The organism is Paenibacillus antarcticus (genome assembly GCF_001637225.1).
In the GTDB taxonomy this organism is placed as follows: domain Bacteria; phylum Bacillota; class Bacilli; order Paenibacillales; family Paenibacillaceae; genus Paenibacillus_AQ; species Paenibacillus_AQ antarcticus.
This window is the reverse complement of the sequence record NZ_LVJI01000004.1, coordinates 1-46,405: the sequence shown is the minus strand read 5'-3', so window position 1 is coordinate 46,405 and position 46,405 is coordinate 1. Positions and strand designations below refer to the sequence as shown.

44 protein-coding genes, 1 tRNA gene, 3 rRNA genes, 1 other RNA gene and 2 riboswitches are annotated in these 46,405 nt (G+C 41.5%); of the genes, 35 read left to right on the top strand and 14 right to left on the bottom strand.

What is annotated here, in order from left to right; all coding sequences use genetic code 11:
* From PBAT_RS04640 to PBAT_RS04590, 11 genes are all read left to right on the top strand, one after another.
* Positions 1 to 107: ribosomal RNA gene (locus PBAT_RS04640) — 23S ribosomal RNA — on the top strand; the annotation flags it as partial.
* Positions 108 to 216: 109 nt separating this feature from the next.
* Positions 217 to 333, top strand: a 5S ribosomal RNA gene (gene rrf, locus PBAT_RS04635).
* Between the two features lie 417 nt (positions 334 to 750).
* Entirely contained in the window at positions 751 to 2,208 is a 1,458-nt protein-coding gene (gene guaB, locus PBAT_RS04630; RefSeq protein ID WP_068591076.1) for an IMP dehydrogenase, read from the top strand.
* Positions 2,209 to 2,348: 140 nt separating this feature from the next.
* Complete coding sequence (locus tag PBAT_RS04625; RefSeq protein WP_068647053.1) at positions 2,349 to 3,749, top strand: D-alanyl-D-alanine carboxypeptidase family protein; 1,401 nt, start codon at positions 2,349 to 2,351, stop codon at positions 3,747 to 3,749.
* 117 nt (positions 3,750 to 3,866) lie between these two features.
* The gene (pdxS, locus tag PBAT_RS04620; protein ID WP_068647052.1) at positions 3,867 to 4,748 is read left to right on the top strand and encodes a pyridoxal 5'-phosphate synthase lyase subunit PdxS; all 882 of its coding nucleotides are present in this window, start codon (positions 3,867 to 3,869) and stop codon (positions 4,746 to 4,748) included.
* Between the two features lie 20 nt (positions 4,749 to 4,768).
* Positions 4,769 to 5,353, top strand: a complete 585-nt coding sequence (gene pdxT, locus PBAT_RS04615; protein WP_068647051.1) for a pyridoxal 5'-phosphate synthase glutaminase subunit PdxT — start codon at positions 4,769 to 4,771, stop codon at positions 5,351 to 5,353.
* A gap of 186 nt (positions 5,354 to 5,539) precedes the next feature.
* Entirely contained in the window at positions 5,540 to 6,823 is a 1,284-nt protein-coding gene (serS, locus tag PBAT_RS04610) for a serine--tRNA ligase (RefSeq protein WP_068647050.1), read from the top strand.
* Positions 6,824 to 6,919: 96 nt separating this feature from the next.
* Positions 6,920 to 7,008, top strand: a tRNA-Ser gene (locus PBAT_RS04605).
* Positions 7,009 to 7,109: 101 nt separating this feature from the next.
* Complete coding sequence (locus PBAT_RS04600) at positions 7,110 to 7,454, top strand: hypothetical protein (RefSeq protein ID WP_068647048.1); 345 nt, start codon at positions 7,110 to 7,112, stop codon at positions 7,452 to 7,454.
* Positions 7,455 to 7,487: 33 nt separating this feature from the next.
* Positions 7,488 to 7,637 carry a small acid-soluble spore protein P gene (locus PBAT_RS04595; protein WP_068647046.1) on the top strand — a complete coding sequence of 50 codons (150 nt, stop codon included), beginning with the start codon at positions 7,488 to 7,490 and terminating at the stop codon, positions 7,635 to 7,637.
* A gap of 240 nt (positions 7,638 to 7,877) precedes the next feature.
* Positions 7,878 to 8,948, top strand: a complete 1,071-nt coding sequence (locus PBAT_RS04590) for a hypothetical protein (protein ID WP_068647044.1) — start codon at positions 7,878 to 7,880, stop codon at positions 8,946 to 8,948.
* A gap of 55 nt (positions 8,949 to 9,003) precedes the next feature.
* Here PBAT_RS04590 and PBAT_RS04585 read toward each other — a convergent pair whose 3' ends face one another.
* Both PBAT_RS04585 and tadA read right to left on the bottom strand, forming a co-directional pair.
* Complete coding sequence (locus PBAT_RS04585) at positions 9,004 to 9,600, bottom strand: GNAT family N-acetyltransferase (RefSeq protein ID WP_068647041.1); 597 nt, start codon at positions 9,598 to 9,600, stop codon at positions 9,004 to 9,006.
* A 42-nt stretch (positions 9,601 to 9,642) separates the two neighbouring features.
* Positions 9,643 to 10,143: a tRNA adenosine(34) deaminase TadA gene (gene tadA / locus PBAT_RS04580; protein ID WP_068647039.1), complete on the bottom strand. Its 501-nt coding sequence runs from the start codon at positions 10,141 to 10,143 to the stop codon at positions 9,643 to 9,645.
* 399 nt (positions 10,144 to 10,542) lie between these two features.
* Here tadA and rluF point away from each other — a divergent pair, with 399 nt between their 5' ends.
* Positions 10,543 to 11,244 (top strand): 23S rRNA pseudouridine(2604) synthase RluF, encoded by a 702-nt coding sequence (rluF, locus tag PBAT_RS04575; RefSeq protein WP_068647037.1) that lies wholly within the window; start codon positions 10,543 to 10,545, stop codon positions 11,242 to 11,244.
* 113 nt (positions 11,245 to 11,357) lie between these two features.
* Here rluF and motB read toward each other — a convergent pair whose 3' ends face one another.
* Both motB and motA read right to left on the bottom strand, forming a co-directional pair.
* Positions 11,358 to 12,176, bottom strand: coding sequence for a flagellar motor protein MotB (gene motB, locus PBAT_RS04570; protein ID WP_068647035.1), 819 nt, complete (start codon positions 12,174 to 12,176; stop codon positions 11,358 to 11,360).
* Positions 12,160 to 12,960, bottom strand: coding sequence for a flagellar motor stator protein MotA (gene motA, locus PBAT_RS04565; protein WP_068647033.1), 801 nt, complete (start codon positions 12,958 to 12,960; stop codon positions 12,160 to 12,162). Before motA ends, motB begins: the two co-directional genes overlap by 17 nt.
* Before the next feature lie 192 nt (positions 12,961 to 13,152).
* Between motA and PBAT_RS04560 the strand changes: the two genes are divergently transcribed.
* Together PBAT_RS04560 and PBAT_RS04555 are read left to right on the top strand one after the other, a co-directional pair.
* Positions 13,153 to 13,446 carry a hypothetical protein gene (locus PBAT_RS04560; RefSeq protein ID WP_068647031.1) on the top strand — a complete coding sequence of 98 codons (294 nt, stop codon included), beginning with the start codon at positions 13,153 to 13,155 and terminating at the stop codon, positions 13,444 to 13,446.
* Positions 13,447 to 13,558: 112 nt separating this feature from the next.
* Positions 13,559 to 13,882 carry a 4a-hydroxytetrahydrobiopterin dehydratase gene (locus PBAT_RS04555; RefSeq protein ID WP_068647056.1) on the top strand — a complete coding sequence of 108 codons (324 nt, stop codon included), beginning with the start codon at positions 13,559 to 13,561 and terminating at the stop codon, positions 13,880 to 13,882.
* Between the two features lie 141 nt (positions 13,883 to 14,023).
* Here the strand turns inward: PBAT_RS04555 and PBAT_RS04550 are convergent, their stop codons facing one another.
* The 6 genes from PBAT_RS04550 to PBAT_RS04525 all read right to left on the bottom strand — a co-directional run bounded on the left by PBAT_RS04550 (position 14,024) and on the right by PBAT_RS04525 (position 19,671).
* The gene (locus PBAT_RS04550) at positions 14,024 to 14,380 is read right to left on the bottom strand and encodes a c-type cytochrome (RefSeq protein ID WP_068647029.1); all 357 of its coding nucleotides are present in this window, start codon (positions 14,378 to 14,380) and stop codon (positions 14,024 to 14,026) included.
* Between the two features lie 126 nt (positions 14,381 to 14,506).
* Positions 14,507 to 15,007: a GNAT family N-acetyltransferase gene (locus tag PBAT_RS04545; protein ID WP_068647027.1), complete on the bottom strand. Its 501-nt coding sequence runs from the start codon at positions 15,005 to 15,007 to the stop codon at positions 14,507 to 14,509.
* A gap of 147 nt (positions 15,008 to 15,154) precedes the next feature.
* Positions 15,155 to 15,625, bottom strand: coding sequence for a C40 family peptidase (locus tag PBAT_RS04540; RefSeq protein ID WP_068647025.1), 471 nt, complete (start codon positions 15,623 to 15,625; stop codon positions 15,155 to 15,157).
* A 4-nt stretch (positions 15,626 to 15,629) separates the two neighbouring features.
* A riboswitch (cyclic di-AMP (ydaO/yuaA leader) is annotated at positions 15,630 to 15,764 on the bottom strand.
* A 272-nt stretch (positions 15,765 to 16,036) separates the two neighbouring features.
* The gene (locus PBAT_RS04535) at positions 16,037 to 16,504 is read right to left on the bottom strand and encodes a C40 family peptidase (RefSeq protein ID WP_068647023.1); all 468 of its coding nucleotides are present in this window, start codon (positions 16,502 to 16,504) and stop codon (positions 16,037 to 16,039) included.
* A gap of 4 nt (positions 16,505 to 16,508) precedes the next feature.
* Positions 16,509 to 16,647: riboswitch (cyclic di-AMP (ydaO/yuaA leader) on the bottom strand.
* A gap of 205 nt (positions 16,648 to 16,852) precedes the next feature.
* Complete coding sequence (locus PBAT_RS04530) at positions 16,853 to 17,677, bottom strand: hypothetical protein (protein WP_068647021.1); 825 nt, start codon at positions 17,675 to 17,677, stop codon at positions 16,853 to 16,855.
* Positions 17,678 to 17,688: 11 nt separating this feature from the next.
* Complete coding sequence (locus PBAT_RS04525; protein WP_068647019.1) at positions 17,689 to 19,671, bottom strand: M1 family metallopeptidase; 1,983 nt, start codon at positions 19,669 to 19,671, stop codon at positions 17,689 to 17,691.
* 387 nt (positions 19,672 to 20,058) lie between these two features.
* On the opposite strand from PBAT_RS04525, the gene PBAT_RS04520 reads away from it, so the two are divergent.
* A complete protein-coding gene (locus PBAT_RS04520) occupies positions 20,059 to 20,565 on the top strand; it encodes a YwhD family protein (RefSeq protein WP_068647017.1) in 507 nt (168 codons plus the stop codon).
* Positions 20,566 to 20,668: 103 nt separating this feature from the next.
* On the opposite strand, the gene PBAT_RS04515 is transcribed toward PBAT_RS04520, so the two are convergent.
* From PBAT_RS04515 to PBAT_RS04505, 3 genes are all read right to left on the bottom strand, one after another.
* Positions 20,669 to 22,843: a heavy metal translocating P-type ATPase gene (locus PBAT_RS04515; RefSeq protein WP_068647016.1), complete on the bottom strand. Its 2,175-nt coding sequence runs from the start codon at positions 22,841 to 22,843 to the stop codon at positions 20,669 to 20,671.
* Positions 22,830 to 23,228, bottom strand: coding sequence for an ArsR/SmtB family transcription factor (locus PBAT_RS04510; RefSeq protein WP_068647014.1), 399 nt, complete (start codon positions 23,226 to 23,228; stop codon positions 22,830 to 22,832). Before PBAT_RS04510 ends, PBAT_RS04515 begins: the two co-directional genes overlap by 14 nt.
* A 234-nt stretch (positions 23,229 to 23,462) precedes the next feature.
* Positions 23,463 to 25,511, bottom strand: coding sequence for a transglycosylase domain-containing protein (locus PBAT_RS04505; RefSeq protein ID WP_068647011.1), 2,049 nt, complete (start codon positions 25,509 to 25,511; stop codon positions 23,463 to 23,465).
* 250 nt (positions 25,512 to 25,761) lie between these two features.
* Here PBAT_RS04505 and speE point away from each other — a divergent pair, with 250 nt between their 5' ends.
* The 5 genes from speE to argS all read left to right on the top strand — a co-directional run bounded on the left by speE (position 25,762) and on the right by argS (position 31,213).
* Positions 25,762 to 26,589 carry a polyamine aminopropyltransferase gene (speE, locus tag PBAT_RS04500; protein ID WP_068647010.1) on the top strand — a complete coding sequence of 276 codons (828 nt, stop codon included), beginning with the start codon at positions 25,762 to 25,764 and terminating at the stop codon, positions 26,587 to 26,589.
* Between the two features lie 18 nt (positions 26,590 to 26,607).
* Positions 26,608 to 27,477: an agmatinase gene (gene speB / locus PBAT_RS04495; RefSeq protein WP_068647008.1), complete on the top strand. Its 870-nt coding sequence runs from the start codon at positions 26,608 to 26,610 to the stop codon at positions 27,475 to 27,477.
* Between the two features lie 155 nt (positions 27,478 to 27,632).
* Positions 27,633 to 28,811 carry a WD40/YVTN/BNR-like repeat-containing protein gene (locus PBAT_RS04490; RefSeq protein ID WP_068647006.1) on the top strand — a complete coding sequence of 393 codons (1,179 nt, stop codon included), beginning with the start codon at positions 27,633 to 27,635 and terminating at the stop codon, positions 28,809 to 28,811.
* A 300-nt stretch (positions 28,812 to 29,111) separates the two neighbouring features.
* On the top strand, positions 29,112 to 29,534 hold the full coding sequence (locus PBAT_RS04485) for a YwiB family protein (RefSeq protein WP_068647004.1): 423 nt from the start codon (positions 29,112 to 29,114) through the stop codon (positions 29,532 to 29,534).
* The gene (gene argS, locus PBAT_RS04480; protein ID WP_068647055.1) at positions 29,534 to 31,213 is read left to right on the top strand and encodes an arginine--tRNA ligase; all 1,680 of its coding nucleotides are present in this window, start codon (positions 29,534 to 29,536) and stop codon (positions 31,211 to 31,213) included. The genes PBAT_RS04485 and argS overlap by 1 nt, the downstream gene beginning before the upstream one ends.
* Before the next feature lie 40 nt (positions 31,214 to 31,253).
* Here the strand turns inward: argS and PBAT_RS04475 are convergent, their stop codons facing one another.
* Entirely contained in the window at positions 31,254 to 32,465 is a 1,212-nt protein-coding gene (locus PBAT_RS04475) for a S8 family peptidase (RefSeq protein ID WP_068647002.1), read from the bottom strand.
* Between the two features lie 407 nt (positions 32,466 to 32,872).
* On the opposite strand from PBAT_RS04475, the gene rpoE reads away from it, so the two are divergent.
* The 15 genes from rpoE to PBAT_RS25745 form a co-directional block, all read left to right on the top strand.
* The gene (gene rpoE / locus PBAT_RS04470; protein WP_068647000.1) at positions 32,873 to 33,424 is read left to right on the top strand and encodes a DNA-directed RNA polymerase subunit delta; all 552 of its coding nucleotides are present in this window, start codon (positions 32,873 to 32,875) and stop codon (positions 33,422 to 33,424) included.
* Between the two features lie 321 nt (positions 33,425 to 33,745).
* Positions 33,746 to 35,347 carry a CTP synthase gene (locus tag PBAT_RS04465; protein ID WP_068646998.1) on the top strand — a complete coding sequence of 534 codons (1,602 nt, stop codon included), beginning with the start codon at positions 33,746 to 33,748 and terminating at the stop codon, positions 35,345 to 35,347.
* A 225-nt stretch (positions 35,348 to 35,572) separates the two neighbouring features.
* Positions 35,573 to 35,959 (top strand): response regulator, encoded by a 387-nt coding sequence (locus tag PBAT_RS04460; RefSeq protein WP_068646996.1) that lies wholly within the window; start codon positions 35,573 to 35,575, stop codon positions 35,957 to 35,959.
* A gap of 328 nt (positions 35,960 to 36,287) precedes the next feature.
* The gene (fba, locus tag PBAT_RS04455; RefSeq protein WP_068646994.1) at positions 36,288 to 37,142 is read left to right on the top strand and encodes a class II fructose-1,6-bisphosphate aldolase; all 855 of its coding nucleotides are present in this window, start codon (positions 36,288 to 36,290) and stop codon (positions 37,140 to 37,142) included.
* 166 nt (positions 37,143 to 37,308) lie between these two features.
* Positions 37,309 to 38,562 carry a UDP-N-acetylglucosamine 1-carboxyvinyltransferase gene (locus PBAT_RS04450; RefSeq protein ID WP_068646992.1) on the top strand — a complete coding sequence of 418 codons (1,254 nt, stop codon included), beginning with the start codon at positions 37,309 to 37,311 and terminating at the stop codon, positions 38,560 to 38,562.
* 171 nt (positions 38,563 to 38,733) lie between these two features.
* Positions 38,734 to 40,074 carry a transcription termination factor Rho gene (gene rho, locus PBAT_RS04445; RefSeq protein WP_068646990.1) on the top strand — a complete coding sequence of 447 codons (1,341 nt, stop codon included), beginning with the start codon at positions 38,734 to 38,736 and terminating at the stop codon, positions 40,072 to 40,074.
* Between the two features lie 77 nt (positions 40,075 to 40,151).
* Positions 40,152 to 41,414: a radical SAM family protein gene (locus PBAT_RS04440; protein ID WP_068646988.1), complete on the top strand. Its 1,263-nt coding sequence runs from the start codon at positions 40,152 to 40,154 to the stop codon at positions 41,412 to 41,414.
* Positions 41,415 to 41,557: 143 nt separating this feature from the next.
* Positions 41,558 to 41,755, top strand: a complete 198-nt coding sequence (rpmE, locus tag PBAT_RS04435; protein WP_068646986.1) for a 50S ribosomal protein L31 — start codon at positions 41,558 to 41,560, stop codon at positions 41,753 to 41,755.
* Positions 41,756 to 42,004: 249 nt separating this feature from the next.
* An RNA gene (gene ffs / locus PBAT_RS04430) (signal recognition particle sRNA large type) lies at positions 42,005 to 42,272 on the top strand.
* A 180-nt stretch (positions 42,273 to 42,452) separates the two neighbouring features.
* On the top strand, positions 42,453 to 44,213 hold the full coding sequence (dnaX, locus tag PBAT_RS04425) for a DNA polymerase III subunit gamma/tau (RefSeq protein WP_068646983.1): 1,761 nt from the start codon (positions 42,453 to 42,455) through the stop codon (positions 44,211 to 44,213).
* A 38-nt stretch (positions 44,214 to 44,251) separates the two neighbouring features.
* Positions 44,252 to 44,563 (top strand): YbaB/EbfC family nucleoid-associated protein, encoded by a 312-nt coding sequence (locus tag PBAT_RS04420; protein WP_068646981.1) that lies wholly within the window; start codon positions 44,252 to 44,254, stop codon positions 44,561 to 44,563.
* Between the two features lie 27 nt (positions 44,564 to 44,590).
* A complete protein-coding gene (recR, locus tag PBAT_RS04415) occupies positions 44,591 to 45,190 on the top strand; it encodes a recombination mediator RecR (protein ID WP_068646978.1) in 600 nt (199 codons plus the stop codon).
* A 129-nt stretch (positions 45,191 to 45,319) separates the two neighbouring features.
* The gene (locus PBAT_RS04410) at positions 45,320 to 45,655 is read left to right on the top strand and encodes a DUF2508 family protein (protein ID WP_068646975.1); all 336 of its coding nucleotides are present in this window, start codon (positions 45,320 to 45,322) and stop codon (positions 45,653 to 45,655) included.
* 6 nt (positions 45,656 to 45,661) lie between these two features.
* Positions 45,662 to 45,931 (top strand): pro-sigmaK processing inhibitor BofA family protein, encoded by a 270-nt coding sequence (locus PBAT_RS04405; RefSeq protein ID WP_068647054.1) that lies wholly within the window; start codon positions 45,662 to 45,664, stop codon positions 45,929 to 45,931.
* A 316-nt stretch (positions 45,932 to 46,247) separates the two neighbouring features.
* Positions 46,248 to 46,405: ribosomal RNA gene (locus PBAT_RS25745) — 16S ribosomal RNA — on the top strand; the annotation flags it as partial.

Below are 46,405 nucleotides of genomic sequence, written 5' to 3'. Positions count from 1 at the left end.
TTCCCAATTAGTAAGACCCCTTGAAGACGACGAGGTAGATAGGTTGGAGGTGGAAGTGCAGCAATGCATGGAGCTGACCAATACTAATCGGTCGAGGGCTTATCCTAATATTCTGAAGTTTAGGCTTCAGAAGCAAATGCAAGTTTTGAACTGCAAATTCATTCGTATCTAGTTTTCAAGGATTAAACCTTGAATAACAGCATAAAGCTGAAACCGTTTGGTGGCGATAGCGGAGGGGTTCCACACGTACCCATCCCGAACACGACCGTTAAGCCCTCCAGCGCCGATGGTACTTGGACCGCAGGGTCCTGGGAGAGTAGGACGTCGCCAAGCAACCAGGAACCACTGTTGATTTCAATCAACAGTGGTTCTTTTTGTTTTTATGATTTTTTTTATTCATGAGATAGAAGACTTATGGATTGATAAAGTAGATGTTTTTGGAGATAACTAGATATTATCCTCAACAACTTATGGCCATTGTTTACCTTATAAACAAATTGAGAATGTCGATTTTATACTTAAATAATGGATGTAAACCCTTTCATTTTAATAAAATGTCCACTCATAGAGGACAGTGTTAGTTACAGAAAGACTTGGGAATGATATATAAGGGAAACCTTACTGATATTCTTGACAGCCCCAACCCCCTTTGCTAAGATGGCAATAATATATTTTCAGGAAATGCATTTTTAGCGTTATTTATAAGGGTTTATTTGGTTTATTTATGAAAATTAGGGGAGGCCACACAAGGTGCGTGAAGATAAGTTTGGTAAAGAAGGATTAACTTTTGATGATGTACTACTAGTACCCCGTAAGTCCGAGGTACTACCTAAGGAAGTGGACGTGTCCACAAGATTAAGTAAGCATGTGAAGTTGAATATTCCCCTTATTAGCGCGGGTATGGATACGGTGACGGAGGCTGCTCTAGCTATAGCGATCGCTAGAGAAGGCGGAATCGGCATCATCCATAAGAACATGTCCATCGAACAGCAGGCTGAAGAAGTAGATCGTGTTAAGCGTTCTGAGAGTGGGGTTATTACCAACCCGTTTTCACTAAGACCTGATAATCTGGTAGCTGATGCTGAAGCAGTGATGGCTAAGTTCCGTATTTCCGGTGTACCTATCGTGAACGAGGATAATAAATTAGTCGGTATTTTGACGAATCGCGACTTGAGATTTATACATGATTACAGCATTAAGATTAGTGATGTGATGACTAAGGAAGATTTGGTTACTGCACCAGTAGGAACGACGCTTCAGGAAGCTGAAGTTCTATTGCAGAAACATAAGATTGAGAAACTTCCATTAGTGGATGCTAACAATATTCTTAAAGGGCTTATCACAATTAAGGATATTGAGAAAGCTATCCAGTTCCCTAACGCAGCTAAGGATGCTCAAGGTCGCCTTTTGGTGGGAGCAGCGATTGGTATCTCTAAAGATACGTTAGAACGTACAGAGGCTTTGGTTAAAGCTGGTGTAGATGTTATTACGATTGATTCTGCGCATGGACATCACATTAACATTATTGATGCTGTACGCGAATTACGTGGCAATCATCCAGAACTCACAATTATTGCTGGTAACGTAGCAACTGGAGATGCAACACGCGATCTAATTGAAGCTGGAGCATCAGTTGTTAAGGTGGGAATTGGTCCAGGCTCTATCTGTACTACGCGAGTGATTGCTGGAATCGGTGTTCCACAAATTACGGCAATTTATGATTGTGCTTTGGTAGCTAAAGAATATGGTGTTCCGATTATTGCAGATGGTGGTATTAAATACTCTGGCGAGATCACAAAAGCTATTGCTGCCGGTGGACACGCTGTGATGTTGGGTAGCTTATTTGCAGGTACAAAAGAAAGTCCTGGTGAATCAGAAATTTATCAAGGACGTAAATATAAAGTGTACCGTGGAATGGGATCAATCAGTGCTATGAAACAAGGAAGTAAAGATCGTTATTTCCAAGATGATGATAAAAAGCTAGTACCAGAAGGTATTGAAGGTCGTGTTGCGTATAAAGGACCACTTTCTGATACGATTCTACAGCTTATCGGTGGACTTCGCTCCGGTATGGGATATTGCGGTGTTCAAACATTAGATGAACTGCGTAATGATACGCAATTCATTCGCATTACAGGTGCTGGACTTCGTGAAAGTCATCCACATGATGTTCAAATCACTAAAGAAGCACCGAATTACTCGGTTTAATGTACAGATTCAGATATTAAATACAATTTTCTTACAAGAGACAGGGCGAATTTCGTCCTGTCTGTCTTTTTTTGCTGAATATGCTGTGTTAGAATAGAATAAGTAATTGATTGTTATGGATAGAGAGGAGTTTATTTTCTTTGAAACACAAAGTAGTTAGAATAAGTAGACGCAAATGGCTCAAAAAAAGTATAGCTTCGGTTATGCTTATAAATATGTTATGTATGTCCTCGTTACCACTCGTAGTGTTAGCAGAAGGGGAAACGACGAAGACAGAGGTACCAGCAACTGACGCTACGAAGGCGGTTGTCACAACTAAGGCAGTCACGATTCCTTCTGTAGAGAGTTTGAAATTACAAGTAGAGTCAGCAGTGCTTATCGAACCAACAACGGGTGAGATTCTGTTATCCGTTAATAGTGACGTGGCATTGCCACCAGCTAGTATGACAAAGATGATGACAGAGTACATTGTGGCAGACCAAGTGAAACAAGGGAAGCTTAAATGGGATGACATTGTTACAGTACAGGAGAATGCAGCACAAACAGTCGGATCACGTATTTTTTTGGCAGAAAAAGATCAACACACGGTTGAGGAGTTATACATAGCGATGGCTGTAGGGTCTGCAAATGATGCTACTGTAGCTTTAGCTGAACACGTCGCAGGTTCTGAAGCTGCCTTTGTTGAGTTGATGAATGAACAGGCGAAGCGTATGGGAATGAAGACAGCATTCTTCATTAATTCGTCAGGACTGAGCCGGGCAGATATGCCGGAAAAATACAGACCGAGTGAAGATCGTGAGACAGTCATGTCTGCGATGGACACGGCTTTACTTGCGAAATTCATCGTACAAGATCATCCTGACTTTGCAAGATTTACTGCAATTCAGTCGTATAAATTCCGTGAACGTGACACTAATCCAATTATTAACTACAATTGGATGTTGGAAGCCAATAAAGATATTACGAACTTTAAGGCTTATGCATATCCAGGGTTAGATGGATTGAAGACAGGTCATACGCTGGCTGCTGGGAACTGTTTCGCGGGTACTGCAGAAAGAGATGGTGTGCGCTTGATCAGTGTCGTTATGGGAGCGAAGACGAACCCTGCACGTTTCGTGGAAACGAAGAAAGTGCTTGATTATGGGTTTAACAACTTCGAGATCAAACAAGTGGTTGCACCTAAGTCAGTCGTAGTGGGAACTGAAACGGTACCTGTGAAGAAGGGTGTGGAAACAACTGTAGGTGTGGTATCGGACTTAGATGTTAAGTTCATGGTTCCAAAAGGAACACAAAATCCTAGTATCACATCCAAGGTTACTCTTATGAATGAAGACGAGCTGGTAGCTCCTTTAGCTAAAGGTACGAAAGTAGGTACCATCACTTATACTTATAAAGCAGAGGGTATGGGTGAAGCTCAGGAGAAAACGGTCAATCTAGTAACTGCTGATGAAGTGGAAAAAGGCGGATGGTTCCGCTTGTTATTCCGAGCTATTAAAGATTTATTCGTTGATTTGTTTGACGGAATCAAGAATCTTTTTTAATATCAATATAGATAAGGATCCATTGGGTGTTGGAGTTACCGTCCATTCCAATCATTATGTAAGTTAGGATATGATGAGGCGAATGGACTGACCATATATATTTCAGGGGGATTAAACATGGAAACGGGAACATCTCGAGTTAAAAGAGGTATGGCGGAAATGCAAAAAGGCGGCGTCATTATGGACGTTATGAATGCAGAACAAGCTAAGATTGCAGAAGCGGCAGGCGCAACAGCTGTCATGGCTTTGGAACGAGTTCCCTCTGATATTCGGGCAGCTGGTGGTGTTGCTCGTATGGCAGACCCTACTATAGTGGAAGAAGTTATGAAAGTTGTATCTATTCCAGTTATGGCGAAATCACGTATTGGTCATTTTGTTGAAGCGAAAGTATTAGAATCACTTGGTGTAGATTATCTTGATGAAAGTGAAGTTCTAACACCAGCGGATGAAGTATTCCATATTGATAAATGGGATTTCACGGTTCCTTTTGTATGTGGAGCGAAAGATCTTGGAGAAGCTCTACGTCGTATCGGCGAAGGTGCTTCCATGATTCGTACCAAAGGTGAACCTGGAACAGGAAATATCGTTGAAGCTGTACGCCATATGCGTCAAATTAACGGTCAAATCCGTAAAGTACAGAATATGTCAAAGGACGAGTTGTATGCTGAAGCTAAGAACTTGGGTGTTAACTATGACTTATTGCTTGAAGTTCAACAGCTAGGTAAATTACCTGTCGTTAACTTTGCAGCAGGTGGTGTTGCTACGCCAGCTGACGCAGCGTTGATGATGCATTTAGGTGCAGATGGCGTATTTGTAGGATCTGGTATTTTCAAATCGGAATATCCAGAGAAATTTGCACGTGCAATTGTTGAAGCTACAACACATTTCCGTGATTATAAATTAATTGCTGAAGTATCCAAGAATTTAGGTGCCCCAATGAAAGGTATCGAGATTTCATCTTTAAAACCTTCCGAGCGTATGTCTGATCGCGGCTGGTAAGAGAGAAGGTTTAAAGGGATATGAAAGTCGGAGTACTAGCATTACAGGGAGCTGTCACTGAACATATTCGTAGTATTGAACTTGCGGGTGTCGAGGCAGTAGCCGTGAAAAAGATCGAAGAATTAGCAGATGTTCAAGGCCTTATTATACCTGGTGGTGAAAGTACGACAATCGGTAAGTTGATGCGTAAGTATGGTTTTATTGAAGCTATTCGTAATTTCTCAGCGGCTGGTAAACCTATATTTGGGACATGCGCAGGACTTATTGTCCTTGCTAAGAGAATTGAAGGTCAAGATGAAGCTCACTTAGCATTGATGGATATAACGGTTGCTCGTAATGCCTTTGGTCGTCAACGTGAGAGCTTTGAGACAGATTTGGAAATCAAAGGTATTGATGAATCTGTTAGAGCCGTATTCATTAGGGCACCATTAATAACAAGCGTGGGTAATCAAGTCGAAATTTTATCCACATATCAAGATGAGATCGTTACGGCAAGGCAAGGACACTTGTTAGTGTCCTCATATCACCCAGAGTTGACGGATGATTATCGTCTGCATCAATATTTTGTGGATATGATTAGAGCATACCAAGGTTCAATGAGTTAAATTTAAAGAGTGTAAATAAGAACACCTTGACCTTTTTTGGATATCAGTTATTGTTCTGTGATGGATATGACTGATGAACTTCAGATAAATCTTCTCCGGGTATGAGGATCCTTTTACAAGTGGATGCTAGGGGAATATTTATCTGACCAAGGGGTCGAGGTTGTTTTTCTTGAGGAGGGTATACCTGTGTTAGATGTGAAAATATTGCGTGGCGACTTCGCTAGAGTAGAAGAAGCACTGAAGAATCGGAACAAATCTCCGGAACTGATTGCAGATTTCCCTAGACTAGATGGACGTCGTAGAGAACTATTGCAAGAAAGCGAAACCCTAAAGAGCCGTAGAAACACGGTATCGGGTGAAGTAGCAAAGCTTAAAAAGAATGGTGAAGATGCAGAGGCGCTAATTATCGAAATGCGTGAAGTATCTGACCAGATTAAAGCATTCGATGAGGAAGTTCGAGAACTTGAAGCTAGTATTGCTGAATTAACGATGGCTCTACCTAACATTCCGCATGAATCCGTACCTTTGGGCAAATCAGAGGCTGATAACGTAGAAGTACGTCGTTGGTCGGAACCCACTGTATTTGATTTCATGCCTAAGGCACATTGGGACATTGCGCAGGACCTAGGGATACTTGATTTTGAAGCAGCAGCTAAAGTAACCGGTTCACGGTTTACCTTCTATAAAGGTATGGGAGCACGTTTAGAGCGTGCGCTTATTAACTTCATGATGGATCTGCATAGCAGTGAACACGGCTATGAAGAAATCCTTCCTCCTTATATCGTAAATGGGGATAGTCTACGTGGCACAGGGCAGCTTCCGAAATTTGAAGAGGATCTGTTTAAGATTCAAGATTCGGAATATTATCTTATTCCAACAGCTGAAGTGCCAGTAACTAACTACTACCGTGATGAGATCCTGACTTTGGAAGATTTACCGAAGAATTTCGTGGCCTACAGTTCATGTTTCCGTTCAGAAGCTGGATCAGCAGGTAGAGATACGCGCGGGCTCATTCGTCAACATCAATTCAACAAAATTGAGCTTGTCAAAATTGTACACCCAGATTCCTCTTATGAAGAGTTAGAGAAGATGACTGCGAACGCAGAACGTGTTCTAGAGCTTCTGAAGTTGCCGTATCGTGTGCTAGCTCTTAGTACGGGAGATATGGGCTTCTCAGCTGCGAAGACCTATGACATTGAAGTATGGCTGCCAGAGAGCGACATGTACCGTGAGATCTCCTCTTGCTCTAATACGGAGGACTTTCAAGCTCGTCGTGCTAATATTCGATTCCGTCCGGAAGCGAAGTCTAAGCCAGAATTCGTTCATACATTGAATGGCTCTGCATTAGCAGTTGGGCGGACTTTCGCTGCTATTCTTGAGAATTATCAACAAGAAGATGGTAGTGTTCTCATCCCTGAAGTGCTTCAACCTTACATGGGAAACATCAAAGTTATTGCTGCAAAAAAATAATTTTTAAAAAAAGCTTGCCTTTTAGTGTTCAGTTGTGATAAGATAATTTTTGTTGTTAGAGATTAATTGCTTATCGCAAACAACTGAATATCTTTTGGAGAGGTACCGAAGCGGTCATAACGGGGCGGTCTTGAAAACCGTTAGGGGGCAACTCCACGTGGGTTCGAATCCCACCCTCTCCGCCATTATAATTAAACTTACTAACCATTCTCAGTAATTGAGAGTGGTTTTTTTGTATAAAATAATGCCTCATTCCGCAACTTATAGTGAAGGGGAGGTGTTCTTCATGAGCCAAGATTTTCAATTGAATCAAAATCAGCTTGTAGACGCGTGGCAGTCTACATTGCCAAGTGTTCTTCACCCGTCAGACCGAGCTTTAGTCGTTGCCGATGAGGCCAACTCTAACAGCATTAGAATCAACATTGATACGGCAGGCAGGCAAGCATACTCTTTTGACTTCCAATGTACGTATAAGGATGCGCGTGAGGTTGGTGTACAACTCGTTGATGTGGAGCGCGATGGTCGTTCAGTAGACGAGCATACAGAAGTTATTCAGAATTTGGCTGGGGATTATGCACGACATATCCATGAATGTGCCCAATCATTGCATGATGTAACAGACCCCTCATAAGATTGAGGGTATCCTTTAAATGAGGTGAACAAGATGAGTAAGCCAAAAGCGATTCCTGTTCCAGAGGCACAAGAGAAACACCAGCGGAATAATAACGATTCTACTGCGATGCAAGAGCCGCTCTCAGGATCTAAGAAAGTAAAGAACCGTAACCATGTGGATCATTTGAATAAACAGGGTTAGTTTTAGTTGTCTTGGATGTAAGTGGTGAAAGATGGATTTGTTTGAAAACACCTTAGTGCAATAACTAAGGTGTTTTTTACGTTGAAATGGAATAGGCATGATAAAATCACTATATTCTGAAAGTTTCGTAAGAATTGACATTATTCCATCAATTATTTTCCAGAATAGGTTTCGCGTGGTGAAGAATTAGTTTATGATTATGAGAGTGACTATAGTTACAGACCGAGGGGAGAGAACAAAATGAATAAGAAATTTACAGCCATCGTGCTAACAATGCTCTTAGCGATGACTGTCGTGCTATCTGGTTGTGGCAGTAAGCAGGACCCGAAAGAGGCGTTACAAAGTGCTGCGGGGAATGCGATGACGATGACGTCGTATGAAATGAAAAGTAAGCTAGTTATTGAGGAATTAATTGTGAACGCCCCTGATACAGCAGGTAGTATCTCTGGGACGGTTATGAGTATGCTCAAGAACGCAGAATTAACGGTTGATGGTATTTATCAATTGGACCCAATGCAAACAGAATTAACATTGGCTTTGAATCTTAAAGGTGATATGGCTATGACTTTCACCATTCCAATGGTTATGACTAAGGAAAAATTATATGTTAAAGTTCCTAGCATTCCTATGCTACCTATTCCAGAGACTGTAGTAGGTAAATATGTGGAGTTAGATCTGAAAGAACTTGCTGCTGAAGAAGGGGCGAGCTTCAATCTAGATGCTATTGACCCTAAGAAAACACAGAAGCTAACCAATGAGATTACGAGTGCACTCTTTACAGAATATGATGGAGCTAAGTATTTCAAAGATGTTCCAGTTAAGGATGCTAATCTTCCTGAAGGTGTAGAATCTGAGCAGGTCGCACAATTTAGTGTTACGAATGATAATGTAAAAGAAGCAATCACGATTCTAGTGGAGAAAGTATTGCCTAATATTCTTACTATTGTTGATAAAGAAGAATACCGTGAAATGCTTGGATTAACTACTGAAGAGATCAAGAAGGTTAAGGATGAATTGAACACAGCTAATAAAGATGAGTTCAATAAAGGCCTTGAAGAATTGAAGAGTTACTTGAAGGTGAATACCTTTAACGTAAACACAGCGATTAATAAAAAGGGATTTGCAACATACCAGGATTTAGTGATGAATATTGAGCTTAACGATCCTGAAACGAAACAAGATGTTAAACTTGCACTGAAGGGTTCATCTCAGTACAGTAAGATTAATGAAAAACAAGCATTCAAAATTGGTATTCCTGCGAAGGAAGACGTCCTCACAATGGAACAATTTCAACAAGAGATTGGAAATTAATCATATTTATTTGTAAACGACTAGCCCCGCACATGATTCATGTGCGGGGCTAGTTCTATATTGTGGTAGATGATTTCTTTCTTAGGACTATGGGCTGTGTTGTATATTCATGGACTAGAATAGCGAATGTCTGATGATCCTGCCATTGGTCATCTATCTTGATCAATTGACGAGAGATGCCTTCCGGTTGAAATCCCGTTTTCTCTAGCACGCGACGCGATGATTGATTGTTGAGCAGAATGGCTGCTTGGATGCGATGAAGCCCGAGGGATTGAAAGCCATATTTGAGCATCAAATGTAATGCGGCAGTCATATAACCTTTATTCTTTTCATTGGGATCAATGAAATAACCCACATCGGCGAACTGACCGACACCACGAACGACATTAGAAAGTGTTATTTGTCCGATGAGCTTACCATTCAGATTAAAAATTCCAAACATATAGGCACGATCCTGCTCAGCTTCGTGTATACGACGTACAATCAGCTGCTGTTGTTCGTGGAGTGTATAGAAGCTTACATATTGTCTAGGCTCAAAAGCGGCATATACACTGCGTATGCGTATCCTTAGGTCTAATAAGGAATGACTATCGTCCATTTGTAATGGACGTATATAAATGCCAGCAATTGTATCATAAAAGGTGAGGGTCAAAGTAAATTCCTCCTATTGTAGTAATAGGGATTCATAAATATATTATTTATTACGAAGTCGACGGAAGAAATTAGTTAGCAGTTGAGAGCACTCTTCCTGTAATACATTAGAGATAACTTCTGTTCTGTGGTTAAAACGTGGTTCTTGAAGAAGATTCATTAGTGTGCCAGCACATCCGGCTTTGGGATCTGTTGTACCATAGATAACCTGAGGAACACGGGATTGGACAATTGCTCCAGCGCACATAGGACAGGGTTCAAGCGTAACATACAATCTGCACTCTAGAAGCCGCCAGGCATCAAGATGTTGGCTAGCATCACGGATCGCAATCATCTCTGCGTGTGCAGTTGGGTCCATTGTCTGTTCTCTTAAGTTATATCCGCGACCGATAATCTCATCACCTCGGACAATAATGGCTCCGATCGGAACTTCACCTATTTTCTCAGCTTCTTTTGCTAAGAGGATGGCCTCGCGCATCCAGTGTTCATGTGCGCTTTGATTTATAGATAAATCAAAGGGGAGATTATTTTGTGGATAACTCATTTTTCGAATGACCTCCTAACATAAAAAATGGTTTATTCATCGAACAAATATTCGGTTGTTAACATGATGTGCATAACATTGTGCATAAGTTATAAAATATCAACAAAGTTGTGCACATAAATAATAAACATTTGTTGATATGTGCATAACTTTGTGGAGATTCTTCACGCTTTTCAAAATCGTGGGTTAGCGGTATGATATATTAGATCATAAGCTTGGTTACTTTTTTGGCCGGCCAATTGATTATTCTTCCTCATATCCGGTTAACATGAATAAATGGGGATATGTTGATGACCGCAAACGAAATTATATCATAAACCCATATAGGTATAATACGTTTATCAAAGATTAAGAAAAAGTCATCGATTAGTATAACTAAACATAGAGGTGAATGGAACCGTGCGGATTAATAAATACATCAGTGAGACTGGGTTCTGCTCTCGTAGAGAAGCGGATAAAAGGGTAGAGAATGGCGAAGTTACCATTAATGGAGAGTTAGCAGTACTCGGTAGTCAAGCCGAAGAAGGTGATGACGTACGTATTAATGGTGAACCTTTGGCTTCTAAGAAGAGTCATATATATATTGCCCTAAATAAGCCTATTGGTATTACCTGTACAACAGAGCTACATATTCGAGGTAATATTGTCGATTTTGTAAACCATTCGGAACGGATTTTCCCCATAGGAAGATTGGATAAGGATTCGGAAGGCTTAATTCTTCTAACGAATGATGGGGATATCGTGAACAAAATTTTACGAGCAGAAGGTAAACATGAGAAAGAATATTTAGTGAGCGTAGATCGGCCGATTACGGAGTCATTCTTAAGAGGAATGTCATCTGGAGTAAGAATTCTAGGCGAGATGACGCAACCTTGCGAAGTAACGCAATTATCAGAACGGAGATTTCGTATCATTCTAACCGAAGGCAAGAATCGACAGATTCGTCGGATGTGTCAAGCATTTGGATTTGAAGTTACGGATCTGCAACGTGTACGAATTATGAACATCGAACTAGGGGATCATCCAGTGGGAACTTGGTGGGACTTAACAGCTGAAGAGAAGCAGGATCTAGGAACTTTGCTAGATTACAAGTTGGAATAAGTCATTGATGTTATTACACAGCGGATGATCAAACCATAATGAATGAGTGGAATTGATAGTCCTCATAGAAGAACAAAAACGCCCATGAGAGATGGGCGTTTTATTTGTTGTTATTACTTAACATCAGTCACATTCAGGAGTTGTGTACTATCTTGGTATTTACGAATAAGGGATACTTCTACACGACGATTCTTAGCGCGATTCGCGGCTGTAGTATTATCAACGATCGGATGAAACTCACCATAACCTACAGGGGTAAATTTCTTCGGATCAAGATTGGTGTTCAGCAGTAATATTTTAAGAAATTGTATTGCCCGAGCAGAGCTCAGATCCCAGTTCGATTCATAATCCATGTTATAGATCGGAATATTGTCTGTGTGTCCGGAGACGACGATATCATAGTCAGGGAACTTCTGTAACATGTCTGATATGGCAGCAGCTAATTGTTTAGATTCAGGCTTTACTATAGCTTTGCCAGACGCGAACAACGCAGTATCACTAATGGTGATCATTAACTGAGACTGATTGAGCTTGGTATCGAGTTGACTTGTTAGCCCACTCTTTTGAATATATTGATCAATTTGTTTTTTTAACTTTTCTAAATCGATCTGTTCCTGCTTGCTAAGGAGCGCTTGTTGTTCATTGCTTTTGTCCTTCTTGGAAGTAACATCGTCTTTATTCTTCATGGTTTCATCTTTAGAAGTAACCTGATTAGTTGAAACGGGTGATTGGTAGTCTAGGACACCTGTTCCAGAAGTGAAAGCAGCATTGAAGGCTTCACTCATCTCATCAAACTTCTTGGCATCGGATGCGCTCATTGAATATAGAACAATAAAAAGAGCTAGAAGGAGAGTGAGAAGGTCTGCATAAGGGAGTAGCCATGACTCGTCCGCATGTTCTTCGTGCTCATGTCGTCTACTCTTTTTGCTCACCTGAACCATCCTCCTTCGGTTTCATCTGTGCACGTTCAGCAGGGGTTAAGAAGACAGACAACTTCTGGTTAATAGCAATGGTAGATACACCAGATTGAATAGACAATAGTCCTTCAAGCATCATAAGTCTAAGTTCTACTTCAGTCTTAGACAGACGTTTGAGCTTGTTAGAAATGGGGTGAAATAGTACATAACCAGAAAAAATACCAAGCATAGTGGCAATAAAGGCTGCCCCGATCGCTTTAGCGAGTTCCCCCATGTCTTCCATGTGGGACAATGCAGCAATAAGACCAATAACAGCACCCAATACCCCAAGTGAAGGAGCGTACATTCCGGCTTGGGAGAAAATAAGAGCTCCCACTTTATGGCGATCTTCCGTCGCGTTGATATCTTCCATTAAGACGTCACGAACGAAATCTTGATCATTACCGTCGATAATCATCCGCATACCATTGCGCAAGAAATCATCATTGATTTCCTCAACTTTGGATTCTAGTGCAAGTAGTCCCTCACGTCTTGTAATGGAGGCCCATTCCATAAAGAGAGTAATCATTTCTGTTCTATTCATGAGTTTCTGCTTAATAAAGATCATTTTAAGCAGTTTAGGTATTTTTTTGAGCTCCGACATGGGAAATCCAATGAAGAGTGTTGCTGCAGTACCTCCCAAAATAATGACATAAGCAGCGGGTACCATAAGGCTACTCAAAGGTGATCCCTTGAGAATCATACCTACTAGTACAGAGACAATACCTAGAATTAAACCAATAATCGTTGAAATTTCCATTGTACACCTCATCCATGAGAAATAGAATTGAATCCTTTCATGCTACCAGATGAAAATTAAAGATGGACTGTCGCACAAGAGAAGCATTATAGTATTTATCGTCAGATTGGGCTTTTTATTTAAGGGCTATTTTCCTGTATAATGAAATGATTCGTAAAAGTTTACTTAACATAAGAAATGGAGGGGTACAAGATGGGTGTAAAACATGGTCGTGAGTATAGTGAAATTCATAAAGAATTAACGGTGGCTGTAGGTCAAATCCAAGATAGTTATGTTTTTTTTGAGATGGAAGAAGAGGAATGGATTCAGTTACCACAAGAGGATAAGAATGAGGTTATGGAAGCTTTAGCGGAGGATGTATTCTACGGACTGGGTACAAATCCTGTTATTACGGTAGGAAGTGGAATTGTCATGCATGATCCTGAGACTCACCGCATCAATATTCTTATTGGGGATACAGAACTTGCATTTGTAACGTTAGTCTAAAAGTTAAACATTAAACGTTGCGCATGAATATATTATTGTAAGAATACAATGAGTCATATCTGTGAATCCAGAGGAGAACATTGTAGTTGTGGAAAGGGGGCAGCAATCAAGAGTGTCATATACAAAAGAGCAAGTGGATGAACATTTGAATCTGCTTAAGGGGTGGACATTGGTTGAGGAGCGCTTTATTGAACGTAAGTATGTCTTTTATAGTTTTATGAAGGGGATTTCTTTCGTCGACGAAGTTGCAACGATTTCCGAAGCTTTTAACCATCATCCATTGATCACCATTGACTATAAGACTGTTATTCTTCGTCTCACTTCTTGGGATGAGGGGTACCTTACTGCAATTGATATGAAAGAAGCGCAACAGTATAATGAAGCTTTTGAAAAAATGTGTTCAAATGAGAGAAAGAATGTAAGGCAGAGGTCTTAAAGAATAAATAGAGGAATGGCCAGATAATATATTCCTCGTAGAAAAGGGTACCCTCCATATGGAGGGTACCCTTTTTACTTCATTGCTGGGAAAATGCATTCGTCCTTATGGGAGGGAATAACATTTACCGTGGTTATGGAATTATTTTTTTGTTGCTAACCATTGTGCTACGTTTGCAATCTCTTCGTCTTTTAATTTTCCTTTAAATGCTGGCATGATGCCCTTACCCTTACTTACAAGAGAATAGATCTCTTCTGGGGTCATCTGACTACCTATCTTTTCTAGATTTGGACCTACGCCACCTTGTAGCTGATCACCATGACAAGAAATACAACTTGATTTAACCACTGTCTCAGCTGAAGCAGCATCTAATACAACTTCTGGCATGCTAGGTTTTGCTTCCTCTGCTACTTGTTCTTTACCAGGTAGTGTAAACATTAGGACAATAGCTACAATACACGCTGTAAAAAAGAAACCACTCATGATATATTTTTGCATATTTTTCTTCCTTTCTATGTAAGCTGATGATTATATTATAGCGGATGCTGAACCTACAGCATAGTATTTGTGTCAAAAAAGAGATATATATTCCAATATTTGTTCCAATAAATAGATAACTTTATGCTATTTATCATGGAAATCAGAGGTTTGTCTAAAAACCATACAATAAAATGGCTGGTTACCATCTGGAGTCATTCGCTCATAATGATCTGTAATCTCAAATCCTACTTTTTGATATACCTGAATTGCACGCTTGTTCCATGTGAGTACCTCTAGATCAATTTCATCCTGTGGTCTTCGTCTTACTGCTTCACAAACGATAGATTGCACAAAAGATTTACCCATTCCTTGTCCACATAAATCAGGGCGCATACCAATGCCGAGGCGAGTTACACCGACTAAGGGGAAATACTGTGTGAAACCACATAATTCTCCTTGTTCATTGGTAATAGAAGCATACTGCTGCGCACGAAGGGCGGGATCACCAAATTCAACCCGAAGATCCTCCATCTGTTTCCATGGCATCCATCTATAAATGTTATAAGGAGCGGGGTAATCCCATTCAGATACAGTACGTGCATGTTCAAGTGTCATTGGTGTAATGATGAAACGTGAAATTATCATATTGAGGATCCTTTCTGTTGGTTATATGTCCAAATCAGTGATTACTTTTCAGTAGGGAGGGTAATAATCAGTAAGGACGATCACGCATATGAAAAAACCTGCATCTGAGATTTATACAATCTCAGATGCAGGTCGGTAGTAAATAATCTATTTATCGATTGCGACAGATTCATATGTATCGTTACTCATAATTCTTTTAGCACCAACGTAGCGGGAAACATAATAGGATTCACTAAGGGAGTTAATCTTGACACCATTAGATGAAGAGGCATGAGCAAACTTACCATTGCCTACAAATATCCCAACGTGAGAAATACCTCTACCATTAGTATTAAAGAATACTAAATCGCCTGCTCTTAAATCATCACGACTAACAGCTGTCCCCATACCGTACTGAGAACTAGATTGACGTGGTAAATCAATACTGAGCTTGTCGAACACGTACGTTGTAAATCCAGAACAATCGAATCCACTCGTATCATTTCCGGCCGCCACATATGGCGAACCGATCGCGGGAGCGATGGCCTTGTCTAATGCAGAGTCTGCGAAAGCGCTTCCAGTACCAATGCTAAATAATAATGCTAATCCTAATACTGTGGTCGTTAATTTCTTCTTCAAAAAAGTTAACTCCTTCCGTTGCCTGCGAGGTTAGCTTAAGGATTCGGTTGAAGGTTCCCTATGATCCCTCTGTTGCAAGATCAATTCACCCAAGACTGGTTCCCCCACTTCCCTTTCGGGAATTCGGCAGATATTATTAAATTAACATAATAGTTATACTTATGACAAAGTTGTTACTAAGAACTTACTGGGATTATTATAGCAAAGGGAATAGCGATTTGGCAATTGTTTCTATCATTTTTAATGAGAAATGTTATTATTTTTTTGGGAGATAGCTAGAATCATAGAATAACTGAATTTATTTTGCCAAAACAGTCAACTTTTTCTCATTTCGTACGTCTTATTATATAAGAAACCCGCAGTGAGATTTCGGCTCAACTACGGATTAAAGTTTTAATGCCATATTTTGTTTTAGTTGTAAGCTGCGGCTTGATATTTCGAAGTACTCATAACTCGTTTAGCACCAACGTAGCGCTTAGCGTAGTAGCTCTCTGAAAGTGAACTAACGATGACACCACGTGAAGAAGATGCATGTGCAAATTTTCCACTACCGACGGATATTCCAACGTGAGATACGCCTTTACCTAATGTGTTGAAGAACACGAGGTCTCCAGGTCTCAGCTGACTTTTGGATACGGCAGTACCCATCTTATATTGGGATGTAGATTGACGTGGTAAAGTCATGCCTAATTTCAAGAATACATATCGAGTGAATCCAGAACAATCAAATCCATTCGTCGTTGTTCCACCCGTCTTATAAGTAACCCCAATAGTACGGTCAATCACGGAATCCATCTTTGAGTCGGCAAATACGCTACCTGTTCCGATGGTCAGCGCAAGAGCGATGCTCAATGCTGTAGCAGTTAGTTTCTTCTTCAAATACGTTTTCCCCTTCCAATGCCTGCGAGGTTAGCTTAAGGATTCGGTTGAAGGTCCCCTATGATCTCTTTGTTGCGAGATCAATTCACCCATAAAATGGATCCCCCGCTTCCTGGTGTTTAGGAATTAGGCCGTTTCGTACACCTGAAAGTGACAATCGACAATGCTTTATGAAAAGACTAGATCATAAATATTACAAAGTTGTTACTAAATTATTTTAACAGAGGTTTTACACTTTGGCAAACCATAAAAGCATAGTAGGACAAGAAGAACCTCACCCTTTTCGTTCGAAAAGGGTGAGGTTCTTCTTGTATCAAGGGGCTTAAGATATTGCGTAACCATTAATTGTTATTTTTTTGATAGCTTGGTAGCCCACAAATTAAATTGTGATGTGATGTTCCACATCTTGAATAAACAAGTAATTAGTGGGTATGCCTGTTGCAGGATGAGCGCTAGTATTCCAGTCCAGAAGATTGAAAGGCAAGTGAATAGACAGAATAGGAGTAGGCTTAACGATCCTAAGATGAGAGAGATTCCAATGACAGATAAAACATGACGTAAACATATCCAAGTAGAAGAGAAGATGGATTCATCGCTGGTTAGTCCAAACTGCATATAAAGAATGATCTGGTGGATGACATAACGGTATAGATACCATCCGACTATCCAGGGAATGGCTTGTATTAATATAGAAGGAGACATAAATCCGTTCATGGCAATCGTATATAGCTTAGGTAGTAACCAATAAGCGGGAACGAGTACGATGAGTGTTTCGATCCAGTAGCATAACATAACTGGTTTCCAGCAGCGTTTCATACCCTGGAAGAAGAAAGCACCCATTTCTCCCTTACGTTCTTGGTGTAGGCCGTAGAATATCCCTGAATGAATAAATGGGGTAATAAACATACGCAAAAGTAACATGCCGAGCAGAATCCATAGGTAGCCATGAACTGTGCTGCTATTCGTAAGATCAAGTTGTCCTTCAATATAGAATAGGATCTGACTTAATTCAGTGGGAGGTGGATCAGGATAGCGCTGAAGTAACGGCACTACGGCTGAGTTCACCAAGCGATATAGAAAGTATCCAAACAATAAATGATACAGAAATAGGATGATGACGACATAAAATTGATTCTTTAGACTACTCCAACCTTGGGCGATATTGCTCCTCACCGTCTCTCACCTCACCAGGATAGACTTCCAAGCAGTGTTTCCATCAGCTTGGTGACACTTATATTCCAGCGGGATACCTTCTTGACGTCGAGATCCGCTTTTAAATAGTTGTTGATATACTTGTTCTCGAGCACAAGACTGTATTGTGGATCAATCATGGCCCATGATAATGGGGATTTATACTGAAGTCTGAATTGGGTACTATCTCCGGTGCCGTTCCATACTTTTTGGAGGGTATGACCGTCCGCAAATGTAAATAACAATGGAATGTTGGGGTAATCACCGTCTTTTTGACTTACGGTTACGTTCGATTCAAACAAGGTCCCCGAACTACTTATTTTTTTCTGTACAGTAATATTATCAATGGAGAAGTCCGTCATCTGCTTGCCATATACATATTGATTGAAATAGGTTTTCCATGAGGCATGTGTGACTTGCTCCACAACTTTTTGGAAATCACGTGTTGTAGGATGGCCGAACCGATATTTCTTGGTATAGGCTGCCATGATTTTATTCATAACTTGGGTACCTACCTGCCGTTCAATCCCTTTCAACACGAGTTTGCCACGGTAATATACATTCTGGGCATACTGATCCTGAGAACCATATTTCCATGCTTCCTGTGTGAGTGTAGCGGGTGATATGATCGCTGCTTGTACCGGAAGGTTAGGAGTGATTCCAAATTCCTGCTCCATTAACTTATCTTCGGCGTAAGAAGTAAACCCTTCATCAAGCCAAGCCTCTTCAAATTCATTGCTCGCGATCATGCCATAGAAATATTGGTGACCAATTTCATGGATGACGGTTCGTTCCAGTTCATAACCAGGTGAGTCATTCTTAGCTCCAAACGCTGTAATCAGGGTTGGATACTCCATTCCCCCCGCTCCATTTCCTGCTTCAGGAGGAACTACGATGGAAAGAGTGGAGTAAGGATAGGGACCATACCACTTACTGAAGTTTTTGAGAGCGATCTCAGCGGCATAGAAATACCTTTCCTTCATATCCTTATGTGCTGGATCTAGATATAACTTGATTCGCACACCCGGTACTTCCTGCGATGAGAAAGGCTTCTCGGCTACAATGAAGTCAGGAGAGGCCGACCAAGCGAAATCATGTACATCATCAGCATAGAACTGATAGATTTTTTGACCTTTGAGCATCTGTGCAGATTTAATCGGAAACCCTGTCGCAGCGACAATATAGTTCTCAGGAACGTGAATACGAACATTGTAAATGCCGAAGTCAGCGTAGAACTCGGAATTACCATGATATTGATGAAGATTCCAACCTTCCGTTGTTCTACCTCTTAAGCCAGCGGGTTCATAGACACTGATCTTGGGGAACCATTGTCCTGCCATCACGAAGTTCCCGGCGGTCCCCATTCGAGCAAATATTTGAGGGAGCTTCACTTCGAACTTCATCTTAAGGCTGATGCTCTCTCCACCTTTGACAGGTCGTGGGAGTCTTACTTTGACTAGGCTTCGATCTTTGCTATTTCCATCATCGGGTTGTACATATTGGATACGGTGCATTAGTGAGAGTCCATCTATTGTTTCAAGTCCTGTGAGAGTCATGGAGCCGAAACCATCCGTAGGCATAACGTCGTTGCGCAGTTTACCACCAGATTCTTTCATAAAGGTGGTGTCCGTGGAGGAGAATGCGTTCGGATACAGGTGGAAATATAGTTCAGTGACGGTGTTTTTTCCAGGATGTGTCCAAGTTAGGGTCTCGGAACCTTTGAGTACCTTCTCATTAGGATCTAATGAAACATCCAGGTGATATTCCACGACTCGTTTACTTAGCACTTCTGCCGTGGGGTTCTGCACGCTTTCTTTCTGAGGGATTTGAGCGATGTTGTCTGAAGGCTTGGCCTTATTAGGCGCAAACACTGATTCTGATTCTGGTGAAACCCGAAGTAGCGTCCACCAGGTTCCACTAAGGAGAAATAGGGCGACAATCGTTATTACAATCATTTTGGATCGAGTTGGGGCCATACATGAATACCTCCCGTTGACAAGCATCTACAGCATGTATATGTTTGCAATTCCGCAATTATTAGTTAAAATAAAATGAATAACAGTTATTAATAATGCGAGTTCAAAAAGTTGGATTTTTAGCACTAAAGTTTATGCTTACGATGCTGCGTTTTTTCGAAACGCTTCAGAAGATTGGATGAGGCAAGGGAGTAGGGAGCGGAGCTACACGTTTTCGGAGAAAACGACTTCGGAAGCATAAGTTGGCAGTACCTACGTGAATACCTGAAATGTTTCCTAAGGAGACATACTTCGTGATCTAAAGATTACTTTTTGAACAACCTCTAATAGCTGATGTCAGAAACAAGCGTTTTTATTTCTGTTTTGTAGTGGGAGGACAATAATAAAATGGATAACAAAGAACAAGTCGGCAAGAAACAAATTGCCCTTAATATTGTAAGTAGCAAAAGTAAACATACGGGGTTTGGATCAGGTTCGATTGATCTGAATAATGTATCGCCTATTATCGTTGACCAAGGCGAAGCCAAGGTGGATGTTGGTGCAATGCATGCGAAGAGTAAAGTGGAGAAAGGTATTAAGTTCTCTGCCAATCGCGAAGATGTGCCCAATGGTCGTCAAGTATGGGTTGTATGGGTAGCTGTGGATCGCACAGCGGAAGGGCAATTCTACGGAGGAGCTACAGCATGCGAGATGTGGATTGATACGGAAGCTCGCAGAGGGTATAAGATTCTAGCTGATCATGTAAATAAACTGGATGGTGCATTGAAGCGTAAAATTATATTAGATGGAATGAACGCGGAAGATAAGACAGCTCTTAAGAATCTACTGATGGCTCGTAATGAGGAATGGTGGGCAGCTACACCTGAGGAATTGAAGAAGGCATTAGAGGTTTAGTACCAGTTCGAAATGAATACTTAATGAAAAAATGAAAAAAGGCATTCTAAGAATCTCAATGAGAGGTCTTGGAATGCCTTTTTCTTATACTGATTAATTTCTATTATGATTTATCTTTACCTAGTAGAATGGACATCCCGAGTAGCGTCACAATAATGGTGGCACCCATGTCGGATAATATGGCGATCCAGAGGGTCAGCCATCCGGGAATTGTAAGTAGAAGTGCAATGGCTTTTAGCGCAAGGGATATGCCGATATTCCAGCCAATGATACGATTAACACGACGCGCCATATGAATGGCACTTGGTAGCTTGCCAAGATGATCCTGCATAAGAACGATGTCAGCTGTCTCCATCGCGCTATCTGTTCCTTTACCCATAGCTATGCCTAATTGTGCGGTAGCAAGCGCTGGGGCATCGTTGATGCCGTCACCGACCATTGCGACATTCCATTGCGAAGCGAGACGCTTAATCTGTTCTACTTTCTGTTCAGGTAGGAGAGCAGCGTTATAACTAGAGACGCCTGCTTCGGAGGCAATTAATTTCGCTGATTGCTCATGATCGCCTGTCAGCATTACTGTCTGCTTAATGCCTGCTTGATGAAGCTGTTGAATGACTTCCTTCGTCTCTGGTCGTATCCTATCTGCAAGTCCAAGTAGACCAAGTACATGGTTCTCATCTACAGTAATAATTAATGTGAGGCCTTGCTCCTTCATACGGAGAACATCACGTTTCACGATATCCATATGTTCTGAATGGGATGCAACGACACGTGTTAATATTTCTTCGTTACCCATCCAGAAGGTCGTTCCTTCTACTTCACCTTGTATTCCTGAACCAGGTAAGGTTGTTAAATGAAGTGAATCCGGAAAAACAACATGCGATTTACGCTGATTGGTGATGTGACTTACGACCGCTTTAGCCAAGGGATGAAGAGAGGATTGTTCTAAGGATCCTGCAACATCATAGAATCGTTTCTCGTCATAGATGGCTTCCGCCTTAACAGAAGGTACACCTTGGGTTAACGTCCCGGTCTTATCAAAGGCTATGGCATCTATCTTGCCTAGCTGCTCCAGATGTACACCACCTTTGATTAGAATGCCATTGCGAGCACTGCGTGTCATTCCACTTACCAATGCAATCGGAGAGGAGAGCACAAGGGAGCAGGGGCATCCAACGATAAGAATGGCGAGACCTTGATATACCCATTTCATCCATGACTCTCCAAACAGTAATGGAGGCACAACGATGACTAGGAGAGCAATAATCATAATAGCAGGGGTATAATATTTAGCGAATTTATCTATAAATAATTCTGTAGGTGTTTTACTTTCTTGGGCTTCCTGTACTAAATGCATGATTTTAGATAATGAAGAATCCTCGTAAGCTTTCTCTATTGTGATATCTAGTAATCCTTCTGCATTTACACTCCCGCCGTAGACAGGATCCCCCTTGCTCTTGGTTACCGGTAAGGATTCACCTGTGATAGCGGCCTCGTTAACTGCACTACTACCATCATATATGATGCCATCAGAAGGGATTTTCTCTCCTGATCTAACACGTACGAGGTCTCCTACACGAAGACTGGCAATAGGAACACTTGTAACCTCTCCATTACGTATTAATGAAGCTTCTTTAGGGGCATTAGCTAGCAATGCCTCCATCGATTTGCGTGCACGTCCCATACCATAACCCTCGAGTAACTCGTTTACACCGAACAGAATGGCAACAAGCGTGGCTTCCTTCCATTCACCAATAACGACGGCACCTGTGAGTGCTACGGTCATCAGTGTATCCATGTTGAACTTTAGACGTATAAGATTGTTCAGTCCGCGCCAAAAAGTGGAGTAACCACTAAGGGCAATAGCAATGACGTATAAGATGATCAGTATCGGTTGAGGTATGATGCCATTCAAGACGAAAGTGCACAAATACAACACAGCTGCTATTCCAAGTAGCCATTTGATTAGACGATTGCCTTCATGGCTATGTTCATGTTGATGGGCAACACCATCGGTGTGATCATGCCCGTGATGTTCGCTCTTCTTCTGTACGAGACTTGCTCCATCATTCTTCAAAATACGTTCAACACGTAACATGTCGACATCTGGATTAAGGGTCAATTTGCTACTTACATAGCTCAACTTGGCATCGGAACCGTACGCCAATTTCTGAATCTCTTCTTGCATTTCTCTCGTGCAGTTGGCACAAGATAAGCCTTCGACTGGGTACTCAACGTAAGATGGAGAGGAAACTTTAGGGTTATTATTTGTGCTCATCGTCGATCTTCTCCCTCTGATGTTCTAAAGTCATCTGAATAAGAGTTCTGATGTGGTCGTCCTTTAAAGAATAGATCACATTTTTACCTTCTTTACGTGATGATGCAATATTCATGGTTTTTAATGTACGTAAATGATGCGAAGTTGTTGCCATACTACTGCCAAGAACAGCAGCTACATCACATACACATAGTTCATGTGCTCGATCTAACATGAAGGCGATTTTCATGCGTGTCGGATCTGCGAGTGCTTTGAAAATATCAACCATCCCAAGAATTTCATCCTCTTGTATAATGATTTGAAGCTGATTGATTATGTCTGGATTGGTGCAGGTAACTTCGCATATATCGTCATTAGACGTAGGTTTTTCTTTTAATACTTTCATTGTTTCGCTCCTCTCTCTTACACCGTTTGATGAGGGTATAAACATTTATATTCAAACAAGTGTTTGATTGTTACTTAAATATACACCCACATATTATAATAATCAAACAAATGTTTGATTGTTTCTATTGGAAAATTAAGGTTGCAATGTCGACATAAACTCATAGAAAAAAGAGCTGATGTTCAGCTCTTTTTGATGCGTCTCTCTAATGTAATCAAGTAGTTTGCAAGTGGGCTATTCCATCCACCACTGTCTAAGATTGGACCACCAGGAGTGATCCTTGGTCTGAATTTCTTCAGAAGCCTCTTCAGGTCCGCCGCCATGTAACGTGCAGTATACGGTGGGTTCTGTACCCTTAATGAACACCTCTAGGGTCTTTATCGGGCAGTCCTTTGTTGCCAATAGCCCTGATTCCGGATTAATATAGGCGCTGACAACACCCTCTGGAATCGGAAAAATTTTGGGAGGGACATTCTCAAGTGCCTTCTCTGTGTATTGAGCAAAAATAGGTGCAGCTCGACGTCCATCAGCGCTCTCGATATTACGTCCTTTGTCATAGCCAACCCATACCGCGGTAGCTAACTCGGGTGTGAACCCTACAAGCCATGCATCCGTATTTGTGGTTCCTGTCTTACCAGCGATTGGTCGTTTGATGATAGAAGCTACCCGATTACCCGTACCACCCGTCTCAAAGACACTTTCCATAAGGTGTGTTAGGACATAAGCAGCAGCGGGGTCAACGACTTGTTCGCCTGGACTTGGCGTTGCTTCATATATTAACTCACCAGATGCGTCGGTTATTTTCAATACGGCTACAGGAGTTAATCGCATACCGGCATTACTTATCACACCAAAGGCAGAGGCCATTTCGATTGGACTGATGGGAGATGTGCCTAAAGCGAGAGAGGGAACGGCTTGGAGTGGACTCAGAATACCCATCTTTCGTGCCGTATCTAGGACTTGTTCAGGTCCTACTTTCATAATGGTGTTGACTGCATAAATGTTATCACTCGCTGCAATTGCTTTACGCATATCAATTTCACCTAAATACTTGTCACCAAAGTTGCTTGGCTGATACGTTTTGCGGTTATCATCATAGTGAAACAGCGTCGGTTCGCTTTTGAATGTGCTAAGTGCGGTCATCTTTAGAGAAGAAAGAGCACTCAAATACATAATAGGTTTAAATGCTGAACCGGGTTGGCGTGTTGTTGCTAGTGTATGGTTATATTGATTGGTCTGATAATTTTTGCCGCCGACCATGGCTTTAATATATCCCGTTCGTGGATCGACAGAGATGAGCGCTGTCTCAAGATCGCTATTTGGATCCATTCCCGCTGCTACCGCATCTTCAGCTGCTTGTTGGGCGTGGGGATCTAATGTGGTATAGATGTTCAATCCACCATGATCCAATTGTTCTTCGGTAATGCCAAGTTCACTGGTTACAATTTGTCGAACATAATCTCGAAAATAGGGGGCAACAGCGACTGTTTTTTGTTCACCTTTAGGCTGAAATAGAAGATTCTCTCTCGCGGCGGTATTCGCTTCTTGCTTCGTAATATTGTTAGTCTCGATCATGGTTGAAAGAACAATCTTTTGTCGCTGTAATGCGCTTTCTAAATGGTTATAGGGTGAATAATAGGTTGGTCCTTTAGGAATCCCTGCAAGCAAGGCGCTTTCTGCTAGGTCTAGATCTTTGGCAGATTTGCCGAAATACATACGAGAAGCAGCTTCGATGCCATAGGCTCCATGTCCATAGTATATTTCGTTCAGATACATTTGAAGAATTTCCTGTTTGGTGTATTTCATTTCTAATTGTGTCGTGTAAAAGGCTTCTTGTACTTTACGTGTCCAGGTCTTGGCATGAGAAAGATACAAGTTCCGAGCGAGTTGTTGTGTGAGCGTGCTGGCTCCTTGTGAACGATTCATTTTCTCAATATTGACGAGTATGGCTCGCCCCATGCCTTTGATATCAAATCCCATATGGTCGTAGAACTTCCGATCCTCCACCGACAGCGTTGCTTGAATCAGGTAGGGTGAGATTTCGTCTAACGTAACAGGATCATAACTACGTCCGCTAACTGAAAAAGTAGACATAATTCCTTCCTGATTGTCCAAAATACGTGAATTATGGTCAGTGTCGGCTACAGGTAGGTTTGTATTGTATAAGTATATGAGCAGAGTAACACAGCCCAAAAGGACGAGTGCTGCCATGCCAGATAGTAGCTTGACGATAGTGATGAAGCGTCTTTTTCGCTTAGGCGATTTGTGGGATGCATGTGACATGACAGAGGAGCTCCCTTTCTTTTACGTTTCTTTTCTTTCCATTATGGGAATAGAAGGGATTAGATATTCACGGGGATAGGGTACAAATATTAAGAAAGGGTAATGTAATATGAAAATGGTTGCATTTTCAGGTCGATTTATTATAATGTGATTTGTCTGTTACAATTAAACAAACGAGGCAACTATTTCGTGTAATGCTTTTAGAAATGATAAGATTTACATATAAATTAGCGAAAGAAGGGATTACCCCATGGAATTATGGTACACAGAGAAGCAAACCCCTGTATTTGGAATTACAGCAAAAATAAAAGAAACATATGTAACAGAAAAAACTGATTTTCAAGATCTAGCGATGATTGAGACAGAAGAATTCGGAACGATGCTCGTACTTGACGGTATGGTTATGACAACCGTGAAGGATGAGTTTGTATATCATGAAATGGTTGCCCATCCGGCATTAAATACGCATCCTAATCCTAAGCATGTATTAGTTGTAGGTGGTGGAGATGGTGGTGTAATTCGCGAGGTGCTTAAGCACCCAGACGTTGAGAAGGCTGTATTGGTTGAGATCGATGGTAAAGTCATTGAATACTCTAAAAAGTATTTGCCGTCCATTGCTGGTAAATTAGAAGATCCTCGTGTAGAAGTTTTGGTGAACGATGGATACATGCATATTCTAGAACATAAGAATGAATATGATGTGATCATGGTTGATTCCACAGAACCTGTAGGTCCGGCTGCGCCATTGTTTGAACGTGGATTCTACCAAGGGATCTTTGAAGCTTTGAAAGATGACGGAATTTTTGTCGCTCAGACGGACAACCCTTGGTTTAAGGCTGACCTTATCCAACAAGTTAACCGTGATGTGAAAGAAATCTTCCCGATTGTACGTGTATATGTAGCAAACATTCCTACGTACCCAAGTGGTCTTTGGACATTTACAATGGGAAGTAAAGTACATGATCCGCTAGCAGTAGACGAAACAAGCATTCCAGAAATGGATACGAAGTATTATTCTTCCCGTCTGCACAAGGCAGCATTTGCGCTTCCGAAATTCGTGGAAGATCTTACGAAGTAAAGGGGATATCAATAGACAATGAAACTGGATCAATCTTACTCAGGAAATGTATTTATTTGTAGCTCTGAAGATTACGAAGGCTCTAAGGCAGTTATCTACGGAATGCCTATGGATTACACCGTTAGTTACCGTCCGGGTTCTCGCTTCGGACCTTCCCATATTCGTCAGGCATCGATTGGATTGGAAGAATACAGCCCTTATCTTGATAAAAGCATTGAGGACATGTCCTACTTTGATGCGGGTGATCTCATGCTACCTTTCGGAAATGCAGGACGTAGCCTTGAAGTCATCAGTGAATATGTGGGCAAGTTGCTAGCAGATGATAAATTTCCAATTGGTCTGGGTGGGGAACATTTAGTAACATGGCCTGTAATTCAGCAGGTATTTGCGAAATACCCGGATCTTATACTTATTCATATTGATGCACACGCCGACCTTAGAGAACATTATGAAGGAGAGCCACTTTCTCACTCTACACCAGTGCGTAAGGCAGCAGCGCTTATGGGCGGAAGTAATATCTATCAATTTGGTATCCGTTCTGGATCACGCGAAGAATTCCAATTCGGACATAAGAATATTAATTTCTATCCATTTGAAGTAGCGGCTCCTCTCAAGGAGGCCTTGCCTAAGATGGGCAACCGCCCGGTTTATGTCACAATCGACATTGACGTATTGGACCCTTCAGCAGCGCCAGGTACGGGTACTGCTGAAGCGGGAGGAATTACTTCCAAGGAATTATTAGAAGCTGTTCATCTTATCGCAAATTCCGAAGTCAACGTTGTAGGTTGCGATCTAGTAGAAGTCGCACCGATTTATGATCAGTCCGAACAAACACAGATTGTAGCCGCTAAGATTATTCGTGAAATGTTACTAGGATTTGTGAAGTAGTATTAGTACAACACATAGAAACCTTTAGAACTGCTTTAAGAGCATATGCCTCTTCAGAGCTTCTAATAGGTTTCTTTTTTTACAGCAAATAGGTGCCAGATGTGGGGATGAATCATGGATTAAGGGTATATAACTAAGAACAGGGGGTGTGATCTATGGATTTGAAGAAAAAGAGAATTAATCATTTACTAAGGATTCTTGTAATAGTGGTGTTACTACTTCCTTCAGGGAGCATCGGTTCAGGTACTCTAGCAACCGCTACATCGGCCTCAATCTGTGGAAAAGGAGATCATGGTCTGCTACAACAGTTACAGAAGCAACATCAGGGAGAAGGTCAGAGTGCACTCTCCTTTACAGATATTCAATTTCTGAATGACCATATAGGTAGAGCTTCTGGTAATGGCTTTATTATAGGTACCTCCGATGGGGGATGCCACTGGCAGGAAATATATACAGGGCAATGGCAAATTGTCCAAATAGACTTCTCGGACAATAAGAATGGGTGGGCGCTAGCAACGTTACCTTCCCAACAAAAGAAATATTTGATTCAGACATCCGATGGAGGATCGCATTGGAAGAACGTCAACACAACCATTACATTTGATCGGATAGATCTACTGAATGACCAGGAAGGGTTCGGCTATACTGCCACTTCGGCCTACAAAACTGTTGATGGAGGTAAAAGTTTCTCCCGTATTCCAACGCCTGTGAATAACCGATACGCTTCATTTAATAATATGAAAACGGGCTGGTCTATCGTAGTTATTCCAAGCGGAGGCTATAAGGTCATGAAGACGGTAGATGGAGGTAAACATTGGTCGCTTAAGTTGAAGGTGGCTGCGGACAGTAATTATGGCGGAGAGATATACAGCAATGGTAATCAAGTCTGGGCTTTACTATACGGAGAGGCCGGGATGTCACAAGTATCCTATTCTCTCTATGGTAGTACAGATGGAGGATCACATTGGAATCGTGTTATCGCGCAAGATACGGCGGGAGGAGGGCCTGCCCCAGGTAGTGGCAAGCCCATAGCACAGAAGGGTCCAGCCTCGCCTGGTGGACATCCAGGAAACATGCAGCTTATCGATAACGATATGGCTTTCTTAGCTGGAGGATCACCCGCTGGAGATGTTGTATCTGTTGGGCGTTCATATAATGGAGAAAAGTCATGGACCAATATTACACCATCCATTGAAGGATATGATGCAAGAATTTCTTTTACAAATAGTAAAAAAGGCTGGTTAGCTGTCGTAAATAGTTCTGATAAATCAGCAGTCTATATGACCAAGGATGGCGGCGTTAGCTGGAATGTGAAGTTCTCATTGATGAAATAGTAATAAATTTAATTGTGGATACCCCTCTACATAGGACGGGTATCTGTTTATTTATAATGAAAAAGACTAAAAGAAGCGGTAGCGTTCGGCTACAAGATTTCCATAGGAAGGGTACTTCGACAGCATATGCGTTGTTTTCTAACGCTAGGCGGTACAATCAGGAAATCAGAGGGTAACAGCGATTGGAAGGGCAATCTGTTATCGTAGCGGCATCCGTAGTTATTATTTTTATTTGAATTGAATCGGTGAACTGGCTATAGTAGTACAATAGGAATGTACAGATTGGAGATTGTTAGATATATGTCAGACAAAACACAAGCCCAGATACGGCTAGTCAGCTGCGTAGATGGGGAAGAAGTGGTTCAGGAACTGCCTGCTGAATTGATACAGAAGGGCACGGTACTGTATGTGCGATATGAGGAACCAGAGGCGAGTCCACAGGGCGGAGCCACTAGAACCACAATCAAGATCGCACCCAATGAAGTCAAAATAATTCGCCACGGCGAAGTCCAGTCAGAACACTCTTTTGAGTATGAGAAGAGATTGCCTGGCTTTTACCGCTCGCCATATACGACATTTAACCTTTCAACCTTTACTACGGATATGGATGTAAAGATTGAGGGAATGTACGGTCATGTGAGATTTGCATATGATTTATATGTATTCGATGATCTATCAGGACAATTCGCAATAGATTTACATATACAGGAGGAAATTAAATGATGACAATAAATCCATTAGAGCAGATTAATCAATTGGTATCGGAGTCGATTGCAGCGGCTGTGATAGCGGCTGGATTAGTTACCCTTGAAGAACTTCCAACGATTACACTTGAAGTGCCAAAGGATAAGACCCATGGAGATTTAGCTACGAATATCGCTATGCAACTCACAAAGATTGCGAAAAAGAATCCACGTCAAATTGCGGAGAGCATTATAGATCACTTGGATTTGAAGAAAGCGAACATAGAGAAGGCAGAGATTGCTGGACCTGGATTTATTAACTTTACCTTAGTAAAGACGTACCTTTATCCTGTATTGCAGCAGGTTCTGGAACAAGGTAGTGATTATGGTCGGAGTAATGTAGGCCAAGGTAAAAGAGTGCAAATCGAGTTCGTTAGTGCCAATCCAACAGGAACGCTACATTTAGGGCATGCTCGGGGAGCGGCAGTGGGTGATTCATTGTGTAATGTACTGGATTTTGCAGGATACCAAGTGACACGGGAATATTATATTAATGATGCGGGTAATCAGATCGTTAATTTGTGTAGATCAATTGAGGCAAGATATCTTCAAGAATTAGGTCAAGATGTCGAAATGCCTGAGGATGGCTATCACGGTGCAGATATAAAGGGATTTGCGAAAGAACTGGTAGCAGAAAAGGGCGAATCCTTACTGTCTATGAGCCCCGAAGAGCGCACAGCTTTCTTACGTACGTACGGTTTGGAGAAAGAATTAGCTAAAATCAAACGGGATCTTTCTCGTTTTAGAGTGCACTTCGATGAATGGTTTAGCGAAACATCACTATATGAGAACGGTCAAGTAGAGGTAGCGCTCTCAGAATTGAAGGCAAGAGGCGAAGTTTACGAATTGGATGAGGCGACATGGCTTCGTACAACAGATTACGGAGACGACAAAGACCGCGTATTGGTGAAGAATGACGGAACCTATACTTACCTGACACCAGATATCGCCTACCATCGCAATAAATATAGTAGAGGATATGACCAAATGATCAACATTTGGGGAGCGGATCATCATGGATATATTCCACGTGTGAAGGCTGCTATGGATTCATTAGGTTATGATTCTGGGAAATTAACCGTATTGATTGCTCAAATGGTGAGCTTATTCCAAGACGGAGAAAAGGTGAAAATGTCTAAGCGAACAGGTAAAGCGGTAACGATGATAGATCTGATGGATGAAGTTGGCGTGGATGCCATTCGTTATTTCTTTACGATGCGTAGCATGGATTCACATCTAGATTTCGACATGGATCTAGCTATTTCAACGTCTAATGAGAATCCAGTATTCTACGTTCAATATGCGCATGCTCGTATTTGTAGCATTTTCCGTCAAGTAGAAGAACAGAACATTACGTTATTGGCATTGTCAGACATTGATTTGACTAAGCTAAATAATGATCGTGAGTATGATCTTCTTCGTAAAATAGGGGAATTGCCTGAAGAAATTGCTACTGCTGCGGATAACTACGCACCCCACAGAATGGTTCGTTATGTCTATGAACTTTCTTCTATGTTGCATAGTTACTACAAAGCGGAGCGTGTTATCACTGAGGATGTTATGCAAACACAAGCTCGTCTTGCCTTGCTGGGTGCAGTTCGTGTGGTTATTGTTAACGTTCTGAAGATGATTGGTGTAACGGCTCCAGAAAAAATGTAATTACAACTTAAACCTTTGAATAATGACAAAAACTGCCCTTCTATATTTTGAAAGGGCGGTTTTTCTTTGTTTTAAGGCTAGCCGTTACAGGTTCTGCACCCGTGGTAGTAAGTTTCATTCCTTCTCTTAGTAATTGGAGGGCATTAACTTCTCCTGAGTCTCGATCAAGTCGTTGATCTTTACGTAAGCGTAAAGGTGTAGAAGTACGCTGAAGAAGTGTTTTGATCTCTCCCGGTTGGAGGCTACTGTTCTGTGCAAGTAAAAGCGCTATAGCTCCACTTACATGAGAAGTAGCCATAGAGGTGCCACTCATCTCATGATATTTACCATGTGTCCATGAGGATATAATTTTATCTCCAGGAGCATAGATATCAATATACTGTCCTCGATTACTGAATGGTGCGATCCGTCTGTTCTGATCGGTAGCTCCTACAGATATGGTCTGTGAATAGCGGGCAGGATAGTCGATCGTTCGACGTTTGCCGTCGTTTCCTGAAGAAGCAACAATCGAAATGCCAGAGAGGTAAGCTTTATTGACAATCTCCTGTAAGGCTCGGCTTCGGGTCTTCATACCAAAGCTCATATTGATCAGATGGACATGATTACGAACACACCAATCAATGCCTAATATGATATCAGATACATAGGCTGAGCCATTGTGGTCAAATGCTTTGACAGGATAGATGATAGCCCGTGGAGCGACACCCATCATACCTTCTGTGCTATTTGCTGCTGAAATAGTTCCAGCAATATGTGTGCCATGACCGTTGTCGTCAAGAGGTAACATGTTACGGTTCAACAAATTAATGCCTCCGGATAGTGAATGTCGGAGATCAGGGTGTTGGAAATCTACTCCCGTATCAATGACCCCGATTTTAATACGATATCCGGTTGATGTGGACCAAGCACGGGGAGCATGAATCTGCTTTACGCCATAGGGGATTCCTGGATTGGTATCGATTTTACTCTGAACAGCATGAACTTTCATTGACCTATTATCTTCTAGCAGCAGAAGATCTTTATATCTAATGGCAAACTTACTTCGAGTTGAGACGGGGGCGATAATGGATTTAATTAAATGGGAGGACTGCACATGGGGTAATTTTATGCCGCTTGCTTTTAGCCTGTTTAATTCCCGATGATAGGCAAAATAATGTCGGGGATTGAGAAAGGTCATAATACGTTTCTCTTCGACTGGGTTGCGACGATCGGTTTCTTCGAGCAACATCTGAATAAATCGAGTGTAGTCCATGTTGAGCCTTCCCCCTCTTGAGAACCATGCTGGGATATTCTATGAACATGGAGTCCTGTGGGAGTGGGAACTTGCCCTTATTTTTGTAAATGGGCACTGATTTGTTGTCAAAGTGAAGCGGCGTACATAATATAGACAGAAGAGACCGAGATGGCTCTTACGACACTCCCATTTAGGAGTTTCTTCCTCGGGAAATGGATACAGTCATAAAGGCAGGGAACCCCCTGTCTTTTTTATCGTGGTAATAGTGAAGAGCAATTATTAACCCTGTTGTACCTGGGTTAACAATCTGCGAACATAAAAACTTGCAATTTAATCCCAAATAGGTTTTACTTATTTGTGTTAATGGATATGTTGATTGATATTACGTGTAAATATGCACATTGCGTGAGAGGAAGTGTTCATAAGTGAGTGCCCCACTCCATTTAAAACTTGATCCTGAAAGAATCAAGGAAATGCCTATGGTTGATCTTGCTTTTGCTATTTTAAAGACCGTGAATACGCCGTACTATTATCTTGATCTAATGTCAGAAGTAGCCAAACAGCGTGGTCTAAATGAAAAAGAAATGAATGATTTGATTGCACAGCTATATACCGAGATTAATATCGACGGACGTTTTGCTTGTGTAGGAACTAATCTGTGGGGATTGAAACGGTGGTATCCTGTAGACCGTGCTGAAGATCCAATTTCTAATGCCAAGCGTCCACGTATCATTAATGATGACGATGACGATTTGGAAGATGACGACTTCGCTGACGAAGAAGAAACATATGCTGGCGATGAAGCAGAAGAATTCGACAGAATTGATGAAGACCATGACGACGTTTATAGCGATGACGATTCTGAGGAAGAAGCTGAAGAAGAAGTTGTGCTAGAAGACGATGATTTGGATGACGCTGATGATGATTCAACAGATGATGAAGACGCAGATGACTCCGATGATACCGACGAAAAGTAATAATTAATTTATTGCAAAGAACGCATCAGAGTTTGCTATGTTGAAGTTGAGAATAATGTATTCGCGACTTGACACAGAACATGCCACAGAGTAAACTATTGCATGGGCTTATGATTGAACTTGAATAATTTTGAATTGATAAAAAGTGCCCCCGTACTACGGGTGTCACTTTTTTGTTTTTTAAATAGGGTTAAAAACTGTGCATTTGGATATAAATCGCATATTGTTATTGGCCATCAAGAGTAAGGAAACGGTAATAGGTTACGATAACATCATATGTCGCCTGCATTTCTGGACTTTATAATAGGAGGTTTTTTTACAGTGACAAAGTATATTTTTGTGACGGGCGGAGTTGTGTCTTCTTTAGGTAAAGGGATAACCGCTGCTTCACTTGGCAGGCTGCTCAAAAATAGAGGACTAAAAGTGACGATCCAGAAGTTCGATCCGTATTTGAATGTGGATCCCGGAACTATGAGTCCTTACCAGCACGGTGAAGTATTTGTGACAGACGATGGCGCTGAGACCGATTTGGACCTTGGCCATTATGAAAGATTTATTGATATTAATTTATCTAAGAACAGTAACGTTACAACAGGGAAGATTTATTCTTCAGTTATCAGCAAAGAACGTCGCGGTGAGTATTTAGGGGGAACTGTTCAGGTTATTCCTCATATCACAAATGAAATTAAAGAACGTGTATACCGTGCAGGCCGTGAAGCGGGTTCTGATGTTGTTATTACGGAGATTGGTGGAACTGTAGGGGATATCGAGAGTCTTCCATTCCTTGAGGCTATTCGCCAAATCAAGAGTGAAATTGGTCGCGATAATGTGATGTACATTCACGTTACATTGATTCCATACATTAAGGCTGCCGGTGAAGTGAAGACGAAACCTACTCAACATAGTGTGAAGGAATTACGTAGCATTGGTATTCAACCAAATGTGATTGTATGTCGTACGGAGTATGAATTATCCGCAGATATGAAAGCTAAAATTGCGTTATTCTGTGATATTGATGAGAATGCAGTCGTTGAATGTCGTGATGCTGCTACACTATATAGAGTGCCGCTTAATTTGCGTGATGAAGGTCTTGATGAGATCGTAGTTAATCATTTGAAGTTGACTACACCATTGCCAGATATGACAGAGTGGGAAAGTCTTGTGCATCGCATTGAAAAGCTAGACAAAACAGTGGAAATTGCCATTGTAGGTAAATATGTAGCATTACATGATGCTTATTTGAGCGTTGTTGAATCACTTTCTCATGCAGGATTTGATAATAACGTTGAAGTTAAGATCCGTTGGGTTAATGCAGAAGAGATTACATCTGAGAATGTATCGGATATGCTACAGGGCATTAGTGGTATTCTAGTACCTGGTGGATTTGGTGATCGTGGTATTGAAGGTAAGATTACGGCTATCAAATATGTTCGTGAGAACAACATTCCTTTCTTTGGTATTTGCTTAGGTATGCAAGTATCCGTTATTGAGTATGCTCGTTCAATTCTAGGTCTTGAAGGTGCGAATAGCTCGGAGATTAATCCTGCGACTGAGTATCCTGTCATCGACCTATTGCCAGAACAAAAGGATATTGAAGATCTAGGTGGCACAATGCGTCTAGGGCTGTATCCATGTAAGTTGCAACCAGGTTCATTAGCTATGAGTTGCTACAATGATGAACTAGTGTATGAAAGACATCGTCATCGTTATGAATTCAACAATCAGTACCGTGAAGAACTTGAAAAAGCTGGAATGATTATTTCAGGAACTTCTCCTGATGGACGTCTTGCAGAAATTATTGAGCTTCCAGGACACCCATGGTTCTTATCCGTGCAATTCCATCCCGAGTTCACATCTCGTCCGAATCGTCCTCAACCATTGTTCCGTGAATTTGTTAAAGCATCTGTGAAATATCAAGGGTAAACCCTTTTAGTTAAGGTCTCTTTAGGATAGAGCTACAGTCATGAAGTCGAGTAATAAGACTTGTTGTAGTTAATATCACTAGAGGGGCCTTTTTTATGTTAATTTAAACATATAGAAGGAATTTGAATCGCAGAGGAAGAATAACATAATATGGATTCCCTTCAGAAATGAGGGATTATCTTGAATTAAAGTAATTTAAGTTCAGTGTCTGGGGGTTGTTAACGGGTGGATAAGAAGAAATTACTAATCGTAGATGACCAAAACGGTATACGGATTCTTTTGATGGAAGTGTTTAGTAGTGAGGGGTACGATACTTTTCAGGCAGCAAACGGCAAACTGGCATTAGAGCTGGTTGTGAATGAGTCACCAGATTTAGTGTTACTTGATATGAAGATCCCAGGTATGGATGGACTTGAGATTCTCAAAAGGATCAAAGAACTCAATACAGATATCAAAGTCATTATGATGACTGCATACGGTGAGCTCGATATGATAAAAGAGGCGACTGACCTCGGAGCGCTTATGCATTTCACGAAACCATTTGATATTGATGAAATGCGAGTAGCTGTTAACACACAGCTGAAGAAAAACATACTTGAGAAGCGTGCATAAGGAATTAATTCTGCTTAATGCAGATTTTCTATGATTAGATAGTGTAACGGGCATACTTTATTTTCTGAATCATCTTGATGAACGCATCTGTCCATAGTGGACGGATGCGTTCATCCTTGCGTATAGGGGTGTGTTATGTTGCACAGCAGGATTGGGAATATTGACTTATACTGTATGAGCGGCTTTCCGACGATAGACTTGCCACATACACTTTTTTCATTTGAAATGCTTGTTTAGTATTTTTCATCTGATGTGGTATACTATAGTTTGTATGAGGTGTCGGCATAATAATATAGACAAAAACAACATTTTTTAGGAGGATTGGACCATGCCATTAGTATCTATGACAGACATGTTGAACAAAGCACTTAAAGGGAAATATGCAGTTGGTCAATACAATATTAATAACTTGGAGTGGACTCAAGCGATTCTTGGTGCAGCTGAAGCAGAAAAATCACCAGTAATTCTTGGAGTTTCTGAGGGAGCAGCACGTCATATGGGCGGTTTCACGACTGTTGTTAAAATGGTTGAAGGCCTATTGTACGATATGAAAATCACTGTACCAGTTGCAATCCATCTTGATCATGGTTCTAGCTTTGACAAATGTAAAGAAGCGATTGACGCTGGATTCTCATCTGTTATGATCGATGGTTCCCACCACCCGATTGATGAGAACATCGAAATGACGAAAAAAGTTGTTGAATATGCACATGCAAAAGGTGTTTCTGTAGAAGCTGAAGTTGGAACTGTTGGCGGTCAAGAAGACGACGTTATCGGTGGAATTATGTATGCTAAGTTGGATGAGTGTATTCGTATCGTTAAAGAAACAGGCATCGATACATTAGCTCCTGCACTTGGTTCCGTACATGGACCTTACCTTGGCGAACCTAACCTTGGATTCAAAGAAATGGAAGAAATTCGTGATGCTACAAACATTCCGATGGTTCTTCATGGCGGTACAGGTATTCCTGAAGCTGACATCAAGAAATCAATTTCCTTGGGTACTTCCAAGATCAACGTAAATACAGAGAACCAAATCGTATTTGCAAAAACAGTTCGTGAAGTGCTTGCTGAGAAACCAGACGCATATGACCCACGTACATTCATCGTACCAGGTCGCGAAGCAATCAAACAAACTGTTATCGGAAAAATGCGTGAGTTCGGTTCTAGTAACCAAGCTTAATACCTTTCTACATTGTATGAATCAGGACAAGTCCTTTGGGGTGTCCAGTTGAATAGTTTGATATGGAGAGCACACCGCTTAGTCGGTGTCTTTCCACTTTTATCATATAAAGCCAACAGCGCGTATCGTTTGCCGGCTGCAAAACACGTAGGGGGACCCTTAAGCTATGGAAAAATTGATGATCACTGGCGGACGTCCGCTACATGGTACAGTATCCATTAGTGGCGCCAAGAATAGCGCTATTGCTTTGATACCTGCTGCCATATTAGCAGAATCGGAAGTTATTTTGGATAACCTGCCGATTTTAAGTGATGTAGCAGTATATGCTGAAATACTCGAGGATCTTGGTGCGAGCGTTTCGCGAGAAGGCAGCCAAATGAAGATAGACCCTTCCTCTATTAAATCTATTCCAATGCCAAATGGCCCTGTTAAGAAGCTAAGGGCTTCGTATTATATGATGGGTGCTATGTTAGGCAGATTCAATGAAGCATCGATCGGCCTACCGGGAGGCTGCAACTTTGAACCCCGACCTATTGACCAACACATTAAAGGTTTTGAAGCGCTAGGCGCAACAGTAACGAATGAGCACGGATCTATTTATTTGCATGCCAAAGAACTACGGGGAGCTAAGATTTACCTGGATGTTTCTAGTGTTGGAGCTACCATTAATATCATGTTAGCTGCTGCCCGTGCAAAAGGTTCCACTACCATTGAAAACGCGGCTAAAGAGCCTGAGATCATAGATGTTGCAACACTCCTCAATTCCATGGGAGCCGTAATTAAAGGCGCTGGTACAGAGACTATTCGTATCGAAGGCGTATCTGAACTTCACGGCTGTCGCCACTCCATTATTCCCGATCGAATCCAAGCAGGTACGTATATGATAGCTGCCGCTGCTACACGCGGAGATGTTCTGATAGACAATGTTATCCCTAAACATATGGAAGCTATGACTGCTAAGCTACTGGAAATGGGTGTACACATTGAAGAGCTTGATGAGAGCATCCGAGTTGTAGGACAAGCGAATTATGAAGCTGTCGATGTAAAGGCACTCGTGTATCCGGGATTCCCAACAGACCTTCAATCGCCAATGACGAGCCTTCTTACACAAGCTGAAGGTGTTAGTGTTCTTAGTGATTTTGTATACAGTAGTCGTTTTAAGCATGTTCCTGAATTGGTTCGAATGGGAGCTAAGATTCGTGTAGAGGGACGATCTGCGATCATTGAAGGAAGCAGATTGAATGCTGCCAAGGTCAAGGCAACAGATTTACGAGCTGGAGCTGCACTTGTTATTGCGGGACTTACGGTAGAAGAAGGAATTACGGAAGTTAGTGGCGTCGAGTTCATAGACCGTGGTTATGATAACATTGTTGAGAACTTCCGTAGACTTGGAGCAGAGATATGGCGTGAAACAGAGTGATTTACTGTAATCCATTTACAAGGAGATGCAATTTTATCGAGGAATAATTCGGTAAAATTTGCATATCTCTTTGTTAATTGGGTGATGCTATCTTAAATAAAGAGCTTTCATAGTTTTATAGATTGTTGAATAAGATATATGGACTTATAAAATTGAATAGGTGGTTATTAAATGGATCTTCAAATTTCTGATCTGGAAGAAATGAAGCTAACCGATTTATACAAACTGGCCAAACAGTACCAGATTTCGTATTACGGGCAGCTAAAGAAGAGGGAATTGATTTTTGCTATTTTGCGCGCGCAGGCGGAGCAGAGCGGGTTGATGTTTATGGAAGGTGTACTAGAGATACTATCTGAAGGATATGGATTTCTTAGACCTATAAATTATTTACCAAGTACACAAGATATTTATATCTCTGCCTCACAAATTCGTAAATTTGATTTGAGAACTGGAGATTTGGTATCAGGTAAATGTAGAACACCGAAAGAGAATGAACGTTACTTTGGATTACTCCAGGTTAACGCCGTAAATGGAGAAAATCCTCAGACAGCATCAGAACGATTGCATTTTCCAGCGCTAACTCCTCTATATCCACAAAAGAAACTTGTGCTTGAAACTTCCCCAACTCATTTATCTACACGAATTATGGATTTACTTGCACCCGTAGGATTGGGACAACGGGGACTCATAGTAGCACCTCCAAAAGCCGGAAAGACGCTCCTTTTAAAAGAAATTGCCAACAGCATTTCCACTAATAATCCTGAAATTTCACTTTTTGTATTGCTTATTGATGAACGCCCGGAAGAAGTCACAGATATGCAACGTTCTGTAAAAGGGGAAGTCATTGCGTCTACATTTGATGAATTACCAGAGAATCATATTAAAGTGGCGGAGCTTGTGTTGGAGCGTGCATTACGGTTAGTTGAACACAAGAAGGACGTTGTCATCTTGATGGACAGTATCACCCGGTTAGCGCGTGCTTACAACTTAGTTATTCCGCCTTCCGGTCGTACGCTTAGTGGAGGGATAGATCCAGCAGCATTTCATCGTCCGAAACGATTCTTTGGTGCGGCGCGTAATGTGGAAGAGGGCGGAAGCTTGACGATCCTTGCAACAGCCTTAGTGGATACAGGATCTCGGATGGATGACATTATTTATGAAGAATTTAAAGGAACTGGAAATATGGAGCTGCATCTTGATCGTAAGTTGGCAGAACGTCGTATCTTTCCAGCGATTGATATACGCCGTTCCGGCACGCGTCGTGAGGAAGTTCTCCTAAGCAAAGAAGAGTTGGATACGATCTGGGCTGTTCGTAAGAACATGAATGATTCGTTTGAGTTTGTGGATGGATTCCTCAAGAAATTACGTGATTGTAAGACGAATGATGAATTTATTGCTTCTTTTGATGTTGCTTCTGCAAAACCGGCCACGAATAGTAGCAGCAATAGTAGCAGTAAGCCCAGTCCTGCACGTAGAACATCACGGCCTTCAACATCTGTATCGTCGTCATAATTCGTAATGTTCAAAGAATGTATAAATATAAAGTCCCACGCGGCAAAATAAAGCTTATTTACAAAGAGGGGAACATCATGTATCTGGTATATGCAGATGAACAAGGAAATGTATTTGATCACCCTTCGCTCTACGGACTTGCTCGTAGTGGAGAGATGATTGTTGAAATGATGGAAGATGAGCTCATTCCACTACCTGAGGGCGCTACCCTAGTAGGGCTACCAAGTACTCGTGCAGTAGGTATGGATCCAGACAGTGGCGATATGAGACCACTTCCTAACAACGCACAAGCCGTTGGAGCGTTATTACCACAAGGGTTCACAAGATTGTATCTACCGGGTTATGTGAAGACTGATAAAGATTATAAACTTCCGTTATTCGGATATTCTGCGGTAGTGTGGAAAGATGGTCAATTTTTTGTGGCTGCACAGCTAACGGATGATCCTGAGAAATGGAATCCTATGAATTGCGATACGGATGATCTGAACGAAGGTGTGAAGCGCTTAACGGAGAAATACCCAGATAATAGACTGTATTCCCATTTATCCAATTGTGCTTTGGGGTATGAGTGTCTTACATCTTCTAATACGTTCCTTAATCGATGGGAAGGTGGCGTCCCGGTATCTCATTCCTGTAATGCAGGCTGCTTCGGTTGTATTTCTGAGCAACCGGATGATAGTGGATTTGTGTCGCCACAGACTCGTATGAACTTCCGTCCAAGGGTAGATGAATTAGTAGAAGTGATGCTAGAGCATCTGAAGACACCGGAATCGATTATTAGCTTCGGACAAGGATGCGAGGGTGAGCCTTCGACACAAGCGAAGATCATTATCGATGCTATCCGTGAGGTTAGATCGGTTACAGATATGGGCTACATTAATATCAATACTAATGCTGGACTAAACGATCATATGCGCGGAATTGTAGATGCAGGTTTAGATCTTATGCGTGTTAGTACGATAAGTGCGCTCGATGATCATTATAATGCGTACTATAAGCCTAGAGGATATAATTTAGCTAATGTAGAGAAATCATTGCGTTATGCTACAGATCAAGGTGTCTATACCTCGATTAACTACTTGATTTTCCCTGGTGTAACAGATCGTGAAGAAGAGATTGAAGCGATGGTGGAGTTCTGCAGACGCACTGGATTGAAATTAATTCAAATGCGAAATCTTAATATTGATCCAGAGAGTTATCTGGGGTTAATTCCCAAAGCTCAAAGTGAAATATTAGGTATGAAGCAGATGATCGATATATTTAAGGCGGAGTTACCAGAAGTCGTTATTGGTTCCTTCACACATGTTCCCCCAGAGGGAATGGCTCGTCCAAAAAAGTAATTACGTTGTAGTATGTAGCACTTTAGAAAGTCAGTATGATTAAATAAAATATTGCACATGATAAGGTAACCTGATACAATGCTATTATATGTCCACAAAACTCTGTGTCCACATGAGGCTCAGGGCGGAAAGAGGTGAAAGTCATGCAAGAATCAATCCAACCGAAATTTCACATTACTACGGCTACTTGTGCTTGTGGTAATACATTCGAGACAGGTTCTGTTAAAGAAAACCTTCGCGTAGAAATTTGCTCCAACTGTCATCCGTTCTACACTGGGAAACAAAAATTCCTGGATGCTGGTGGTCGCGTTGATAAATTTAAGAAAAAATACAACGTTTAATTGGACCTATGCGGCTTGATCGCATGAGGAACCGAACATACGAAAGCCCCTACTCTGTAAAGAGTTAGGGGTTTTTTTATTACCTCATATACATGCAGTGTGAGGACTTTTCATGACGTTTACTGGCATATTTTTCGCTCTACAATAGGAGTCTGGAATTGATATTATGATGAAGTGAATTAGGGAATTGAAGAAGAAGGAATATTAGGTAGTTGATTTATGTACATTCATGAGATATACTTTATCTCATCGTGCTAGACGGGGAGGTAGCGGTGCCCTGTAACTCGCAATCCGCTGTAGCGAGGTTGAATTCCTGTTAGAGGTATTGTCGATGTAAGGTCTTGGTCCCTGTGTGCTATGTTGACGGTTGGGTCCTTCGCAATGAGTGCTTGTGAACCTGGTCAGGTCCGGAAGGAAGCAGCCATAAGCAAGTTACTCTTGTGCCGAAGGGAAGCCTAGCCTGAGTAGCTGCGCAGGATTGCCGCTTGGATCGCAATTATCAATAACAGGTGCACGGTCTTGTTATTTATATGAGTATTTATATTCAACATCTTTGCCATTCGGCGAAGATGTTTTTGCTTTTCTAAAATAATATTTAGTGTAATTATGAATTCAAGTTTTGTAGAACACGTGAATATAGTATAATGAGGATACGACTAATCGTCATGAAGTGGAAGTTGAAAGAGGGTAACGCAAAGTGGAACATATAGCGCTGTACCGTGCTTGGCGGCCACAGTCTTTTCAGGACATGGTGGGACAACAGCATATTATTCAAACGTTGCAAAACGCAATACGCGAACAGCGGGTTTCTCATGCCTACCTGTTCAGTGGTCCGCGGGGGACCGGGAAGACAAGCGCTGCCAAAATACTGGCGAAAGCCGTTAACTGTGAGCGGGGGCCTGAACCGGAACCTTGTAATGAGTGTGAATCTTGCCGACGTATAACGGCTGGAGCAGTGATGGATGTTCAAGAAATTGATGCTGCATCTAACCGTGGTGTAGATGAAATTCGAGATTTGCGTGAGAAAGTTAAATATGCACCAACGGAAGTCAGACAGAAGGTTTATATCATTGATGAAGTGCATATGCTGACGACAGAAGCGTTTAATGCCTTATTGAAGACGTTAGAGGAGCCACCTCCTCATGTGATGTTTATTCTTGCCACAACGGAACCTCATAAGCTACCAGCCACGATTATTTCGAGGTGTCAGCGTTTTGATTTCCGTAGAGTGTCTCTTGATGAACAGACAGAACGGTTACGTCGCATTTGCGACGAAGAAGGTATTAAGGCTGAGGACGAAGCACTTCAATATATTGCACGATTGTCAGATGGCGGTATGAGGGATGCACTTAGCATTTTGGATCAAATCGCATCTTTTACAGAGGATATTGTTTCTTACCAACAGGTGCTAAACATGACCGGGGGCATTGCCTCTGAACAGTTTGGGAGATTGGCCCAAGGCTTGCTTGATGGAAATATAGGATTGGTATTACAAATGGTTGAGGATTTCATGCAAGAGGGGAAAAGTGCAGATAAGTGCATGGAGAACCTGTTGTATTATTTCCGAGATCTGCTTATGATCAAAATGGTTCCACACGCGGACAAGCTGACGGACAGGGTGTTAAATCCTGAGGAATACAAAGAGATGGCAGAAACATTCTCTCGTGAACAGCTGTTCCAAATGATTGATATTTTGAATCACTACCAAAGTGAGATGAAATATGCTTCACAACCACAGACGTTATTTGAAGTGGCGTTGCTTAAGTTATGTAACTTACCTGGCGGTTCGCAAGAGGTTGTGAAGATAGGACTTTCAAATGAAAGGCCTACCGCTGCACTTTCTGCGGATTCAGGCGAGATATCTTTACTAAAGCAACAGGTATTGGCTCTTGAGAAGAAGATAGAAAAATTCATGCAGACAGGTGCAGCGCCAGGGAATGGTCGAGACGGTAATGCAAACTCAAGACCATCTGGAAATGGGATGCCGGCACCAAGAGTATCTTCAACTACCAAGCTTCCTGCGAACTTGGATCAATATTTGGTGCATAAGAATAGCGACGCATTTGCGACGATTCAGAAGCAATGGGGTCCGGTTCTTCAAGGAGTGAAGGAAGCGAAGGTGACCGTCCATGCTTGGTTTATGGATGGCGAACCCGTGTCTGTGTTAGAAGATTCTATTCTAGTAGCCTTTAAGAATAATATTCACCGAGAGACTACCGAGAAGCCTGCTAATAAACAGGTCATCGAGCATGTGATGGAGTCGAAGCTTGGGAAAGCTTATTATTTGGTTACGATTATGCAACGAGACTGGATGACGGCTATTGAAGGGTCTACACAAAAGGCTAAAGAAGAACTAAAGTTAGAGCACGAACATGAAGATGGTGAAGAGAAGTCAGAGCCGTGGATTGACGAGGCACTTCAGTTATTTGGAGAAGACCTTGTAGTCATAAAAGAATAAATAGCACATAGAAGTGCATCCAAAAAGGAGAGGTACTCATGAATAATATGAATCAAATGATGAAACAAGTGAAGAAAATGCAGGAACAAATGTTAAAAGCTCAAGAAGGTCTTGCTACGAAAACGGTAGAAGGAAGTTCTGGTGGCGGTGTAGTTACAGCTGAAGTTAACGGACACAAGAAATTGCTCTCGATTACAATTAAGCCGGAAGCAGTAGATCCAGAAGATGTAGAAATGCTGCAGGATCTGGTGATGACAGCGGTGAATGATGCCCTGACTAAAGCGGATGAGCTTGCCAACGATGATATGGGTAAATTCACAGGCGGAATGAAAATCCCTGGCCTGTTCTAATTTTTCAGCAGAAGGAGATTTTTAGTTTTGTATTATCCCGAACCTATTGCAAAATTGATTGAATCATTTACTCGATTACCGGGTATAGGTCCTAAGACAGCAAGTAGATTGGCATTTCATGTAATTACGATGAAAGAGGACGATGTCATTGATTTTGCTAAGGCGCTCGTTAGTGTGAAGAGAAATCTCCATTACTGCTCTGTCTGCTGCAATATTACGGATACCGACCCTTGTCGTATTTGTCAGGATAAGACCCGAGATCCTTCAGTGATCTGTGTTGTTCAAGATCATAAGGATGTTGTGGCCATTGAACGTACTAAGGAGTTTAATGGATACTTTCACGTTCTTCAAGGTGCGATTTCTCCTATGGAGGGGATTGGTCCTGATGACATTCGCCTAAAGGAATTATTGAATAGACTAACAGATGAACGAGTGAAGGAACTTATTCTGGCTACCAATGCTAATATCGAAGGTGAAGCGACAGCGATGTACGTTTCTAGGTTGATCCGGCACTTTGACATTAAAGTGACTCGTATTGCCCATGGGCTACCTGTAGGTGGCGATTTGGAGTATGCGGATGAGGTTACATTGTCCAAAGCCTTGGAAGGTCGTAGAGAGCTTCGCTGATTCCATGATTGAATAATCGTTATATGAAAATGAGAAGTCCTGCGAAGGGCTTCTTTTTTTTGTTCTAAGTTTGTCCTTTTCTCGATATGTATGGAAGTGGGAGATACGAGATAAAGGAGGAGCATAGTTATGAAGAGATTGAAAAAACCATGGGATACTACACTCAAAAGGATTAAGGGAAGAGAGGAAGAATTAAACGGGGGGATCTTTGAAGAAATTCTTCAGTCAAAGGCGCATTGGGAAGAAGCATTTATGTATTTTGAGGAAGCGCTGGGTGAGGATCAAGTGGACTATGCTATATATATGTTGGAAGCTGCTGAACGCAAATATCAAATGCATCTGAAACAAGCAAAGAAGTTAGGGATCGTTTCGAACCATTATCTAGAGGCAAGTAATCAAAAGGGAAGAATCATGAATGAAACAGTATTAGGTAATTCTAAAAGTATCCATATGAAAGGAGAATGAGCATTGATAAGGTGGATTGCAATGGGTGTGCTTATAGTGTCTTTATTCGCTATCTTGTTTATTGTCATTAAGAAGAAATTAGGCCTTGGGTGGCTAACTGTGTTTGGAACGCATTTGGTGCTAGCTACGTTGGGGATATATTTGGTTAATTACTCAGGACTTATGACTTCGGTATATATTCCATTGAATCCGATAACGATAGGAACAGTCACGGTATTAGGTCTTCCTGGCGTAGCTCTTCTGTATGGATTAAAATTATATTTAATAGGTAGTTGACGTGTGATACCAAACCGTGTTATATTATTTCTCGCCCCTTGAAAAGGCATTACAGCTTGCCGAAAGGCGGAAATGAGAAAATAAACTTTCTCAAAAAAAGAGCTTGACGAAATGCAGGGTAGCATGATATGATATAGAAGTTGTCGCCGAGAACATCTGGTGCCAACGAAAGAGAAAAATTGGTCTTTGAAAACTGAACAACGAGTGAGTAGATTTTGCGATAAGTGAAATCAAAACAAATGAGAAATCATTTGATAGAGAATGTAAATTCTCGCCAGTTTGTTTCAAAATGAGCATTTCGCTCTTTCTAAATACCAATTTGGAGAGTTTGATCCTGGCTCAGGACGAACGCTGGCGGCATGCCTAATACATGCAAGTCGAGCGGAGTTGTTTTGGAAGCTTGCTTCCAAAACAACTTAGCGGCGGACGGGTGAGTAACACGTAGGTAACCTGCCTATAAGACGGGGCGAAGGG

What these genes read in the sequence shown, in the direction of transcription:
- PBAT_RS04450 (WP_068646992.1), top strand. Translation starts at nt 37,309, where the DNA reads ATGGAAAAATTGATGATCACTGGCGGACGTCCGCTACATGGTACAGTA.
- PBAT_RS04510 (WP_068647014.1), bottom strand. Translation starts at nt 23,228, where the DNA reads ATGAAAGTATTAAAAGAAAAACCTACGTCTAATGACGATATATGCGAA.
- PBAT_RS04410 (WP_068646975.1), top strand. Translation starts at nt 45,320, where the DNA reads ATGAAGAGATTGAAAAAACCATGGGATACTACACTCAAAAGGATTAAG.
- PBAT_RS04600 (WP_068647048.1), top strand. Translation starts at nt 7,110, where the DNA reads ATGAGCCAAGATTTTCAATTGAATCAAAATCAGCTTGTAGACGCGTGG.
- PBAT_RS04420 (WP_068646981.1), top strand. Translation starts at nt 44,252, where the DNA reads ATGAATAATATGAATCAAATGATGAAACAAGTGAAGAAAATGCAGGAA.
- pdxT (WP_068647051.1), top strand. Translation starts at nt 4,769, where the DNA reads ATGAAAGTCGGAGTACTAGCATTACAGGGAGCTGTCACTGAACATATT.
- motA (WP_068647033.1), bottom strand. Translation starts at nt 12,960, where the DNA reads ATGGAAATTTCAACGATTATTGGTTTAATTCTAGGTATTGTCTCTGTA.
- PBAT_RS04550 (WP_068647029.1), bottom strand. Translation starts at nt 14,380, where the DNA reads ATGCAAAAATATATCATGAGTGGTTTCTTTTTTACAGCGTGTATTGTA.
- PBAT_RS04515 (WP_068647016.1), bottom strand. Translation starts at nt 22,843, where the DNA reads ATGAGCACAAATAATAACCCTAAAGTTTCCTCTCCATCTTACGTTGAG.
- PBAT_RS04505 (WP_068647011.1), bottom strand. Translation starts at nt 25,511, where the DNA reads ATGTCACATGCATCCCACAAATCGCCTAAGCGAAAAAGACGCTTCATC.
- PBAT_RS04475 (WP_068647002.1), bottom strand. Translation starts at nt 32,465, where the DNA reads ATGGACTACACTCGATTTATTCAGATGTTGCTCGAAGAAACCGATCGT.
- PBAT_RS04485 (WP_068647004.1), top strand. Translation starts at nt 29,112, where the DNA reads ATGTCAGACAAAACACAAGCCCAGATACGGCTAGTCAGCTGCGTAGAT.
- PBAT_RS04490 (WP_068647006.1), top strand. Translation starts at nt 27,633, where the DNA reads ATGGATTTGAAGAAAAAGAGAATTAATCATTTACTAAGGATTCTTGTA.
- PBAT_RS04520 (WP_068647017.1), top strand. Translation starts at nt 20,059, where the DNA reads ATGGATAACAAAGAACAAGTCGGCAAGAAACAAATTGCCCTTAATATT.
- tadA (WP_068647039.1), bottom strand. Translation starts at nt 10,143, where the DNA reads ATGAGTTATCCACAAAATAATCTCCCCTTTGATTTATCTATAAATCAA.
- PBAT_RS04545 (WP_068647027.1), bottom strand. Translation starts at nt 15,007, where the DNA reads ATGATAATTTCACGTTTCATCATTACACCAATGACACTTGAACATGCA.
- PBAT_RS04525 (WP_068647019.1), bottom strand. Translation starts at nt 19,671, where the DNA reads ATGGCCCCAACTCGATCCAAAATGATTGTAATAACGATTGTCGCCCTA.
- fba (WP_068646994.1), top strand. Translation starts at nt 36,288, where the DNA reads ATGCCATTAGTATCTATGACAGACATGTTGAACAAAGCACTTAAAGGG.
- rho (WP_068646990.1), top strand. Translation starts at nt 38,734, where the DNA reads ATGGATCTTCAAATTTCTGATCTGGAAGAAATGAAGCTAACCGATTTA.
- pdxS (WP_068647052.1), top strand. Translation starts at nt 3,867, where the DNA reads ATGGAAACGGGAACATCTCGAGTTAAAAGAGGTATGGCGGAAATGCAA.
- PBAT_RS04440 (WP_068646988.1), top strand. Translation starts at nt 40,152, where the DNA reads ATGTATCTGGTATATGCAGATGAACAAGGAAATGTATTTGATCACCCT.
- PBAT_RS04595 (WP_068647046.1), top strand. Translation starts at nt 7,488, where the DNA reads ATGAGTAAGCCAAAAGCGATTCCTGTTCCAGAGGCACAAGAGAAACAC.
- PBAT_RS04590 (WP_068647044.1), top strand. Translation starts at nt 7,878, where the DNA reads ATGAATAAGAAATTTACAGCCATCGTGCTAACAATGCTCTTAGCGATG.
- rpmE (WP_068646986.1), top strand. Translation starts at nt 41,558, where the DNA reads ATGCAAGAATCAATCCAACCGAAATTTCACATTACTACGGCTACTTGT.
- PBAT_RS04560 (WP_068647031.1), top strand. Translation starts at nt 13,153, where the DNA reads ATGGGTGTAAAACATGGTCGTGAGTATAGTGAAATTCATAAAGAATTA.
- speB (WP_068647008.1), top strand. Translation starts at nt 26,608, where the DNA reads ATGAAACTGGATCAATCTTACTCAGGAAATGTATTTATTTGTAGCTCT.
- speE (WP_068647010.1), top strand. Translation starts at nt 25,762, where the DNA reads ATGGAATTATGGTACACAGAGAAGCAAACCCCTGTATTTGGAATTACA.
- argS (WP_068647055.1), top strand. Translation starts at nt 29,534, where the DNA reads ATGACAATAAATCCATTAGAGCAGATTAATCAATTGGTATCGGAGTCG.